The sequence below is a fragment of the Streptomyces wedmorensis genome (genome assembly GCF_000716445.1).
Classification (GTDB): Bacteria; Actinomycetota; Actinomycetes; order Streptomycetales; family Streptomycetaceae; genus Streptomyces; species Streptomyces wedmorensis.
The window spans coordinates 1-57,671 of sequence record NZ_JNWK01000049.1 but is presented as its reverse complement, the minus strand read 5'-3'; the positions used below and the strand labels follow the sequence as shown (position 1 = coordinate 57,671).

The 57,671-nt window shown below is 72.7% G+C and carries 40 protein-coding genes, 6 tRNA genes and 1 riboswitch (1 of these 47 running past the window's edge); of the genes, 28 read left to right on the top strand and 18 right to left on the bottom strand.

The genetic code is table 11. The features are described 5' to 3' along the window. Both purF and purM read left to right on the top strand, forming a co-directional pair. A protein-coding gene (gene purF / locus OO54_RS30925) for an amidophosphoribosyltransferase (RefSeq protein WP_033208950.1) crosses the window boundary here: on the top strand, window positions 1–1,055 show its 3' portion. 472 nt of this gene lie to the left of the window's left edge; 1,055 of the gene's 1,527 nt are visible here — the last part of the coding sequence; its start codon lies off the left edge, out of view; it ends in the stop codon at window positions 1,053–1,055. A 55-nt stretch (window positions 1,056–1,110) separates the two neighbouring features. Further along, window positions 1,111–2,178, top strand: coding sequence for a phosphoribosylformylglycinamidine cyclo-ligase (purM, locus tag OO54_RS30920; RefSeq protein WP_033208949.1), 1,068 nt, complete (start codon window positions 1,111–1,113; stop codon window positions 2,176–2,178). Between the two features lie 147 nt (window positions 2,179–2,325). Here purM and OO54_RS30915 read toward each other — a convergent pair whose 3' ends face one another. Further along, the gene (locus tag OO54_RS30915) at window positions 2,326–2,577 is read right to left on the bottom strand and encodes a DUF3073 domain-containing protein (RefSeq protein WP_017240572.1); all 252 of its coding nucleotides are present in this window, start codon (window positions 2,575–2,577) and stop codon (window positions 2,326–2,328) included. Between the two features lie 302 nt (window positions 2,578–2,879). Further along, on the bottom strand, window positions 2,880–3,971 hold the full coding sequence (locus OO54_RS30910; protein WP_033208999.1) for a Leu/Phe/Val dehydrogenase: 1,092 nt from the start codon (window positions 3,969–3,971) through the stop codon (window positions 2,880–2,882). A gap of 155 nt (window positions 3,972–4,126) precedes the next feature. Between OO54_RS30910 and OO54_RS30905 the strand changes: the two genes are divergently transcribed. After that, complete coding sequence (locus OO54_RS30905) at window positions 4,127–4,978, top strand: DUF8083 family protein (protein WP_017240574.1); 852 nt, start codon at window positions 4,127–4,129, stop codon at window positions 4,976–4,978. Window positions 4,979–5,561: 583 nt separating this feature from the next. Further along, entirely contained in the window at window positions 5,562–5,768 is a 207-nt protein-coding gene (gene bldC, locus OO54_RS30900) for a developmental transcriptional regulator BldC (RefSeq protein ID WP_003949541.1), read from the top strand. A gap of 542 nt (window positions 5,769–6,310) precedes the next feature. Here the strand turns inward: bldC and OO54_RS30895 are convergent. Both OO54_RS30895 and hrpA read right to left on the bottom strand, forming a co-directional pair. After that, a tRNA-Asp gene (locus OO54_RS30895) sits at window positions 6,311–6,384 on the bottom strand. Window positions 6,385–6,496: 112 nt separating this feature from the next. After that, window positions 6,497–10,471 (bottom strand): ATP-dependent RNA helicase HrpA, encoded by a 3,975-nt coding sequence (gene hrpA, locus OO54_RS30890; protein WP_033208946.1) that lies wholly within the window; start codon window positions 10,469–10,471, stop codon window positions 6,497–6,499. A 175-nt stretch (window positions 10,472–10,646) separates the two neighbouring features. On the opposite strand from hrpA, the gene OO54_RS30885 reads away from it, so the two are divergent. Beyond that, window positions 10,647–11,411: a DsbA family protein gene (locus OO54_RS30885; protein ID WP_033208945.1), complete on the top strand. Its 765-nt coding sequence runs from the start codon at window positions 10,647–10,649 to the stop codon at window positions 11,409–11,411. Then, on the top strand, window positions 11,408–12,250 hold the full coding sequence (locus OO54_RS30880) for a cytochrome c biogenesis CcdA family protein (protein WP_033208943.1): 843 nt from the start codon (window positions 11,408–11,410) through the stop codon (window positions 12,248–12,250). Before OO54_RS30885 ends, OO54_RS30880 begins: the two co-directional genes overlap by 4 nt. Before the next feature lie 124 nt (window positions 12,251–12,374). Here the strand turns inward: OO54_RS30880 and OO54_RS30875 are convergent. The 3 genes from OO54_RS30875 to OO54_RS30865 all read right to left on the bottom strand — a co-directional run bounded on the left by OO54_RS30875 (window position 12,375) and on the right by OO54_RS30865 (window position 12,656). Further along, a tRNA-Phe gene (locus OO54_RS30875) sits at window positions 12,375–12,448 on the bottom strand. Between the two features lie 22 nt (window positions 12,449–12,470). Next, a tRNA-Asp gene (locus OO54_RS30870) sits at window positions 12,471–12,544 on the bottom strand. A gap of 39 nt (window positions 12,545–12,583) precedes the next feature. Further along, window positions 12,584–12,656 (bottom strand) — tRNA-Glu (locus OO54_RS30865). Between the two features lie 104 nt (window positions 12,657–12,760). Between OO54_RS30865 and OO54_RS30860 the strand changes: the two genes are divergently transcribed. From OO54_RS30860 to OO54_RS30840, 5 genes are all read left to right on the top strand, one after another. After that, window positions 12,761–13,111, top strand: a complete 351-nt coding sequence (locus tag OO54_RS30860; RefSeq protein ID WP_033208941.1) for a metallopeptidase family protein — start codon at window positions 12,761–12,763, stop codon at window positions 13,109–13,111. Between the two features lie 177 nt (window positions 13,112–13,288). After that, complete coding sequence (locus OO54_RS30855) at window positions 13,289–13,867, top strand: hypothetical protein (RefSeq protein ID WP_157856537.1); 579 nt, start codon at window positions 13,289–13,291, stop codon at window positions 13,865–13,867. Window positions 13,868–14,064: 197 nt separating this feature from the next. After that, window positions 14,065–16,404 carry a DEAD/DEAH box helicase gene (locus tag OO54_RS30850; protein WP_033208937.1) on the top strand — a complete coding sequence of 780 codons (2,340 nt, stop codon included), beginning with the start codon at window positions 14,065–14,067 and terminating at the stop codon, window positions 16,402–16,404. 190 nt (window positions 16,405–16,594) lie between these two features. Next, the gene (locus OO54_RS42590; protein WP_157856536.1) at window positions 16,595–19,696 is read left to right on the top strand and encodes a FlgD immunoglobulin-like domain containing protein; all 3,102 of its coding nucleotides are present in this window, start codon (window positions 16,595–16,597) and stop codon (window positions 19,694–19,696) included. A 160-nt stretch (window positions 19,697–19,856) separates the two neighbouring features. Beyond that, window positions 19,857–19,929 (top strand) — tRNA-Lys (locus tag OO54_RS30840). A 90-nt stretch (window positions 19,930–20,019) separates the two neighbouring features. Here the strand turns inward: OO54_RS30840 and OO54_RS46865 are convergent. From OO54_RS46865 to OO54_RS30825, 3 genes are all read right to left on the bottom strand, one after another. Continuing rightward, entirely contained in the window at window positions 20,020–22,053 is a 2,034-nt protein-coding gene (locus OO54_RS46865) for a glycoside hydrolase domain-containing protein (RefSeq protein ID WP_051787308.1), read from the bottom strand. Between the two features lie 98 nt (window positions 22,054–22,151). Continuing rightward, complete coding sequence (locus OO54_RS42580; protein WP_051787306.1) at window positions 22,152–23,471, bottom strand: C40 family peptidase; 1,320 nt, start codon at window positions 23,469–23,471, stop codon at window positions 22,152–22,154. Window positions 23,472–23,932: 461 nt separating this feature from the next. Further along, window positions 23,933–24,523 carry a dihydrofolate reductase family protein gene (locus tag OO54_RS30825; RefSeq protein ID WP_033208936.1) on the bottom strand — a complete coding sequence of 197 codons (591 nt, stop codon included), beginning with the start codon at window positions 24,521–24,523 and terminating at the stop codon, window positions 23,933–23,935. Between the two features lie 191 nt (window positions 24,524–24,714). Here OO54_RS30825 and OO54_RS30820 point away from each other — a divergent pair, with 191 nt between their 5' ends. Both OO54_RS30820 and OO54_RS30815 read left to right on the top strand, forming a co-directional pair. Further along, the gene (locus OO54_RS30820; protein ID WP_234439333.1) at window positions 24,715–26,208 is read left to right on the top strand and encodes a diacylglycerol/lipid kinase family protein; all 1,494 of its coding nucleotides are present in this window, start codon (window positions 24,715–24,717) and stop codon (window positions 26,206–26,208) included. Then, complete coding sequence (locus OO54_RS30815) at window positions 26,205–26,789, top strand: phosphatase PAP2 family protein (protein ID WP_033208934.1); 585 nt, start codon at window positions 26,205–26,207, stop codon at window positions 26,787–26,789. The genes OO54_RS30820 and OO54_RS30815 overlap by 4 nt, the downstream gene beginning before the upstream one ends. Before the next feature lie 87 nt (window positions 26,790–26,876). Here OO54_RS30815 and OO54_RS30810 read toward each other — a convergent pair whose 3' ends face one another. Next, the gene (locus OO54_RS30810) at window positions 26,877–27,848 is read right to left on the bottom strand and encodes a sigma-70 family RNA polymerase sigma factor (protein WP_078905422.1); all 972 of its coding nucleotides are present in this window, start codon (window positions 27,846–27,848) and stop codon (window positions 26,877–26,879) included. 185 nt (window positions 27,849–28,033) lie between these two features. Here OO54_RS30810 and OO54_RS30805 point away from each other — a divergent pair, with 185 nt between their 5' ends. The 9 genes from OO54_RS30805 to OO54_RS30765 all read left to right on the top strand — a co-directional run bounded on the left by OO54_RS30805 (window position 28,034) and on the right by OO54_RS30765 (window position 36,142). Continuing rightward, on the top strand, window positions 28,034–28,528 hold the full coding sequence (locus tag OO54_RS30805) for a rhodanese-like domain-containing protein (RefSeq protein ID WP_234439332.1): 495 nt from the start codon (window positions 28,034–28,036) through the stop codon (window positions 28,526–28,528). 53 nt (window positions 28,529–28,581) lie between these two features. Continuing rightward, window positions 28,582–28,655 (top strand) — tRNA-Met (locus tag OO54_RS30800). A gap of 113 nt (window positions 28,656–28,768) precedes the next feature. Further along, window positions 28,769–29,509, top strand: coding sequence for a MerR family transcriptional regulator (locus OO54_RS30795; protein WP_033208930.1), 741 nt, complete (start codon window positions 28,769–28,771; stop codon window positions 29,507–29,509). A gap of 87 nt (window positions 29,510–29,596) precedes the next feature. Then, the gene (locus tag OO54_RS30790) at window positions 29,597–29,974 is read left to right on the top strand and encodes a hypothetical protein (protein ID WP_157856535.1); all 378 of its coding nucleotides are present in this window, start codon (window positions 29,597–29,599) and stop codon (window positions 29,972–29,974) included. A 64-nt stretch (window positions 29,975–30,038) separates the two neighbouring features. After that, window positions 30,039–31,061, top strand: coding sequence for a PLP-dependent cysteine synthase family protein (locus OO54_RS30785; RefSeq protein WP_051787304.1), 1,023 nt, complete (start codon window positions 30,039–30,041; stop codon window positions 31,059–31,061). Next, window positions 31,058–32,284, top strand: a complete 1,227-nt coding sequence (locus tag OO54_RS30780) for an MFS transporter (RefSeq protein ID WP_033208927.1) — start codon at window positions 31,058–31,060, stop codon at window positions 32,282–32,284. The genes OO54_RS30785 and OO54_RS30780 overlap by 4 nt, the downstream gene beginning before the upstream one ends. Before the next feature lie 177 nt (window positions 32,285–32,461). Next, window positions 32,462–33,688, top strand: coding sequence for a PP2C family protein-serine/threonine phosphatase (locus OO54_RS30775; protein WP_033208925.1), 1,227 nt, complete (start codon window positions 32,462–32,464; stop codon window positions 33,686–33,688). Window positions 33,689–33,889: 201 nt separating this feature from the next. Continuing rightward, window positions 33,890–34,036: riboswitch (cyclic di-AMP (ydaO/yuaA leader) on the top strand. A gap of 11 nt (window positions 34,037–34,047) precedes the next feature. Then, complete coding sequence (locus OO54_RS30770) at window positions 34,048–35,151, top strand: M23 family metallopeptidase (protein WP_033208923.1); 1,104 nt, start codon at window positions 34,048–34,050, stop codon at window positions 35,149–35,151. Between the two features lie 43 nt (window positions 35,152–35,194). After that, a complete protein-coding gene (locus OO54_RS30765; protein ID WP_033208922.1) occupies window positions 35,195–36,142 on the top strand; it encodes an aldo/keto reductase in 948 nt (315 codons plus the stop codon). Window positions 36,143–36,286: 144 nt separating this feature from the next. Here the strand turns inward: OO54_RS30765 and OO54_RS30760 are convergent, their stop codons facing one another. From OO54_RS30760 to OO54_RS30745, 4 genes are all read right to left on the bottom strand, one after another. Further along, window positions 36,287–37,600 (bottom strand): PrsW family intramembrane metalloprotease, encoded by a 1,314-nt coding sequence (locus OO54_RS30760; protein ID WP_051787319.1) that lies wholly within the window; start codon window positions 37,598–37,600, stop codon window positions 36,287–36,289. Between the two features lie 156 nt (window positions 37,601–37,756). After that, window positions 37,757–38,485: a tRNA (guanosine(46)-N7)-methyltransferase TrmB gene (gene trmB, locus OO54_RS30755; protein ID WP_234439311.1), complete on the bottom strand. Its 729-nt coding sequence runs from the start codon at window positions 38,483–38,485 to the stop codon at window positions 37,757–37,759. A 454-nt stretch (window positions 38,486–38,939) separates the two neighbouring features. After that, complete coding sequence (lhgO, locus tag OO54_RS30750; protein WP_051787302.1) at window positions 38,940–40,124, bottom strand: L-2-hydroxyglutarate oxidase; 1,185 nt, start codon at window positions 40,122–40,124, stop codon at window positions 38,940–38,942. A gap of 112 nt (window positions 40,125–40,236) precedes the next feature. Next, window positions 40,237–41,679, bottom strand: coding sequence for an NsdA family TPR-like regulatory protein (locus OO54_RS30745; protein ID WP_033208919.1), 1,443 nt, complete (start codon window positions 41,677–41,679; stop codon window positions 40,237–40,239). 571 nt (window positions 41,680–42,250) lie between these two features. Between OO54_RS30745 and OO54_RS30740 the strand changes: the two genes are divergently transcribed. The 3 genes from OO54_RS30740 to OO54_RS30730 all read left to right on the top strand — a co-directional run bounded on the left by OO54_RS30740 (window position 42,251) and on the right by OO54_RS30730 (window position 48,495). Continuing rightward, window positions 42,251–44,422 carry an asparagine synthase-related protein gene (locus tag OO54_RS30740; RefSeq protein WP_078905424.1) on the top strand — a complete coding sequence of 724 codons (2,172 nt, stop codon included), beginning with the start codon at window positions 42,251–42,253 and terminating at the stop codon, window positions 44,420–44,422. Between the two features lie 124 nt (window positions 44,423–44,546). After that, window positions 44,547–45,143, top strand: coding sequence for a Uma2 family endonuclease (locus tag OO54_RS30735; protein ID WP_418953252.1), 597 nt, complete (start codon window positions 44,547–44,549; stop codon window positions 45,141–45,143). A 58-nt stretch (window positions 45,144–45,201) separates the two neighbouring features. Beyond that, window positions 45,202–48,495, top strand: coding sequence for an ATP-binding protein (locus OO54_RS30730; protein WP_033208918.1), 3,294 nt, complete (start codon window positions 45,202–45,204; stop codon window positions 48,493–48,495). A gap of 79 nt (window positions 48,496–48,574) precedes the next feature. Here OO54_RS30730 and OO54_RS30725 read toward each other — a convergent pair whose 3' ends face one another. Together OO54_RS30725 and OO54_RS30720 are read right to left on the bottom strand one after the other, a co-directional pair. Next, window positions 48,575–50,818: a sigma-70 family RNA polymerase sigma factor gene (locus tag OO54_RS30725; protein ID WP_033208916.1), complete on the bottom strand. Its 2,244-nt coding sequence runs from the start codon at window positions 50,816–50,818 to the stop codon at window positions 48,575–48,577. A 214-nt stretch (window positions 50,819–51,032) separates the two neighbouring features. After that, window positions 51,033–51,824, bottom strand: a complete 792-nt coding sequence (locus OO54_RS30720) for a TetR/AcrR family transcriptional regulator (protein WP_033208914.1) — start codon at window positions 51,822–51,824, stop codon at window positions 51,033–51,035. Between the two features lie 354 nt (window positions 51,825–52,178). Here OO54_RS30720 and OO54_RS30715 point away from each other — a divergent pair, with 354 nt between their 5' ends. Together OO54_RS30715 and OO54_RS30710 are read left to right on the top strand one after the other, a co-directional pair. Further along, entirely contained in the window at window positions 52,179–53,543 is a 1,365-nt protein-coding gene (locus OO54_RS30715; RefSeq protein ID WP_033208911.1) for an NAD(P)/FAD-dependent oxidoreductase, read from the top strand. Window positions 53,544–53,649: 106 nt separating this feature from the next. Continuing rightward, window positions 53,650–55,314 (top strand): ATP-binding SpoIIE family protein phosphatase, encoded by a 1,665-nt coding sequence (locus tag OO54_RS30710; protein WP_033208909.1) that lies wholly within the window; start codon window positions 53,650–53,652, stop codon window positions 55,312–55,314. Between the two features lie 31 nt (window positions 55,315–55,345). Here the strand turns inward: OO54_RS30710 and OO54_RS30705 are convergent, their stop codons facing one another. Then, window positions 55,346–56,617, bottom strand: coding sequence for an MFS transporter (locus OO54_RS30705; protein ID WP_200146625.1), 1,272 nt, complete (start codon window positions 56,615–56,617; stop codon window positions 55,346–55,348). Window positions 56,618–56,768: 151 nt separating this feature from the next. Here OO54_RS30705 and OO54_RS30700 point away from each other — a divergent pair, with 151 nt between their 5' ends. Next, the gene (locus tag OO54_RS30700; RefSeq protein WP_033208905.1) at window positions 56,769–57,335 is read left to right on the top strand and encodes a MarR family winged helix-turn-helix transcriptional regulator; all 567 of its coding nucleotides are present in this window, start codon (window positions 56,769–56,771) and stop codon (window positions 57,333–57,335) included. Window positions 57,336–57,671: the final 336 nt, after the last annotated feature.

Sequence of the window (57,671 nt, the reverse complement as noted above, 5' to 3'; positions counted from 1 at the left end):
TCCTCACGGCGCTCCTCGCCGCCCAGGTCGACGAGAACGGCGAACCGCTCACCATCGAGCAGGCCGCCGCGAAGATCCTCCCCGATGTCCGGGGTGCCTTCTCCCTCGTCTTCATGGACGAGCACACGCTCTACGCGGCCCGTGACCCGCAGGGCATCCGCCCGCTGGTCCTCGGACGTCTGGAGCGCGGCTGGGTGGTGGCCTCCGAGTCCGCCGCCCTCGACATCTGCGGCGCCACGTACGTCCGCGAGGTCGAGCCGGGCGAGATGGTCGCGATCGACGAGAACGGCATCCGCACCTCGCGATTCGCGGAAGCGAAGCCCAAGGGCTGTGTCTTCGAGTACGTGTACCTGGCCCGCCCGGACACGGACATCGCCGGCCGGAACGTCTACCTCTCCCGTGTGGAGATGGGCCGCCGCCTCGCCAAGGAGGCGCCGGTCGAGGCCGACCTGGTGATAGCGACGCCGGAGTCCGGCACCCCGGCCGCGATCGGCTACGCCGAGGCCTCGGGCATCCCCTTCGGTGCCGGCCTGGTGAAGAACGCCTACGTCGGGCGCACCTTCATCCAGCCCTCGCAGACCATCCGCCAGCTCGGCATCCGGCTGAAGCTGAACCCCCTCAAGGACGTCATCAAGGGCAAGCGCCTGGTGGTCGTCGACGACTCGATCGTCCGCGGCAACACCCAGCGCGCCCTGGTCAAGATGCTCCGCGAGGCCGGCGCGGCCGAGATCCACATCCGGATCTCCTCGCCGCCGGTGAAGTGGCCCTGCTTCTTCGGCATCGACTTCGCGACCCGCGCGGAGCTGATCGCCAACGGCATGTCGATCGACGAGATCGGCAAGTCGCTGGGCGCGGACTCGCTCTCGTACATCTCCATCGACGGGATGATCGAGGCGACCACGATCCAGAAGCCCAACCTCTGCCGTGCCTGCTTCGACGGCGAGTACCCGATGGAGCTTCCGGATCCCGAGCTGCTCGGCAAGCAGCTCCTGGAGACCGAGCTGGCCGCCGGTCCGGCAGCCACCGCGGCCTCCGACGCGCTCCGCCGCCCGTAAGACCCCGCTGCAATCCGCAGCACGAGCAGCACGACGACACGAAAGCTCTGAAGCCATGTCTCAGACCACCGGTGCCAGCTACGCCTCAGCCGGCGTCGACATCGAAGCGGGCGACCGCGCCGTCGAGCTCATGAAGGAGTGGGTGAAGAAGACGCAGCGCCCCGAGGTCCTCGGCGGCCTCGGCGGTTTCGCCGGCCTCTTCGACGCCTCCGCCCTCAAGCGCTACGAGCGTCCGCTGCTCGCCTCGGCGACCGACGGCGTCGGCACGAAGGTCGACATCGCCCGTCAGATGGGCGTGTACGACACGATCGGCCACGACCTGGTCGCCATGGTCATGGACGACATCGTCGTCTGCGGCGCCGAGCCGCTCTTCATGACCGACTACATCTGTGTGGGCAAGGTCCACCCGGAGCGGGTCGCCGCCATCGTCAAGGGCATCGCCGAGGGCTGTGTCCTGGCCGGCTGCGCCCTGGTCGGCGGCGAGACGGCGGAGCACCCGGGCCTCCTCGGTCCGGACGACTTCGACGTGGCCGGCGCCGGCACGGGTGTCGTGGAGTACGACCGGCTGCTCGGCGCCGACCGGATCCGTTCGGGTGACGCGGTCATCGCCATGGCCTCGTCGGGTCTTCACTCCAACGGGTACTCGCTCGTCCGGCACGTGGTCTTCGACCGCGCCGGCATGACCCTCGACCAGCAGGTCGAGGAGCTCGGCCGGACGCTCGGCGAGGAGCTCCTGGAGCCGACGAAGATCTACTCGCTGGACTGCCTGGCCCTCACCAGGACCACGGACGTCCACGCGTACAGCCACATCACGGGCGGCGGCCTCGCCGCCAACCTGGCCCGGGTGATCCCGGACGGTCTGCACGCCACGGTGGACCGTTCGACCTGGACCCCGGGTGCGATCTTCGACCTGGTCGGCAAGGCCGGCCAGGTGGAGCGGCTGGAGCTCGAGAAGACCCTGAACATGGGCGTCGGCATGATGGCCGTCGTGCCGGCCGAGTCCGTGGACGCGGCGCTGACGACGCTCGCGGACCGCGGGGTCGAGTCGTGGGTCGCGGGTGAGATCACCGAGCGCGGGGACCACGCCACGGGCGCCGAGCTGGTCGGGGACTACGCGAAGTAGGACGGGCACAGGGCATGACGTGACGGGGCGCTCCTGAGGGGCGCCCCGTACGCGTTGTCCGGGGCGGCTCACGGGGCGGCACGGACGCGGACAGCACGGAAACCCGGCCGGGTGTAGTCCCGGACCGGGTTTCGGTGATTCAGAAGGTCAAGCGCGACGCGACGCAGCAGGACCGGACTCGTCGTCCTCGTCCTCGTCGTCCGTGTTGTAGAGATCCGCGTACTGGGCGTACGGGTCGTCTTCCTCGTCGTCGTCCTCGAACGGCTCGCCATTCGGCGGCTGGCTCGAAGTCGATGCGCCCAGCTCATTGGCCAGACGCGTCAGGTCCGTCCCGCCGCTGCTGTACTTCAGCTGGCGGGCGACCTTGGTCTGCTTGGCCTTTGCCCGGCCGCGCCCCATGGCTCGACCCCCTCGGTGACGGGGCTCGGTGGCCCCAGAGTCTTGACACGCGTTCATGATTCGGAACGGACTCTCGACAGAGAGACCGGTCCGTAGGGCTTCAACGGTACCTGTTTCCGCGGGTCTACGGTACGCCGCGCGCATCACATACCCCGGTACAGAACCTTCGAGGTGCCCTTTCCTCGCTGGTCAATCGCGATTTTAACCTCTTCTGGAGGGCCGACCCGCCGAGGGGAGTGAGTGAAGTCTCCCCGGCGACGGGCCGGCCCCGGGTGCGGCGCGGTGCGCGGCACGGTCACGGCTCAGCCGCGGCGGGCCTCCGCCATGCGCTGCTCGGCGATCCGGTCGGACGCCGCGGCCGGCGGAATGCCGTCGGCCTTCGCACGTGCGAAGATCTCCAGGGTGGTGTCGAAGATCTTCGTGGCCTTCGCCTTGCAGCGGTCGAAGTCGAAGCCGTGCAGCTCGTCGGCCACCTGGATCACGCCGCCGGCGTTGACCACGTAGTCGGGCGCGTAGAGGATCCCGCGCTCCACGAGGTCCTTCTCGATGCCGGGGTGGGCGAGCTGGTTGTTGGCCGCGCCGCAGACGATGCTCGCGGTGAGGAACGGGACGGTGTCGCCGTTCAGGGCGCCGCCCAGCGCGCAGGGCGCGTAGATGTCGAGGCCCTCGACGCGGATCAGCTCGTCGGTGTCGGCGACGACGGTGACCTGCGGGTGCTTGTCGGTGATCCGGCGCACCGACTCCTCGCGCACGTCGGTGATGACGACCTCGGCGCCGTCCTCGAGGAGGTGCTCGACGAGGTAGTGGCCGACCTTGCCGACGCCCGCGACGCCGACCTTGCGGCCGCGGAGGGTCGGGTCGCCCCACAGGGTCTGCGCGGAGGCGCGCATGCCCTGGAAGACGCCGAAGGCGGTGAGGACGGAGGAGTCGCCGGCGCCGCCGTTCTCGGGGGAGCGGCCGGTGGTCCACTTGTTCTCGCGGGCGACGACGTCCATGTCGACGACGTAGGTGCCGACGTCGCAGGCCGTGACGTACCGGCCGGCGAGGGAGGCCACCATGCGCCCGTAGGCGAGCAGCAGCTCCTCGGTCTTGATCTTCTCCGGGTCGCCGATGATGACGGCCTTGCCGCCGCCGTGGTCGAGACCGGCCATGGCGTTCTTGTACGACATGCCGCGGGAGAGGTTGAGCGCGTCCGCGATCGCCTCGGCCTCGGTGGCGTACGGGTAGAAGCGGGTGCCGCCGAGGGCGGGGCCCAGGGCGGTGGAGTGGAGGGCGATGACGGCCTTGAGGCCGGATGCGCGGTCCTGACAGAGGACGACTTGCTCGTGGCCACCCTGCTCCGAGTGGAACAGAGTGTTCAGTACGTCGACAGGAACGCCGGTCACATCGGTCACGGTGGTGACTCCCAAGTACGAAGCGGCGGTTGCGGCCCTCCCTGTGGGTGGGGGAGGACCAGTTCGGCAAGAGAGTAAGTCCTACCTGGGCGTAGATCGGCCGCAGTGCTCAGGATCACCCCCTCCCGGAGTACGTCCGTGGAAGGATTCACGACATGTCGGTCGCCTCCACGGTCCCCGTTCCGTACGCCTCCTACCTGCGGGTGTACGAGCCCCTGGCCGCGTTTCCCGAGCCGGAGCGGAGCCACTGGGCCCGGTACGTCCGGCGGCCGGGCACCCCGGGGGCGCAGGAGGAGCTGCGGCGGTCGCTCGCCGACCTGCTGCCGACGCCCCCGGTGCCGGTGCCGGTCCACGAGAGCGGCGAGGCCTTCGTCGCACAGGTGGGCGGGGTGGTGGTGATCTGCCCGTGGCGGACCCGGCTGCGGGGGTGGCTGGCGATCCGGGAGCTGGTGGCCGAGGGGTATCCGGCGGCGGTCCTCGACGCGATGCTGCCGCCGGTGGTGCGGGGGCAGGTGGCCGACGACTTCGAGCGGTGGCTGAGCCGGAACCCGGACGCGCGGCCGTGGATCCGTACGGGGCTGTGGCAGGTGCCGCTGCGGTGGTTCGCGCTCTTCGGGGACGAGGAGCGGTGTTACGAGCCGGGGGACGCGGCGACGGGCCGGGCGCCGGTGCTGCGCTACCGGACGACGATGGCGCAGGCCCGTCGCCGGCTGGCGCGGGCGCTGCGGGCGCTGCGGGACTCCATCGACGAGGGGCCGATGACGGAGGGTCTGGTCGACGTGGGGCGCTGGCTGGAGGAGTTCCATCCCCGGGCGCTGGTGGAGCTGGACTTCGGCGGTCTCGTGCACGCGGTGACGGCGGAGTGGCTGGCGGAGGAGCGGTCGGCGGCGCAGCTGGCGGAGGGGATCGCCGCGCTGCGGGCGGGGGACGGCGAGGCGGCGAGCGAGGTGTACGGGCGGCTGGCGGAGCGGTGGCGGGCGGTCAGGGACCTGCGGTTCGCGAACTGACATCAGTCGGGCATCTTCGTCAGGTCGGTATCGACAAGACATGTCCGGCCGGTGTAAATGATCTTCAACGCTTTCCGGATTCCGGGGCTCCGGTGTCTTTTTCGGCCGGTCTCCGGGTCCTTCGGCACTCGTGGGGTGGGGACGTTGGTCCCGATCCGGGCCTTTGACTCAAGCGTGACGGACAGCACTTACCGCACCCTTGCGCCCATCACCCACCCTCGTGCCAAAATAGGACAAGGAGTCCGGGGAGGGTTCCTTCCGCCCAAGTAAGGGCGGATCGCTCAGCATTGCACTCTATGGGGGGTCTGAGGACTCCTGATCACCCTGTGACTGATCGTCACAGTGGTGTGACTGTCCGTTATGGCATGGTCCATCGACTTCCGCCGCTGATGAACACCTGCGAGGGCAATTCCATCGGTTTGGCCGACGTGGCTGGACGGATGGTGTAGTTGTAGTGCCGAGGACAAGCCGTTCGTCCTATAACCGACTCGGCCCGCTTCTGCCATTTCGGGCAAGGCGGGTCAAGGTGCAGAATTTAGAGGAAAGAACCGAGATTGGTTCGGTTCTCCCGAGGAGGCCGCTCATGACCGCTCGCACCCCTGATGCCGAGCCGCTGCTGACCCCTGCCGAGGTTGCCACGATGTTCCGTGTCGACCCGAAGACGGTGACCCGTTGGGCCAAGGCGGGCAAGCTCACGTCCATCCGCACCCTGGGTGGGCACCGCCGTTACCGCGAGGCCGAAGTTCGCGCACTGCTGGCGGGCATTCCGCAGCAGCGCAGCGAGGCCTGAGGTTCGCTCAACACCCCGCAGCACCCCGTAACACCGGGCACGTCCGGGTCCCCCAATCCGGTCGCCCACCCCTAGTACTGCCGACGGCTTCCTGCCCCAACAGGTCTCCGTCAACGATCGCGCTGGACTCCGCCGGGTCCGGCGCGATCTTTTTGTGTCCGGCGCCACTCCTCGAAGGGTGGTGCAATTGCACATATTAAATCGGGCCGGTGTAGGGAGGGTGTAAGTGAAGTGGTTTCTGAAACTCGTTCAGTGACACCCGTCACACTGGTGAAGCCTTGCCAAGGAACAGCCTGCCACCTCCGGGATCGCCCCCAACCCGCCGTTGGTCATGGGTTGGTGGGACTTTCGTCCCGCGTGGCCGGCGGCCCGGATCGCGAGCCCGCAGAGCCTCCTGGCGGCCGCTCCGGGAGGCCGGTGGGTCCGGGAGGGCGGCCGGGCGCGACGAGGCCGTCAGGCGGGCGCACAGCCCGCCGCACCGCGCCGCTCGGCACGGGAACGCGACGAAGGCCCACATCGTGTGATGCGGGCCTTCGTGAAAGCGATCCTGACGGGACTTGAACCCGCGACCTCCACCTTGACAGGGTGGCGAGCTAACCAACTGCTCCACAGGACCTTGTTCTCGCAGCCGCTGCGAAGTGGCTGCGAGGAAGACTGTACAGCAGGTCAGCGGTCTGGTCGAACCGAGCGCCGACAGGGTCCGCGGAAGGGCCCGGAGGCGGCGCCGGTCAGGGCGCCGCCGCGTCGATCGCCTTCACGATCCGCTTGTCCGAGATGGGGTACGCCGTGCCCAGCGCGTGCGCGAAGTAGCTCACCCGCAGCTCCTCGATCATCCAGCGGATGTCCGTGACCTCGGTCGGCACCGGGCGGCCCTTGGGGAGCTGCTCGAGCAGCCAGGCGTACTCGTCCTGCATCTCCCGGACCTTCTCCATCCGGGTGGTGTCCCGCTGGACGCCGGTCGGCATCTGCTGGAGCCGCCGGTCCGCCGCCACCAGATAGCGCATGAGGTCGGGCAGCCGCTTGAGGCCCGTACGGGTGACGAAGCCGGCCGGCACCAGCCAGGCCAGCTGCGCCCGCACGTCGGTCAGGTTGTCGATCAGGGCCAGGCTGTTCGTCGCCTTCAGCCGACGCTCGCACGCCTGCCAGGCCGCCAGGATCTGCTGGACCTGCCCCACCGTCCGCACCGTCGTGTCCACCAGGTCCGCGCGGACCTTGTCGTACAGCTTCCGGAAGGACTCCTCGTCCCAGGCCGGACCGCCGTGGTCCGCGATCAGCTTGTCGGCGGCGGCGGTGGCGCAGTCGTCGAAGAGGGCCTGGATCGAGCCGTGCGGGTTCGCGGACAGGGCCAGCTTCTGCTGGTTGGTGAGCTTGTCCGAGGCGAACTTCGCCGGGTTCACCGGGATGTTCAGCATGATCAGCTTCCGGGTGCCCCGCCACATCGCCTGCGCCTGCTCGGCCTCCGAGTCGAAGAGCCGTACGGCGACGGTCGCGCCCTCGTCCACCAGCGCCGGGTACGCCTTGACCGGCTGGCCGGCCCGGCGGGCCTCGAAGACCTTCGTGAGCGTGCCGATCGTCCAGTCCGTGAGCCCCGTGCGCTCCAGGGAGGGGCCGGAGCCGTCCGGGCCGCCCGTGGCCGCCGCGGCGGCCTGGGAGAGGGCCTTGCGGGCCTTCGGACGCAGCTTCAGCCGCAGCGTCTCCAGGTCCTTGTCCTCGGCGAGCTTCCGGCGCCGCTCGTCGACGATCCGGAAGGTCACCTTGAGGTGCTCGGGGACCTTCGCCCAGTCGAAGTCCTCCGGCGTGACCGGAACGCCGACCATCCGCTGGAGCTCGCGGGCGAGCGCGCCCGTCAGCGGCTCCTGCACGGGCACGACGGCGTCGAGGAAGCGGCCCGCGAAGTTCGGCGCGGGCACGTAGTGGCGGCGGATCGGCTTCGGCAGGGAGCGGATCAGCTCCGTGACGACCTCCGCGCGCAGGCCCGGGATCTGCCACTCGAAGCCGTCGTCCGTCACCTGGTTCAGCACCTGGAGCGGCACGTGGACGGTCACGCCGTCCGCGTCCGCGCCCGGCTCGAACTGGTACGTCACCCGGAACTTCAGCGGGCCCTGCCGCCACGAGTCCGGGTAGTCGTCCTTGGTGACCGCACCCGCCTTCTCGTTGATGAGCATCTCGCGCTCGAAGTCGAGGAACTCCGGCTCCTCGTGGCGCTTGTGCTTCCACCAGGAGTCGAAGTGGGCTCCGGACACGACGTGTTCGGGGACGCGCTTGTCGTAGAAGTCGAAGAGCGTCTCGTCGTCGACGAGGATGTCCCGGCGCCGGGCGCGGTGTTCGAGCTCCTCGACCTCGGTGAGGAGCTTGCGGTTGTCGGCGAAGAACTTGTGGTGGGTGCGCCAGTCGCCCTCGACGAGCGCGTTCCGGATGAACAGGTCCCGGGAGACCTCGGGGTCGATCCGGCCGTAGTTCACCTTGCGGTCGGCGACGATCGGGACGCCGTACAGCGTCACCTTCTCGAAGGCCATCACGGCCGCCTGGTCCTTCTCCCAGTGCGGCTCGCTGTACGTCTTCTTCACCAGGTGCTCGGCGAGCGGCTCGATCCACTCGGGCTCGATCCGGGCGTTGACCCGGGCCCAGAGCCGAGAGGTCTCCACCAGCTCGGCGGACATCACGAACCGCGGGGGCTTCTTGAAGAGCGCGGAGCCGGGGAAGATCGCGAACTTGGCGTTCCGCGCGCCCAGGTACTCGCCCCGGCCGCCCTCGCGGCGGGAGCCGTCCTTCGCGCCGTCCTTGGACTCCTTCACGTCCTTCAGGCCGATGTGGCTGAGGAGGCCGGAGAGCAGGGACACGTGGACGGACTGCTCGGGCGCGTCCTCCTCGTTGAGGTGGATGCCCATCTGCTTGGCGACCGTGCGCAGCTGGCTGTAGATGTCCTGCCACTCGCGGATGCGCAGGAAGTTCAGGTACTCCTGCTTGCACATCCGGCGGAAGGAGCTGGAGCCGCGCTCCCTCTGCTGCTCGCGGACGTACCGCCACAGGTTGAGGAAGGCGAGGAAGTCGCTCGTCTCGTCCTTGAAGCGGGCGTGCTGCTGGTCGGCCTGCGCCTGCTTCTCGGACGGCCGCTCGCGCGGGTCCTGGATGGAGAGCGCGGCCGCGATGACCATGACCTCGCGGACACAGCCGTTCTTGTCGGCCTCCAGGACCATCCGGGCGAGCCGGGGGTCCACGGGCAGCTGCGACAGCTTCCGGCCCTGCTGCGTGAGCCGCTTCTTCGGGTCCTTCTCGTTCGGGTCGATGGCGCCGAGCTCCTGGAGAAGCTGGACGCCGTCCCGGATGTTGCGGTGGTCCGGCGGGTCGATGAAGGGGAACTTCTCGATGTCGCCGAGGCCGGCGGCGGTCATCTGGAGGATGACGGAGGCCAGGTTCGTACGGAGGATCTCGGCGTCCGTGAACTCCGGACGGGTCAGGAAGTCGTCCTCCGAGTACAGCCGGATGCAGATGCCGTCGGACGTACGGCCGCAGCGGCCCTTGCGCTGGTTGGCGCTGGCCTGGCTCACCGGCTCGATCGGCAGGCGCTGGACCTTCGTGCGGTGCGAGTAGCGCGAGATGCGGGCGGTGCCCGGGTCGATCACGTACTTGATGCCGGGGACCGTCAGCGAGGTCTCGGCGACGTTCGTCGCGAGGACGATCCGGCGGCCGGAGTGGGCCTGGAAGACGCGGTGCTGCTCGGCGTGGGAGAGCCGGGCGTACAGCGGCAGGATCTCCGTGTTGAAGAGGTTCCTCTTGGTGAGCGCGTCCGCGGTGTCGCGGATCTCGCGCTCGCCGGAGAGGAAGACCAGGACGTCGCCCGGGCCCTCCTTCTGCAGCTCGTCGACGGCGTCGCAGATCGCGGTGATCTGGTCCCGGTCCGACTCCTCGGAGTCCTCCTCCAGGAGGGGCCGGTAGCGGACCTCGACCGGGTACGTACGGCCGCTGACCTCGACGATCGGGGCGTCGCCGAAGTGGCGGGAGAAACGCTCCGGGTCGATGGTCGCGGAGGTGATCACGACCTTGAGGTCGGGGCGCTTCGGCAGCAGCTGGGCCAGATAGCCGAGCAGGAAGTCGATGTTGAGGGACCGCTCGTGGGCCTCGTCGATGATGATCGTGTCGTAGGCGCGCAGCTCGCGGTCCGTCTGGATCTCGGCGAGCAGGATGCCGTCCGTCATCAGCTTCACGAAGGTCGCGTCGGGGTTCACCTGGTCCGTGAAGCGGACCTTCCAGCCGACGGCCTCGCCCAGCGGGGTCCTCAGCTCCTCGGCGACGCGCTCCGCGACCGTGCGGGCCGCGATCCGGCGGGGCTGGGTGTGCCCGATCATGCCCCGGACGCCCCGGCCGAGCTCCAGGCAGATCTTCGGGATCTGGGTGGTCTTTCCGGAACCCGTCTCACCGGCGACGATCACGACCTGGTGGTCGCGTATCGCCTCCAGGATCTCGTCCTTCTTCTGTGAGACGGGCAGCTGCTCGGGGTACGTGACCGCGGGCACGCGGGAGGCGCGCCCGTCGACGCGCTCCTTGGCCTTGGCCGCCTCGGCGGCGATCTCGTCCAGGACGGCCGCGCGGGCCTCGGGCTTGCGGATGCGGCGGGCGCCTTCGAGACGGCGGCCGAGCCGGTGGGAGTCCCGCAGCGAGACCCCGGCCAGGACGGACTGGAGGGCGGCGAAGGAAGTAGACATACGGGATCCAGGATCGCACCTGCGGCCGAGAAGCGGCGAACCGATTTACGACCGTCCGGCGGGGCCGTCGCCGATCCGTCACCGTCCGCGTCCACCCGTGCCGGGTTCACCTCGTTCCCTCCCGATGTGGGGCCGTATGCGGGGTGACGGCGGGGGCCGTATCTATCGTGATCGCATGTCCAACCCCACGTCCAAGCCCTCGTCCCCGTCCGCCTCCAGGTCCAGGCCGGTCCTGATCGTGTCCGCGGTGGCGGCCGCCGCCGTGCTGCTCGGCGTCGTCTCCTACACCGCGACCAAGCCCTCGTCGCCCGGCGCCGCCGGCTCCTCGTCCGTCGCCGACGTCTCCGCCGACCCGTCCGCGGGCGTCTACCCCCACCTGGAGGCGTACGCCCGCCGCGACGCCGCCGACAAGCTCGCCCTGGGCCGGGCCGACGCGCCCGTCGTGCTCGTCGAGTACGCCGACTTCAAGTGCGGCTACTGCGGGAAGTTCGCCCGGGACACCGAGCCCGTCCTGGTGCGGAAGTACGTCGAGAACGGCACCCTGCGCATCGAGTGGCGGAACTTCCCGATCTTCGGCGAGGAATCGGAGGCCGTCGCCCGCGCCTCCTGGGCGGCCGGGCAGCAGGGCAGGTTCTGGGAGTTCCACAAGGCCGCCTACGCCGACGGCGCCAAGGAGAAGGGCTTCGGCAAGGACCGGCTCGCCGCCCTCGCCCAGGAGGCCGGCGTCCCCGACGCGGCCCGGTTCGCGAAGGACACCGAGAGCCAGGCCGCCCGGGAGGCCGTACGGAAGGACCAGGAACAGGGGTACGAGCTCGGCGCCACCTCCACCCCGTCGTCCCTGGTCAACGGTCGGCCGATCGCCGGCGCCCAGCCCCTGGAGACCTTCACGGAGGCCATCGAGGCCGCCGCGAAGGCGGCCCCGAGGAAGGCCGGCCGGTGACGTCCGGCATCGGATACCTCGCCGCGTTCCTCGGCGGCCTGCTCGCCCTCCTCAGCCCCTGCAGCGCCCTGCTCCTGCCCGCCTTCTTCGCGTACTCCATCGACACGCGCGCGAAGCTGGTGGCCAGGACCGGCATCCTCTACGCGGGCCTGGCGACCACCCTCGTCCCGCTCGGCGCGGCCGGCTCCCTCGCGGGCCGGTTCTTCTACGGCCACCGGGACCTCCTCGTCGCCGCCGGCGGCTGGCTGATCATCGGGCTCGGCGTCCTCCAGGTCCTCGGCCTCGGCTTCACCTCGCGCCGCGCCGCCGAGGCGAGCGGCCGCATCCGGCCCACCTCCGCGCTCTCCGTCTACGCCCTCGGCCTGGTCTACGGCCTCGCGGGCTTCTGCGCCGGCCCGATCCTCGGCAGCGTCCTGACGGTGGCGGCGCTCAGCGGCAGCCCGGCCTACGGCGGACTGCTCCTCGCGGTGTACGCGCTGGGCATGGCTGTCCCCCTGTTCGTCCTGGCGCTGCTCTGGGAGCGGTACGACCTGGGCCGGCGCGGCTGGCTGCGCGGCCGTCCGATCCGCCTCGGCCGCCTCCAGGTCCACTCCACCTCGCTGCTCTCGGGCCTCTTCTTCATCGCCCTCGGCACGCTCTTCCTCGCCTTCGACGGGACGACGGCGCTGCCGGGCCTCCTCACCGTCGACGAGTCCTTCGCCCTGGAAGCCCGAGTCGCCTCCCTGGGCCGCACCATCCCGGACTGGGCCCTGCTCACGGCCGTCGTGGCCGTCGTCGCCCTCGCGCTCACGGTGCGGGGCAGGCGGGCGAACCGGACGCGGGAACCCGAGGAGACGTGACGGATACGGGGGAGGGGCGCCTGCCCTTTCCCCGTACGGGTGCTTCCGGGGCGCGGCCGGTGCCGTTCGCGGGTCCCGGGGAAACGCAGAAGGCCCCGTTCTTTCGAACGGGGCCTTCTCCTTGTGGCTGGGGCCGGGGTCGAACCGGCGACCTATCGCTTTTCAGGCGATCGCTCGTACCAACTGAGCTACCCAGCCGAGAGACTGTTTCCAGTCTCCGCGAACCTGACGGGACTTGAACCCGCGACCTCCACCTTGACAGGGTGGCGAGCTAACCAACTGCTCCACAGGTCCTGGCTATGTGCGAGCACTAGTCTCGCACACGGTAATGCGTACCCCCAACGGGATTCGAACCCGTGCTACCGCCTTGAAAGGGCGGCGTCCTGGGCCACTAGACGATGAGGGCTAAGGGCCCACCTGCGCGCTTCTCAGCGCGTCGGGGACGTCTGAAGCATATGGGATGGCGGGCGCTATCGCCAAAACGGTTTCCCCGAGGGGGAGAATGGGCGGGTGCTGGAGATGACGCGCGAGGAGTTCGAGGAGCTTGTCGCCGAGGCCCTGGACCGGATTCCGCCGGAGCTGACGCGGCTGATGGACAACGTCGCCGTGTTCGTGGAGGACGAGCCCGCCCCGGACGATCCGGAGCTGCTCGGTCTGTACGAGGGGACGCCGCTGACCGAGCGGGGCGAGTGGTACGCGGGGGTGCTGCCGGACCGGATCACGATCTACCGGGGGCCGACGCTGCGGATGTGCGAGTCGCGCGAGGACGTGGTCGCGGAGACCGAGATCACCGTGGTGCACGAGATCGCCCACCACTTCGGCATCGACGACGAGCGGCTGCACGCACTGGGCTACGGCTGAGCCGGCCCGGCGGCATCCGGGCGTGTCCCATGTGGCGCAAAGGGAGTTGGGCAGGGTGACGCGTTCCGTTCCTGCCCGATGTGTCCTGGAGGTGCCCCTGTGCGCCATTTGCCCACCCCGGTGAGATGGGCCGCCACCGCGCTGGCCGTCGCGGCCTGCGCCGGTCTCAGTGGCTGTATGAGTGTCGGTGACGAAGGGGCGAAGCCGGCACCCGGCGCGTCCGGGGGGAAGCAGGGCGTGACGGCCGACTCCGGCGGCGGTGACGGGGGCGCGGCCGGCGGCGGCACCTGGAACGGCCGGCCGGGCAGGGGGACCGGGCCCCAGGCGGCCGGGGCGGGCACGGAGTCCCCGGTGCCGAGCGGTTCGCCCTCGATCACGGCGAAGCCCTCCGCGGGCGCGGTGCTGCCGGTCGAGGGCCCGGGCGGCCCCGACGGTTCGCCGAAGCCGCAGCCGACGGGCGGCCAGCAGGGTCCGGGCGGCGCGGCCGGCGGCGGGAACGGTGACAACGGGAACGGCGGCGCGAACGGCGGCGGACCCGGCGGCGGGCCCACGCCGACGCAGGAGCCGTCCGAGCCGACCCCGGAGCCGACGCCCGAGCCGACGGACCCGACGCCCGAGCCGACCCCGGAACCGACCTCGAACCCCACCGATCCGCCGCCGTCCGGCACCGGCACCCAGCTGGGCGCGATGCGGGCGGCGGACGGGCCGGGGGCGCCCTCGGAGCCGTCGGCGTCGCCGCAGGTCGGACCAGTGTGACGTAGTCCGATTTGCCATAGGTGGGGGAGAGTCCGTATGGTGGTAGATCGCTTGATCCTATTGCCCGGCGCCGACACAGAAGAGCGCCGCGTGGCGCGTACTCTCCCTAGCCGTGGCTGACCGCATTGAGGCGGTCGTTTGCGAAATCACGGAGTTGACGGGCGCGTGCCGAGACTCCGGAAGGTTTCGCATTTCGCATGTCCATTTTCAGTTCTGACCACGCCGTCATGCCCGAGAACGACGAGATCGTCGAGGCCGTAGAGGCCACCGAGATCGCCGAGCTCGAGGCCGACATCACCGTCGACGAGGTCCTCGACGCCGACTCCGACGTCTTCGACGAGGAGTCCGAGGAGTCCACGGACTCCGACGAGCCCACCATCACCTTCGGCGACCTCGGTCTGCCCGAGGGCGTCGTGCGCAAGCTCGCCCAGAACGGCGTCACCACCCCCTTCCCGATCCAGGCCGCGACCATCCCGGACGCCCTGGCCGGCAAGGACATCCTCGGCCGCGGCCGCACCGGCTCCGGCAAGACCCTCTCCTTCGGTCTGCCGCTGCTCGCCACCCTGGCCGGCGGTCACACCGACAAGAAGAAGCCCCGCGGCGTCATCCTCACCCCGACCCGTGAGCTCGCGATGCAGGTCGCGGACGCCCTCCAGCCGTACGGCGACGTGCTCGGCCTCAAGATGAAGGTCGTCTGCGGCGGTACGTCCATGGGCAACCAGATCTACGCCCTGGAGCGCGGCGTCGACATCCTCGTCGCCACCCCGGGCCGTCTCCGCGACATCATCAACCGCGGCGCCTGCTCCCTCGAGAACGTCCAGATCGCCGTCCTCGACGAGGCCGACCAGATGGCCGACCTGGGCTTCCTGCCCGAGGTCACCGAGCTGCTCGACCAGGTCCCGGTCGGCGGCCAGCGCCTCCTCTTCTCCGCCACCCTGGAGAACGAGATCGACAGCCTGGTCAAGCGCTACCTGGTGGACCCGATCACGCACGAGGTCGACCCGTCCGCCGGTGCCGTCACCACCATGACCCACCACGTCCTCGTCGTGAAGCCGAAGGACAAGGCGCCGGTCACCGCCGCGATCGCCGCCCGCAAGGGCCGCACGATCATCTTCGTCCGCACCCAGCTCGGTGCCGACCGCATCGCCGAACAGCTGCGCGACTCCGGTGTGAAGGCCGACGCCCTGCACGGCGGCATGACCCAGGGCGCCCGTACGCGCACCCTGGCCGACTTCAAGGACGGCTACGTCAACGCGCTCGTCGCGACCGACGTCGCCGCCCGAGGCATCCACGTCGACGGCATCGACCTGGTCCTGAACGTGGACCCGGCCGGCGACCACAAGGACTACCTGCACCGCTCGGGCCGTACCGCCCGCGCCGGCCGCTCCGGTGTCGTGGTCTCCCTGGCCCTGCCGCACCAGCGCCGCCAGATCTTCCGCCTGATGGAGGACGCGGGCGTCGACGCCACGCGCCACATCGTCGGCGGCGCCGGCGCGTTCGACCCGGAGGTCGCCGAGATCACCGGCGCCCGTTCGCTGACCGAGGTCCAGGCCGACTCCGCGAACAACTCGGCCAAGCAGGCCGAGCGCGAGGTCGTCGACCTGACCAAGCAGCTGGAGCGCCTCCAGCGCCGTGCCGTCGAGCTCCGCGAGGAGGCCGACCGCCTGGTGGCCCGCGCCGCCCGCGAGCGCGGCGAGGACCCCGAGGCCGCCGTCGCCGAGGTGACCGAGGCCGCCGAGGCCGAGGTGGCCGCCGCGGCCGTCGAGGCCGAGCGCGCCGCCCGCGTCGAGGAGCAGCGCCGCGAGGAGCGCCCGGCCCGCGACGAGCGCGGCAACTACGAGCGCCGCGACCGCGGTGGCGACCGTGGCGGCTTCCGTCGCGACGACCGTCCGTCCGGTGGCTTCAACCGTGACGACCGTGGTGGCGACCGTGGTGGCTTCCGTCGCGACGACCGTCCGTCCGGTGGCTTCCGTCGCGACAACGACCGTCCGTCCGGTGGCTTCCGCCGTGACGACCGTCCGTCCGGTGGCTTCAACCGTGACGACCGTGGTGGCGACCGTGGCGGCTTCCGCCGTGACGACCGTCCGTCCGGTGGCTTCCGCCGTGACGACCGTCCCTCGGGTGGCTTCAACCGTGACGACCGTGGTGGCGACCGTGGCGGCTTCCGTCGCGACAACGACCGTCCGTCCGGTGGCTTCCGCCGTGACGACCGTCCCTCGGGTGGCTTCAACCGTGACGACCGTGGTGGCGACCGTGGTGGCTTCCGCCGTGACGACCGTCCGTCCGGTGGCTTCAACCGTGACGACCGCGGCGGCCGCCCCTTCGAGCGCCGCGACAACGACCGCCCCACCGGCGGCCACCGCGGCAGCGACCGTCCCTTCAACCGCGACCGTCGTGACGACCGTCCCTCCGGCGGCTTCCGCTCCGGTGGCGGCGACCGTCCCTTCGGCCGTCGCGACGACCACCGCGGCACCGGCTCGACCGGCGGCTCCTTCGGCCGTCGCGACGACAAGCCCCGCTGGAAGCGCAACGGCTGACCTGCCGTGAACCGCTGAACGAGCCTCAGGGCCCGCCCCGCACTTCGGTGCCGGGGCGGGCCCTGAGTCGTACGGGGGCGCGACGGGATACGCTCAAGCGGTCGACGGGTGGGGAGTGCCGGCCAGGGGGGCCGACGGAGACTTCCGCCCGATCTCGGAACATCAGGTTGCCCCGGGGAGGGACCTCTCTTTGTCTCGTTTCGCACGCGCGCGGCGTCCCCGCGCGCGTATCGCCGTCCTGGCCACCACGATGCTCGCGTCGGGTGTCGTGCTGTCGCCCGTCATCACGGCGCAGGCGTCGCCGATCGTGGGGATCGACCAGCTGGACGTCGCGCCGAACTGGCGGGACGTGCCACGGCAGGAGACCGTCACGGCGGTCGGGCCGACGGGCTACGTGCACGAGACCGAGGGGGCCGGCGGGCAGCTGGAGTGGACGGACTTCGCCGACCCCGCGAAGAGCGTTCCGCTGGGGTACGACAAGGGGTTCCTGCCGTTCGCGGAGTCCGGCACGGGCGGGCGGTGGCTCTACGTCCAGCGGGGCATCGGCAGCCACTACCTCCGCGACCTGACGACCGGCACCGAGCGGACGCTCGACATGCCGCGCGACGCGGGCTACCGGGGGCTGCTCGGGGACACGCTGCTCTTCCAGCAGTACGCGTCGGCCGAGGACCTCTCCACGACGACCGGGTACTACCTGCGAAGCGCCGGGGACCCGGCGGCGGCCCCGGTCCCGGTGACCGGCTGGCCCGCGGACGCGGACCTGCACCACGCGCGGCTCGCGGCCGGTGACGCCTCCGTCGCCGTGATCCGCTTCGGCCGTACGGGCGCCACGCAGCCGTACGACTACACCGACCTGGGCGTCGTCGACCTGAGCACCGGGCAGCTGACCGTGCTGGACGCCCCCACCCCGACCGGGAGCGTGCTCGTCGCGCCGGTGGCCGTCGGCCCCGACCGGATCGCCTGGGTGGACAGGAACCGCACGGTGCACGTGCGGCAGCGCTCCGCCCTCGCCGGGCCCGAGCAGACCCGCGTACTCCCCGAGGGCCTGGGCACCGACCGCATCGGCCTGGTCGGCGACTGGATCCTCGCGGTCGGCGACGCCTCCGGCACGGACGCCGCCCTGAACCGGCCGCTCGTCGCCCTCCACCCCGACGGCCGGAGCCAGACCCTGCTGGGGAAGGCCGAGGCCGAACTCACCCAGATCACGGGCGGGGGCGCGGCCGTCGTCGGCGGCACGTCGTCCTCCGACTGGTCCCTCTTCAAGGCCGTCCCGGCGAAGGACGGCGGCGCGCCGGTCCTGGAGAAGCTGCGCCGTCTCGAGCCGCTGCCGGCCGAGGTGAGGTCGCTGGCCCTCGGCGCGGGCCGGCTCTCCACCCTGGAGCTGAACACCCCTCAGGGCAGCGGCTTCTACGGCCGGACGCCGCTTCCGGTCGGGCCGGTGCACACCGGTCATCCGCAGCCGGTGTGGGCGGGCGCGGAGACGAGGGAACTGGACGGCAGCACGCCGCTGTTCGACAGCGGGGACGGCCGTACGGTCTATTTGGCCCGTGACGCCTCCCGGGCGCTGGAGGTCACCGCCCGCACCTCCGCCGGTCAGGTGAGCCGGGTGTACACCGGCGAGACGAACGGACGGATCACCGACGTCTTCGGCCGCCGCGCGGTCTTCCAGGGCAGCAGCCGGACGCTCGTCGTGGACCTCGACGCGCAGAGCGTCGTCCGCGAGACGCCGTCCGCGCCGGCGGCCCTCTGGGGGGACACCCTGTACGCGGGTTCGGCCGCGGCGGGCGAGGTGGCGCGGACCGACCTGGCCACCGGCAAGGACCTCGGCAAGGTCACGACCGGTGCGGCGTGCGTCCCGACGGAGCTTCAGGCGTCCGCCGGCCGCTGGCTGTACTGGGGATGCGGGTCGGCCCAGCAGGGCGTGGTCGACCTCAAGACGAACACGAAGCTGCAGCTGACCACGGGAGCGGCCGGCGGCGCCCTGCTGGGCGACGGCTACGTCGTCGACCGGGACGCCGGCGAGTACCTCCGGCTCACCGACCTGACCAAGGTCACCAACGGCAAGCCGGCGGTGCGCAGGCTCGTCGACTCCGCTCCCGTGCGCGGCGCCCGCCGCGAGTCCTGGACCGTGGACCGCTTCGGCGGGGCCGTCGCGTACAAGGACGCCGAGAACCTCGTCCACGTCGTGTGGCCCGGTGTCCCCACCTCCGACCTCACCGCCGCCTCGGCGAACGTGCCGGCGACCATGCGGGCGCAGGACGGCTGGAAGGTGTCCTGGGCGCTGTCCAAGCCCTCGTCGTACTGGCAGCTGACGCTGCGCGACCTGTCCGGGAACCCGGTCCGCGTCTACGGGGGCGGCGAGACCCGGAGCCGTATCGACGTCACCTGGGACGGGAAGACGGCGGCGGGGAAGCCCGTCGCGAACGCCCGGTACACCTGGCACCTGCAGGCGAACACGGCGGACGGGCAGGGCAGCGACCTGTCCCTGACCGGCACGGTCACGGTCTCCGGCGGCCAGCCGGCCTGGCGTGACATGGCCGGGAACGACGGCCAGGGCGACCTGCTCGCGATGGACACGGCCGGCCTGGTGTCGATGTACCGCGGCGACGCGTACGGCGGGCTGTCCGCGCGCATGACCGGGACGGGCACGAAGTTCCCCGCCACTTCCGTCCTCGTGCCGTTCGGCGACGTGAACGCCGACGGCTGCGCGGACGTCCTCGCCCGGGTCGGCGACCAGCTGCGGGCGTACCGGCCCGGCTGCGGGAAGGTCGTGTCGGCCTCCTCGCCGTACACGCTGCTCGGCTCGGGCTGGGGGCAGTACGACATCCTGACGTCCCCCGGCGACGCGAACGGCGACGGCTTCACCGACCTGATCGCCCGCCAGACGACGACCGGCGACATGTACTTCTACGCCGGCACGGCCGACCACCGGATGAAGCCCCGGGTCCGGACCGGCACCAACTGGAAGCTGTACAAGAAGGTCATCGGGGCCGGCGACCTCAACCGCGACGGACGGGGCGACCTGCTCGGCATCGACGCCTCCGGCGTCCTGTGGCGTTACTACGCCACGGCGACCGGTGGTTTCAGCCCCCGCGTCAAGGCGGGCACCGGCTGGGGCGTCTACACCGCGGTGGTGGGCACCGGTGACATCTCCGGCGACGGCTGCGCCGACCTCACCGCCCGCGACACGGCCGGCCGGCTCTACGGTTACGACGGCACCTGCGGCGGCTCCTACGGCCCCCGCATGCTCATCGGCACCGGCGGCTGGAACACCTACAAGGGCCTCTTCTGACGCCCACCCGTCCGGCCCGCTGCCCGTACGCCCCCGTCGCCCCGGCCGCCACGGCCGGGGCCCGGCGGGCGGCCGGGCCGACGCACGGCGCGGCCGGTGTCGGATACCCGATCGGTTCCGGGGATCTCTCGGGCTATGCTGCTCGGGTGTGCTTGTCCACGGGCCGTTAGCTCAATTGGCAGAGCAGTGGACTTTTAATCCATTGGTTGTGGGTTCGAGTCCCACACGGCCTACCGAGCGCAGGCGAGGGGAGACCCTCTGACCTGCCGCGGAGCGCCCCGACCGGTTTCGACTGGTCGGGGCGCTCCGTCGTTTCGGGTGTCTCAGTCGAAGGAGAGGCGGCCCTGGCCGGGGTTGCCGAGGAAGTTGGCCCAGCCCTGGCTGACAGTCTTGCTGGTGCCGAAGCCGTCGCCGGCGCCGAGGTTGGGGCGGATGGCGATGTCGCCGTCGGTGGAGTGGACGAGCATGTCGGCGTTGCCGTCGCCGGTGGCGTCGGCGAAGTAGAGGCGGCCCTTGCCGGTGCCGCCGAGGAAGTTGGCCCAGCCCTGGCTGACGGTCTTGCTGGTGCCGAAGCCGTCGCCCGCGCCGAGGTTGGGGCGGATGGCGATGTCGCCGTCGGTGGAGTGGACGATCATGTCGGCGTTGCCGTCGCCGTTGGCGTCGGCGAAGGAGAGGCGGCCCTGTCCGGCGTTGCCGAGGAAGTTGGCCCAGCCCTGGCTGACGACGCTGCCGCCGTCGAAGTAGTCGCCGTTGTTGTGGTTGAGGCGGATGGCGACGTCGCCGTCGGGCGAGTGGACGATCATGTCGGCGTCGCCGTCGTCGTTGGCGTCGGCGAAGTACAGACGGCCTTTGCCGGCGCCGCCGAGGAAGTTGGCCCAGCCCTGGCTGACGACGGTGCTGCTGCCGAAGCCCTTGCCGGCGCCGAGGTTGCGGCGGATGGCGATGTCGCCGTCGGTGGAGTGGACGACGAGGTCCTTCAGCCGGTCGCCGTCGGTGTCGGCGAAGTAGAGGCGGCCCTGTCCGGGGTTGCCGAGGAAGTTGGCCCAGCCCTGGCTGACGACGCTGCCGCCGTCGAAGCCGTCGCCGGCGCCGATGTTGTTCCGTATCGCCAGGTCGCCGGCGGTGTTCAGGACCGCCATGTCGGCGTTCGCGTCACCGTTGAGGGAGGCCTTGCTCGTGGTGGGGCCGGAGCCGACCGAGACGTCGAGGTAGTCGCGGTCGATCTGCAGCGTCTGGCCGCCCCAGGTCTCCGTCTCGTTCCCGGCGTACTGGTGGACCCGCTGGTGGTCGGCCCACAGGTGGGCGGGGATGACCTCGTCCTCGGTGTTCGCGACGCCGTTCCAGCGGGCGTTGAAGATCACGTCCGGCCGGGGGTATCCACTGCTCGTCTGGGCCAGGTCGGCCGTGCCGGAGAGGGAGCTGGCGTAGACGCCGGACTTGTAGCCCAGTTCGTGCAGTCGCTTGGTCCAGGCGGCGAGGAAGGCCAGGACGTCGGAGCGGTGGCCCTCGGCGTAGTGCTCCATGTCGTAGTAGACGAGGCTGCCCCTGCCGAAGCCGAGCGCCGCCATGTCGTTCACGGCGTCCTCCGCGGACGCGGTGCCCTGGGAGGTGGGCGAGGTGAGGTCGGGGGCCTGGACACCGACGTAGAGCGGGATGAACTTCCAGCCCGCGCTCGCCTGCTGGGCGACCCAGGAGGGGGTGAGGTTCGGCTGGGCGCAGCCGCGCTCGGAGCCGCCCACGTAGATGCCGACGGCACCGTAGGGGGAGGAGTTCTTCCACGCCTGCATGAGGGTGGGGCTGGGCGCGGTGCAGGCGTCGAAGCCCTTGCCCGTGTAGTTGACGGCGGACACCGGCAGCGTCGCGACCGAGGCGGACGCCTGCGCGGTCATGGCCACGGGGCGGGGCTGGGTGGGCAGGCCCGCGTCGGCGAGGATGCCGGTCACGGTGGCGGGGTCGGTGGCGTAGGTCGCGGTGACGGTGAGGGTGTCCGCCGCGACGCGCACCTCCCGGTCCATGGGGGCCTGCTCGGCCCCCTGCCGGTCCGCGCTCGTGCGGACGGGCTCGGCGAGCAGGGCGTCGGTCTTGCCGGTGATCCCGCTGGGGCACTTCTGGTTCGCGCCGGGGGTCCCGAGGTAGAGGACGTGGCGGTCGAAGCGTACGCAGGCGGTGGGATCGGCGGTCAGGTCGACGACGGCCCAGTCGGAGGGGATGTGGAAGGTGTGCCCCTGGTAGGTGACGGCGCGGGACGCGGTCTCCGCGGTGCCGGCCGCGGAGGCCTGGGGGGCCGCGGTGACGGCGAGGGCGCCGAGGGTGGTGAGGGCGGCGAGGAGGCCGGTTCGTATGCCCCGTGACGACATGGCTGTGTTCCTTCGGATCGTGGGATGACGGACAGGTGCGGTCGCCCTCCGCCCCGGCGACGCCGTGCGGGACGTCGCCGGGGCGGAGGGTGCCCGGATCATGCACCAGCATGTCGGCGTTGCCGTCGCCGTTGGCGTCGGCGAAGTACAGACGGCCCTTGCCGGCGCCGCCGAGGAAGTTGGCCCAGCCCTGGCTGACGGTCTTGCTGGTGCCGAAGCCGTCGCCCGCGCTCAGGTTGAGGCGGATGCACCAGCATGTCGGCGTTGCCGTCGCCGTTGGCGTCGGCGAAGTACAGACGGCCCTTGCCGGCGCCGCCGAGGAAGTTGGCCCAGCCCTGGCTGACGACCTTGCTGGTGCCGAAGCCGTCCCCGGCACCGAGGTTGAGACGGATGGCGACGTCGCCGTCGGTCGAGTGGACGACGAGGTCCTTCAGCCCGTCGCCGTTGACGTCGGCGAAGTAGAGGCGGCCCTGTCCGGGGTTGCCGAGGAAGTTGGCCCACCCCTGGCTGACGGTCTGGCTGGTGCCGAAGCCGTCGCCGGCGCCGATGTTGTTCCGTATCGCCAGGTCGCCGTCGGTGCTCAGGACCGCCATGTCGGCGTTCGCGTCACCGTTCAGGGAGGGGGTGGTGTTGACGCGCCGCTCGATGACCTTGTCGTAGCGGTAGGGGTGGAAGCCGTTGTCCGTCAGGTAGGAGCGGGACAGCGTGGTCTGCCGGGCGTTGGTGCCGGGACGGGCCTCTTCCATGATGACCGCGGTGGTGTGCGAGCTGTCCGTCCACCCCTTGAAGAGGACGACGTGCTGGTCCTCCTTGTCGATCATGTCGCCGGGGAGGAGGTCGTCGAGGCTGCCCAGGCGGGTGGCGTAGTTGGGGAGCGTCCAGGTGGTCGCGCCCCAGTTGTTGTTCGAACCGACGCTCAGGTGCCAGGCCATCGAGACGAATCCGGAACAGTCCTGCCGGTACGTGCCGTTGGAGTCGGTGTGGTAGGCCGTCTGGCTGTACGGGACCTGCTGGTCGATCCAGCTCTGGGCGCGGGCGAGGATCTCGTCCCGGGTGATCTCCCCGCCGGCGGTGGAGTCGTCGGCGGCGGCCTGCGCGAGGAAGGTCCGCGCCGTGTCCGAGCCGTCGGTCTGCTTGACGAAGCCCGTGCCCGGGGCGGTCGTCGGGGCCGGTAGCCCGGCCGCCTCGGCGCCGGCGATGAGTTCCTCGGCGGTGGCCGTGGTCGGGTCGGCGACGGTCGGGGTGAACGTGGTGCTCGTACCGACGGGCGTGGCCGCCTTCTTCCCCGTCGAGGCCTTCGTGGTCGCCTTCTGCGGCGAGGCGTAAGCCGCCGCGTCGACGGTCAGCGACAGCCCCGTGGCGGTGAGGGCGGCGAGGGCGAGGGCAAGGGCACGAGACGGAACACGCTTCGAGTTCATGACAAATCTCCTGAAAAAGGCATGGATGGGCCGAGGCGGTGACCAAGGAAGGTGAGAACAGAGCCGAGTGCGGACGCGGCGGAGCCGTGCGACGAGCGGTGCCGTCAGCTCATGCGGACGTGCTCCGAGCGGTCCTCAAGACGCGCCGCCCGGTGCGGCGCGAGAGCGAGGTGTCCCGGGAGGAGCCGCGGTCGGGGCTCGGCGGACCTTGTGGGTCAGTCCCGGATGAGGCTGTGCTGCGGGGTGTGACGCGCCAGGACGGGCGCTGGGCGGTCAGGTCGCCCGGGGCGTCCCCCGGCGACACCTACGATGCCGAGCGCGGGAGCCGGGGAGAAGCCCCCCAGGGGTGGCGGAACCGTCCAGCGCCGCTTTGGGCCATCGAGCCGTCCCCGCACACGGAAGCGCCCCGCACGGTCTCGACCGGGCGGGGCGCTTCGTCGTACGCGGGGGAGGGGCCGGGCTCACTCCGGGCGGCGGTAGGTGCAGACGTTGACGCCCAGGGGGCTGGTGACGGTGGAGACGAGTTCGAGGGTGCGCATGGCGCCGTCCGTGGGGAACAGCGACTTGCCGCCGCCGAGGAGCACCGGCATGACGATGAGGCGGAGTTCGTCGGCGAGGTCCTCGGCGAGGAGCGTGCGGACGAGGGACGGGCTGCCCATGACGAGGAGGTCCCCGCCGGGGGCCTGGTGGAGTTCGCGGAGGCGGGCGAGGGCCTTGTCGCCGGGGATGAGCGTGGTGTTGTTCCAGGTGAGGTCGGCCTCGCCGAGGGTCTGGGAGACGACGTACTTCGGGATCGCGTTCATGCGGTCGGCGAAGGGGTCGCCGGCCCGCGCCGGCCAGGCGCCGGCCATCGTCTGCCACGTGCGGCGGCCGAAGAGCAGCGCCTCGGCCCGCTCGGTGGCCTCGGCGAAGGCGCCGCCGACGACCTCCGGGTCGAAGAAGGGGCCGGTCCAGCCGCCGTTGGCGAATCCGCCGTCGGTGTCCTCCTTGGGGCCGCCGGGGGCCTGGACGACGCCGTCGAGGCTCATGAACTCGGTGATGACGATGCGCATGGACCCGCTCCTGTGTGTTCGTCGGTCGCTTCGCTGGGGGATACGCCGGTGAAGACGGCGGCGCCGCCCGGAAATCATCGCCCTCTCGAAGATCTTTTTCCTGCGAACGGGTCCTTCCGGGGCGCGAGGTGAGGCAGCGTGGGTGAGTCTGGACCGTGGAGCGCTGGGCGCGGAGCGTGGAGGTGGGGCCGGTGACGGCGACGGGGTACGGGGCGAAGGACCCGTTGGGTACGGCCCGGAGGCTGGCCCGGTGCGCGCTTCTCGCCGCGGCGGCGGCGGTCGTCCTGCTGCTGACGGGACTCGGCGCCGGCGGGCTGGTGATCCTGGTGATCGGGCTCGCCGGGCTCGTCGCGTCGGCCGTGGGCATCTGGTGGTTCCTCGCCCACCGCGGGCCGCTGCGGGTCCTCGGCGCGCTGCTGGCCGTCGGCGCGCCCGTCGCGACCCTGACCCTCTACATCGTCGGGGGCCTGTGGCTGACCGCGCTGCTCGCCCTCGGACTGTGGGCGGTGGCGCTGCTCTGCGCGCGGGCGGCCCTGCGCCGCCCCACGGAGCCGCGCGGACCCGTCACGCCGACGGACCGGGCGCGCGGCGAGCGGCGGCCGAGACCCCGCCGGCCGGTCCTGATCATGAACCCGAAGTCCGGGGGCGGGAAGGTCGGCCGCTTCGCCCTGGTCGAGCGCGCGGAGAAGCTGGGCGCCCGGGTGATCCTGATCGACCCGTCCGTCGAGACCGATGTCGCCGCGCTCGCCCGGGAGGCCGTCGCCGACGGCGCCGACCTGCTCGGGGTGGCCGGCGGCGACGGCACCCAGGCCCTGGTCGCCGCGGTGGCCGCCGAGCACGACCTGCCGTTCCTCGTCGTCTCGGCCGGCACCCGTAACCACTTCGCCCTCGACCTGGGCCTCGACCGCGACGACCCGTCGAACTGCCTGGCCGCCCTCGTCGACGGCGAGGAGCTCCGGGTCGACCTGGGCTCGGTCTCCGGCCGGCCGTTCGTGAACACCGTCTCCTTCGGCGTGTACGCGGACGTCGTCCAGCGCCCCGAGTACCGCGACGCGAAGGCGGGCACCGCGCTGGACGCCCTGCCCGATCTGCTCCAGGGCGGTCAGGGCCCCGGCCTCGACGCGACCGCCGACGGCAGCCGGCTGCTCGCGCAGCAGGCGATCCTCGTCAGCAACAACCCGTACGCGGCCCCCGACCCCTTCGGTGCCGCCGCCGCCCGCAGACCCCGGCTCGACGGGGGTGAACTCGGCGTCATCGGCGTCCGGGTGACGAGCGCCGCGGAGGCCGCCGGTCTGGCGGTCTGGGGCACCCAGGCGACCGGCCTGAACGTCCTGACCGCCGGCCGGGTCGAGGTCGTGGGCGCCTCGGGAAACCTCGGCAACGGCAACGGCAACGGCAACGGCAACGGCAACGGCAACGGGAATGGCGGCGACGCCGACGGGAAGGGGAAGGGGAACGGGAACGGCGGTGGCTACGGCGCCGGCGCCATCCCCGTGGCCGTCGACGGCGAGGCGCTCGTCCTGCCCACCCCGGTCGTCTGCACCCTCCGCCCGCGCGCCCTGCGGGTCCTGGTGCCGCGCGACCGGCCCGGGTCCGTCCCGCCCAGGCCGCCCCTCGACTGGCGGCGGATCGCCGCGCTCGCGCTCCACAGCTCATCCGGCACCACGCGAAGGAACAGCACATGACCACGACGACGAAGACCGGCCCGCTCCAGGACATCCTCCGGGACCTGCGCGCGGTCGACGGTGCCGTGTACGCCGCCGTGGCAGCGACGCCCACGCCCACGCTCGACGTGAGGCTGCGCCGGCTGTCCAGGACGGCCGACCACTCGAAGATCTCGTTCACGGTGGCGGCCGCGCTCGCCCTGGTGCCGGGCCGGCCGCGCAAGGCGGCGCTCGCCGGGGTCGGGGCGATCGCCGTGGCCTCGGCCTCGGCCAATCTGCTGGGCAAGCGGCTGGTCCGCAGGGCGAGGCCGGACCGGGAGGCCGCCCGGGTGGAGGTGGCCCGCCATGTCCGCATGCCCGACTCGGCGTCGTTCCCGTCCGGGCACACCGCGTCGGCGGTGGCCTTCGCCACCGCCGTCGGTGTGGTCCTGCCGGTCGCCGCGGCGCCCCTCGGGGTCCTCGCGGGGGCCGTGGGCTACTCCCGGGTGCACACCGGGGTCCACTACCCCGGCGACGTCGCCGCCGGGGCGGTCCTCGGCGTCGTGAGCGCGGCCGTCGCCCTGACGGTCGAGGCGTCCTGGTCGGCCGCCAGGGGGAAGTGAGCCGCCGTCACGAGACCGCGGCCGCCCGCGGGCCCCAGGCCGTCTCTTCCGGATCCTGCCGGGCTCGCGGCGTCCGAAAGGAACGGCCTACGCGGCCCGGGCCAGCTCCTCCTTCGTGAAGCCGAGGGCGGCGAGGCGTTCCAGGTCCGCGAGGACCTGGAGCCCGACGATCCGGTCTCCGGCGATGGTGAAGGACATGAGCGCGGCCGGGCGTCCCTTCACGACGGACAGGAACGCGGGCGCGCCGTTGACCACGACCGGCAGCGACGCCTGCCGGAACTTGGCGTACATGAGGGCCTGCGAGATGACGGCCTCGGCGCCCCGCACCAGCTTGGACGCGCCCGCGAGGACGCGGCCGCCGTCCGCGCGCAGCACCACGTCCGGGTCGAGGACGGCGAGGAGGCCCTCGAAGTCGCCGCCGTTCGCGGCGGCGAGGAAGGCGTCGGCGATCTCCCGCTGGCGCCGGGGGTCGGGGCCCGGGGCGGGGGTGGCGTCCTGCACCCGGCGGCGGGCGCGGCTGGCGAGCTGCCGGGTCGCGGCCGGCGTGCGGTCCACGATCCGGGCGATCTCGTCGAAGGAGACGGCGAACATGTCGTGCAGGACGAACGCGAGCCGTTCGGCCGGCGACAGCGTCTCCAGGACGACGAGGAGGGCGAGGCCGACCGTCTCGGTGAGTTCGGCGGCGTGCTCCGGGTCGGTGGTGTCCGCGACCCGGACCACCGGGTCGGGGAGGTAGTACTCCAGTGGGTCCTCGCGGCGCGAGGAGCGCGAGCGCAGCATGTCCAGACAGACGCGGCCGACGACCGTGGTCAGCCAGCCGCTGAGGTTCTCCACCGCGCTGACGTCGGCGCGGCTCAGCTTGAGCCAGGCTTCCTGGACGGCGTCCTCGGCCTCGCTGAGTGATCCCAGCATCCGGTAGGCCACTGCCCGCAGGTGGTTCCGGTCGGCCTCGAAGCGCCGGGCCAGGAGTTCCTTGTCGCCGTTCTCGGCCGGGAACTCCAGGTCGGCACGTTCCTTCTCGGCGTCCACTCGTCGATCTCCCCCTTCGCGTCCCGTCATGCCGTCATGACGGAGGAAACGCTGCCCATGTGACACGAGCCGAGGGGGTCGGGGCGGGGAGTGTCGTTCCGACACGTGAGATCCCCGCCGCCTGGCGGTGAACGCCCGGGATTCCCCGGTCTAAGCCTTCCAGCACCGTGAATCCCTCCTTCAGCTCGATGATCATCGTCCGTAGATTGATCACCATGACGACGACAGCGACGCAGGTCAACCCCGTTCTCCGGACCCCGCCGGCCTCCCCCGCGGCCGCGGCCGCGTACTTCTCCGCGAGCCTGGCGTTCCACGCCGACGTCTCGGACGTGGCCTCCGCGCTGGCGACCGCGGCCGCCGAGGGCGCCGACCCGGGCTTCGTCGTGATCGACTCGCGCTCGACGGCCTCCTGGGACCAGGGGCACGTCCCCGGCGCGGTCCACCTGCCGACCGCGCTCATCCCCGAGCAGGCCGAGCAGCTGCTCGACAGGTCGGTGCCGGTCGTCACGTACTGCTGGGGCCCCGGCTGCAACGGCGCCACCCGCGCCGCGCTGGCCCTCGCCGAGCTGGGCTTCCAGGTCAAGGAGATGCTCGGCGGCTTCGAGTACTGGGTGCGCGAGGGCTTCGCGTACGAGACCTGGGAGGGCCCCGCGGAGAAGGCCGCGGACCCCCTGACGGCGCCGGTCGACTCCGACGACTGCGGGTGCTGACGAAAACCGATTTCGTGATCGCCCCGGCCATGGCGTACAGTCGTGTTTACCGACGCGGGGTGGAGCAGCTCGGTAGCTCGCTGGGCTCATAACCCAGAGGTCGCAGGTTCAAATCCTGTCCCCGCTACTCAGTAGCAACGAAGACCCGGATCCTTCTGGATCCGGGTCTTCGTCGTATGCGCGCGTGTCGCCGAGATTCGGCTTGACCTTGCCGCAACGTCAAGATCTAGCGTTCTCGGCATGGAGTGGTCGATCCAAGAGGTCGCCAAGAAGGCCGGCACCACCAGCCGCACCCTCCGCCACTACGGGGAGCGCGGACTGCTGGAGCCGAGCCGGATCGGCGCGAACGGTTACCGGTACTACGACCAGGCGGCGCTGGTACGGCTCCAGCGCATCCTGCTGCTGCGCGAGCTGGGGCTCTCGCTGCCCGCCATCGCGGAGGTCCTCGAAGGGCAGCGGGACACGTCCGCCGCCCTGCGGACCCACCTCGCGCTCCTGGAGCAGGAGCGCGAGCGCATCGGACGCCAGATCGCGTCGGTGCGGACCACTCTCCACAAGACCGAGAAGGGAGAAGAACTCATGGCCGATGAAGTGTTCGACGGCTTCGACCACACGGTGCACGAGAAGGAGGTGACCGAGCGCTGGGGTCGCGAGGCGTACGAGAAGGGCGACCGCTGGTGGCGCTCGCTCGACGCCGGCCGGAAGAAGGCCTTCATGGACGAACAGGCCGGCATCGCCCGCGACTTCGGGCAGGCGGCCCGGGACGGCCTGGCCGCCGGCAGCGACGAGGTGCAGGACATCGCGCGGCGCCAGGTCGCCTGGCTGTCGACGACCACGACGCCGAGCAAGGAGTACGTGATCGGACTCGGCCGAATGTACGTCGACGACCCGCGCTTCACCGCGAACTACGACAAGCACGGTGAGGGCACCGCGATCCTGGTCCGCGACGCGATGGAGATCTACGCGGAGCGGAACCTTTAGTGATCGCCTGCCTGAAGTAAACGGTGGCCAAAAGCCCGCCTGCCTCTTTGCGGGCGCGCCGCACCCCACCGTAGTCTCGCGCGCACCATGAGTGACCAGCGCGTGAGCGATGTGAGCCGGCGGGCGCCCGCCGTGCTCGTGCTGCTCGCGCTCCTCGCCCTGCTCGTGAGCGTCTGCCACGGCCCCCACGGGCACGTGCTGCCGTCCGCGGGCACGGTGGCCGTCTCCGCACCCGCGCAGCCGCACGGCTGTGAGCGGTCCGGGGACGCGTGGTCCTTCGACGCCCACCTCCCCGCGCAGGCCGCGGCCTCGCAGCTCGCGGCGCCGGACGCCGGCGGAGCCGTATCCCAGTCGTACGAAGCGGACTTCCGCACCGATCCCCGCGCGCGCTGCGTCCGGGGCCGGGCGGGACCGGGGCCCGAGCCGGGCCGTCTGCTGATCGCCCTCGGAGTGGACCGGAACTGAACCGGGTCTCGCCCTCGCGTGACCAGGTTCCCTTTCGCGTACCCACCTCAAGGACGTACTTCCCATGAGCGCACCACTGACGCTGCCCGTCCAGGGGCAGACCGTCGGCAACACCCCCGTCCTGTGGACGGACGACGGCTACTGGGCCAAGCTCGAAGGCTTCAACTTCGGCGGCATCAAGGACCGGGCCGCCCTCTACATGGTCGAGGAGGCCCGCCGCCGGGGCGAGCTGCGCCCCGGCGCCCCGATCGTCGAGTCGACCTCCGGGACCCTCGGTCTCGGCCTCGCCCTCGCGGGCGTGCTCCACGGCCATCCCGTGCACGTGGTCACCGACCCCGGCCTCGAACCGATCGTCGAGCGGATGCTCGTCGCCCACGGCGCCCGGGTGCACGTCGTGCCCGAGCCGAGCCCGTGCGGCGGCTGGCAGCAGGCCCGGATGGACCGGGTCGCCGAGCTGCTGACGAGCCTGGACGGTTCCTGGTGGCCGAACCAGTACGGGAACCCCGACAACCCCGACGCGTACGCCGGGCTGGCGGCCGAGCTGTCCGGGCAGCTCGACCGGATCGACGTGCTCGTGTGCGCGGTCGGCACCGGCGGCCACTCGGCGGGGATCTCCCGGGCGCTGCGCGCCGGCGGCAGTCCCGCCCTCGAACTGGTCGGCGTGGACTCCGTGGACTCCACCGTCTTCGGCCTGCCGGCCGGGAACCGGCTGATGCGCGGCCTCGGCTCGTCGATCCATCCCGGCAACGTGGACCACGGTGCCTTCGACGAGATCCACTGGGTGGCCCCGGCCGAGGCGGTACGGGCGGCCCGCCGGCTGGCCTCGCGGCAGTTCGCGACGGGCGGCTGGAGCGTGGGCGCGGTCGCGCTGGTCGCCGGATGGCTGGCCCGGACCCGGCCGCGCGGGACCCGGATCGCGGCGGTCTTCCCCGACGGGCCGCAGCGGTACTTCGACACCGTCTTCAACGACGACTTCTGCGCGGCGCACGGCCTCCTCGACGGGCCGGTGCGCGAGGACCCCGTCGCGTACGAGGCCGGGGCGCGGGTGGACGGCTGGACCCGCAAGGTGCTGGAGCGCGTCCGGTGACCACCGCGAACACGACCGCTCCCGCCAAGGGGGGCGTCTGGCGGCAGAGCCGTACCTTCGAGCCGGCCGTACGGCTCCTCTTCCTCAACCAGCTCACCATCAACCTCGGCTTCTACATGCTGATGCCGTACCTGGCCGCGCACCTCGCGGACGGGCTCGGGATGGCCGCCTGGGCGGTCGGGCTCGTCCTCGGCGCCCGGAACCTCTCCCAGCAGGGCATGTTCCTCGTCGGCGGGGCGCTCGCCGACCGGCTCGGCTTCAAGCCGCTCATCGTGGCCGGCTGCGCGCTGCGGACGGCCGGATTCGGGGCCCTCGCCTTCGCCCAGTCGCTGCCGATGCTGATCGCCGCCTCGCTCGCGACCGGGCTCGCGGGAGCGCTGTTCAACCCTGCCGTGCGGGCCTGTCTCGCGGCGGAGGCCGGGGAGGAGCGGCGGGTCGAGGCGTTCGCGCTCTTCAACGTGTACTACCAGGCGGGCATCCTGCTGGGGCCGCTCGTCGGGGTGGCCCTGACGGGGGTGTCGTTCCGGCTGACGTGCGTGGTGGCGGCCGTGCTGTTCGCCGGCCTGACCCTCGTACAGCTCCGGCACCTTCCCGTACGGGCCTCGCACGAGCCACGGAAGGAGGGGGAGCGGGGGCAGTTCCGCACGGTCCTGTCCCACCGCACGTTCTGGTTCTTCTCGCTCGCCATGACCGGCTCGTACGTCCTGTCCTTCCAGGTCTACCTGGCGCTGCCGCTCGCGGCGGACGGCACGGGGCTCACGACGGCGCTGTTCGTCGTCTCGGCGCTGGTCGCGCTCGCCGGGCAGCTGCGGATCACGGCCTGGTGCCGGCGCCGGCTGACCCGCGAGCGGTGTCTCGTCCTCGGACTCGCCCTGATGGGCGGCGCCTTCCTGGCGCCGGCGGCGCTGGGCCGCGGCGCGGTCGCGCTGCTGCTGTGCGCGGCCGTCCTCGCCGTCGCGAACGCGGTGCTCTACCCGTACGAGATGGACACCGTCGTCGCCCTCTCCCGGGGGCGCTGGGTGGCCACCCACTACGGGCTCTACAACACCGTCTGCGGAATCGGCATCACCCTCGGCAACCTGGGCACGGGCGCCCTCCTCGACGTGACCGGCTGGTCCGCGGCCCCCTGGCTCGCCCTGTGTGCCGTGGGCCTGGTCTGCGCGGCGGCCATGGCCCTGCTGGCCAGGGGCGGACGCCTGGGGGAGGCGGCGGACGGGGGCTGAGGGCCGGCGGGCGGTCCGCGGGGTCGCGGTTCCGGGGCGGGGCCGACGCGGCCGCCGGCCGTGCGGGCCGGGGCTACGCCACTCGGCCCCGTGGGAGTCGCCGCCCGGTGCGGCGGCGGCAACGCTGAGAGGGCGCGGTGCGGACCGCGGCCGGTCGGACCGGGCAGGAGAGCACAGGTGGGGCACCCCCAGGGAGCGGCGGGCGGCGGGCGGCGGCGCGGTGGGCCGCGCCCCGCCTACGGCGGCGCCCGGCGGTTCATCCGCGCGCTGCCCCCGTTGGTCATCGTGGGCGGCGTCGTCTACGACCTGTCGACGCCACCCGCTTACACGGCGGCGCCGCTCTTCTCCGCCGCCCCGCTGATCGCCGCGCCCTTCTTCTCCCTGCTCACCACCCTGCTCACCGGGATCGCCGCTCTCCTCGCCTCCGTCGGGCTGTACGTCTACAACGGCACGGTCGACGAGATCCCGGCCCTCACCGAGACCCTGACCGTCCTCACCGTCTCCGCGCTCGCCCTCCTCGTCAACCGGGTCGTGCGCCGCAGCGGCGAGCAGCTCGCCTCGGCGCGGGTCATCGCGGAGACCGCGCAGAAGGCGGTCCTGCCGATGCCGGCCGAGCGGATCGGCGGGCTCCAGTGCGCGGCGCGGTACGAGGCGGCGCAGGCGGGCGCGTTCATCGGCGGCGACCTGTTCGCCGTCCAGGACACCCCGCACGGGGTGCGGCTCGTGGTCGGGGACGTCCGGGGCAAGGGGCTGGACGCCGTGGAGGCCGTCGCCGTCGTCATCGGTGCCTTCCGGGAGGCGGCCGAGCAGGAACGGACCCTGGAGGGCGTGGCCCAGCGCCTCGAACGGGCGCTGGCCCGGGAGGGCACCCGTCGGCACGGCCTCGACGCCTTCGAGGGGTTCACCACCGCGGTGCTCGCCGAGATCCCGCGCACCGACGGCAGCGGCACGTTCGGCGGGTTCGTACGGGTGGTGAACCGCGGGCACCCGCCCCCGCTGATGCTGTACGCGGACGGGCGCCTCGACCTGATGGAGCCGGGCGAGGCGGCGCTGCCCCTCGGTATGGGGGACCTGGCGGTGTGGCCGGACCGGGCCGAGGCGAAGCCGTATCCGCCGGGCGCGACCCTGCTCTTCTACACGGACGGCCTCTCGGAGGCGCGGAACGCGCAGGGCGTCTTCTACGACCCCGCCGAGCGGCTCGCCGGCCGGATCTTCCCGGGACCCGAGGAGCTCCTCGACGCGCTCGTGGACGACGTACGCCTCCATACGGGCGGCGGTTCGACGGACGACATGGCGCTGCTCGCGGTGAGTCGGCCGGCGGCGGGGCAGCCGGAGCGGCGCCGGACCATGCCGGTGGTGCCGCCGGGCGGAGGCGGCGACCGGAGCCCCGGTCACCGGGCGTAGTCGAGGGGTGTCGCTGCGATAACAATTGACATAACGTCAGATCGCGAGGGTTTGGGGTTCGCGTTCTGAAGGGGGGTCAACTCGGACCATTCCCCCTCAATTCAATGAATGATCAAGGGGAACGGCTTGGAATCGGGACCCCCTGTCTATTAACGTTCGATAACGCAGCGCGGTCGTCACACCCGTCGCAAGAGGCGGCACCGTGCGCACGCGCCGAATCCTGAAAAGGAACCGGGGAACCACCACTTGGGGTGAATCGGGCCTTTCGCACCCGTGCGACCGTGTCCGTAGGAGACCTTCCTGCTCCGAACCCGTCAGCTAACCCGGTAGGCGATAAGGAAGGAAAGGAGCGCGCCTTCGTGGCGTCCAACACCCCCGCACCCGAAGCCCCCTTCGATGCCTTCGGTGGCGGTGCGGGTCCCGCCGCCCCGGACACCGAGTGGAATCCCACCGAGGACTCCCTCCGCGCCCAGAACCGCTCCGGCGGACGCCACCGCGTCGTCAAGCAGCGCTCCAACTTCGCCCGCTCCTCCACCGTCCTCGGCGTCGGCGTCATCGCCGCCGTCGGCGCGGGCGGCCTCGCCACCGCGCAGGAGAAGCCGCCGGTCGCGATATCGCTCCCGGACCTCCCCGACCTCGACCTCCCGGACGCCCACGACCTCCCCGGCGTCGGCGCCCTCCTCACGGACGAGGACAGCGAGCCCGTCAGCGCGGCCCGCGCCAACCCGAACCCGCTCACCGCCGCCACGTACACCACGGCTTCCGGCGAGCAGACCGACACGGCCACCCGCACCGCGACCGGCGCCGCCGACGCGGGCGAGGCCCTGCGCGCCCGCATCCTCCAGCAGGCCGAGCAGCAGCAGGCCTCCGCCGACGCCGCCGACAAGGCCGCCGCGGAGAAGCTGGCCGCCGAGAAGGCCGCGGCGGAGGCCCTGGCCAAGGAGGCCGCGGCGACGAAGGCGGCCGCCGAGGCCAAGGCGAAGGCCGAGGCGGAAGCGAAGGCCAAGGCGGAGGCGGAAGCCGCCGCGAAGGCGGAGGCCGAGCGCCTCGCCCAGCTCGCCGCCAGCTACTCGCTGCCGATCTCCTCGTACACCCTCACCGCCACCTACATGCAGTCCGGCTCCATGTGGTCCTCCGGCTACCACACCGGCCTCGACTTCGCCGCGCCCACCGGCACCCCGCTCAAGGCGGTCCACGGCGCCACCGTCAAGTCCGCCGGCTGGTCCGGCTCCTACGGCTACCGGATCGTCCTGGAGCTGGAGGACGGCACCGAGGTCTGGTACTGCCACCTCTCGTCCATGACGGTCTCCGTCGGCCAGACCGTGGGCACCGGCGAGACCATCGGCCGCGTCGGCGCCACCGGCAACGTCACCGGCGCCCACCTCCACATGGAGGTCCACACCGCAGGCGGCGACGGCATCGACCCGGCGGCCTGGCTCCGCTCCAAGGGCCTCTCGCTCTGACCCCGGCGGAATAGGCCCGGCGGCGGGCGGGGTTGATCCACCCATGACCTCTCTCCGCCCGCTGGGCAGCTCCGACCTTCACGTCTTCCCGCTCGCCCTGGGCGGCAACGTCTTCGGCTGGACCGCCGACGAGGCCCAGTCCTTCGCCGTCCTCGACGCCTACGCCGCCGCCGGCGGCAACTTCGTCGACTCCGCCGACTTGTACTCCGCCTGGGCCGAAGGCAACGAGGGCGGCGAGTCCGAGACCGTCATCGGCCGCTGGCTCGCCTCCCGCGGCAACCGGGACGACGTCGTCGTCGCCACCAAGGTCGGCGCCCACCCGCGCTTCAAGGGCCTCTCCGCCACCACCATCAAGGGCGCCGCGGAGGAGTCGCTGCGCCGCCTCGGCACCGACCACATCGACCTGTACTACACGCACTTCGACGACGAGACCATCCCGGTCGAGGAGATCGTCACCGCCCTCGACCAGCTGGTGAAGGACGGCAAGGTGCGCGCCGTCGCCGCCTCCAACATCTCCCCGGAGCGGCTGCGCGCCTCCCTCGACTTCGCCGAGGCCGAGGGCCTGACCCGTTACGTGGCCCTCCAGCCGCACTACAACCTGGTCTCCCGCGCCACCTACGAGGGCCCGCTCCTGGAGACCGCCGACCGGGCCGGGCTCGCCGCCGTCCCCTACTTCGGCCTCGCCTCCGGCTTCCTCACCGGCAAGTACCGTCCCGGCGCCACCGTCGACAGCGTCCGCGCGGCGGGCGCCGGCGGCCACCTCGACACCGAGCGCGGCCGGGCCGTCCTCTCCGCGCTCGACACCGTCGCCGAGGCCCACGAGGCGGAGCTCGCCTCCGTCGCCCTCGCCTGGCTCGCCTCCCGGCCCACCGTCGTCGCGCCGATCGCCTCGGCCCGCACGGTGGAGCAGCTCCCGGCACTGGTCGCGTCCGCCGACCTCACGCTCACCGACGCCGAGCTGACGCTCCTCACCGAGGCGTCCGCCGTCTGACGCCGTCCGGGCGGTCTGACGCCGTCCGGGCCGCCTGGCACCGTCTGACGCCACCCGATGTCGCCTGACGTCGTCCGGCGTCGTCCGGCGGGTACGGCGTCGGCGGCCCGGTCTGTCCGGCCCGTCAGTCCCCGGCCACTCCGGCTAACTGCGGTACGGGTTGTAGCCGCCGTAGTCCAGGTACTGCGGCGGCGCCCACACCCGGCCCGTGGCCCGCGCCGCGTACGTCAGGGCCGGGGACGCGACCTCGCGGCGCTGCCAGAGGTGGTGCAGCAACTCCTGCTCGCGGGCCGGGAAGTCGGGCCCGGCCGTACCGCGCCGGGCCCGGTCCCGGAGGAAAGCCAGGGTCGTCGCGAAGGACTCGTACTCGCCGACGGCCCGCGCGGCCGCCGGACCGTACGTCCGGCCGGCGAACGAGCGGGCCATCTGGCGGGCGCGCATCGAGGAGAGCGCGAGCGGCTCGGCGGGGGAGAGCCAGCCGGCCGCCGCGTACGCCGGGAGCTCGCCGGATATCGTGCGCAGCTCGCGCTGCCGGCTCCACACCGCGAGCCAGGTCAGCAGGCCGAAGGCCGGGACCATGAGCGCCCCGTACACCGCGTAGAAGGCCCACGGGCCGCCGAAGGTGGCCGAGCCGTTCCAGGCGGCGTGCAGGCCCATGGCGAGCAGCAGCCCGGCGAGCGGCAGCAGCACCTTCCGGAGCCGCTTGCCGCGCGGGGCGAGCGCGGCGAAGCCGAAGCCGATGCCGGTGAGCACGGTGAAGAGCGGATGCGCGAACGGCGACATCACGACCCGTACGAAGAAGGTGCCGGCGGTCACCATGCCGATGCCGGAGGAGCCGACCTCCTGGTCCTCGCCGAAGGCGTTGCCGAGATAGAGGATGTTCTCGGTGAAGGCGAAGCCGGTCGCGGTGAAACCGGCGAAGACGACACCGTCGACGAGCCCGCCGAAGTGCCGTCGGCGGAAGAGGAAGAGCAGCAGGATCGCGGCGGCCTTCGCGCTCTCCTCCACCACCGGCGCGATGACGGTGGCCCCGAGGTTGTCGGCCGAGTCCGGGTCGGCCGTGGCCGTCGCGATCCAGCGGACCGCGAAGGAGTTCGCCAGGATCGCGACGAGCGCGGCGGCGAAGGCGCCCCAGGCGAAGGCGAAGAGCAGGTTCTTCCAGGGCCCCGGCTCGACCCGGTCGAGCCAGCGGAACGCGGCCATCAGCAGGGGTACGGGCAGTACGGCCAGGCCCAGGCCGACGAGGAAGCCCTGGGTGCCGGTCTGCTCGCGGACCAGTGCCAGGATCACCAGGGCGCACAGCGCGAGCAGCACGACGACGGCGATGGCCCGGAGCACCCGGCTGCGCCAGAACGCGCGGCGAGGCCGGTAGCGCCACTGCGACCGGTCCGCGGCGGCCGGAAAGGCCGGCTCGTCGGTGTCCCGGTGCGGGACGGGCACGGAGTCCTCGGGGGACAGGCCGACAAGGGCTGCGTCCTCGGAGGTCCGGTCGGCAAGGGCCGCGTCCTCGGGGGACCGGCTGACGGGCGCGGTGTCCTCGGGAGGCCGGTCGGCGGGGGCGGGATTCGACACGTGAGCGACCCTAACGACCCCCACCGACACCGGGCGACGGGGTTATCCCCGCGGGACCCGCCGGAAGAGCAGGTCGTGCACGACGTGACCCTTGTCCAGACCCTGGCCCTCGAAGCGGGTGACCGGCCGGAAGTCCGGACGGGGGGCGTAGCCGCCGTCCGGCTGCGTGTTCTCGAAGTCGGGATGCGCGGAGAGGACCTCCAGCATCTGCTCGGCGTACGACTCCCAGTCGGTGGCGCAGTGCAGCACGCCGCCGGGCTTGAGCCGGGTCGCGAGAAGGCTGAGGAACTCGGGCTGGATGAGCCGCCGCTTGTGGTGCCGCGCCTTGGGCCACGGGTCCGGGAAGTAGACCCGGCAACCGTCCAGGGAGTCCGTCGCCAGCATCTCGCGGAGCAGGATGATCGCGTCGCCGTTGGCGACCCGCACGTTCGTCAGGCCGTTGCGGTCGGCGAGCCCCAGCAGATTGCCCTGGCCGGGCGTGTGCACGTCCACGGCCAGGATGCCCGTGCCCGGGTCGGCCGCCGCCATCTGCGCGGTCGCCTCGCCCATCCCGAAGCCGATCTCCAGGACGACCGGCAGCCCGTCGAACATCTCGCCGAGGTCGAGGACGCCCTTGCCGTCGATGTCGAGGCCCCAGTCGGGCCACCTCTTCAGCATCGCCTCCGCCTGCCCGTACGTGACGCGGCTGCGGCGCGGCTGGAAACTCCGGATCCGCCGCTCGTGATGCGCCCCGGCCGGGTCGGGCATCGGCCCTTCCCCGGGCGCGAACATCCGGCTTCCCCGCCGTGCGGCGGTCCGACCACCCTCTACGACGGCCTGCGATTCGTTCTCACTCTGCTCAGACACAATGCCCCCAATCCTACGGCGCCCCCACCCCTACGCCCTCTCCGTGCGGGCCGCCCCCACCCCCGCGCCCTCTCCGTGTGGGCTGCGCCCGTCCCCGCCTACGCGCCGCGTGGGCTGCGCCCGCTCCCGCGCCACCTCCGTGTGGGCAATCGTCCCGCTGGGCGGGACGGGTGGGCACACGGGACGGCGCCCTCTGCCGGGCCCAGGCTTCCGGGCCTGAACGGTGCGCCGAAGGTGCGGCGCCGTGGTGGGTTGTGCCCACCCGTTCCGCCCTTGCGGAACAGTTGCCCGCAACCCGGGGTCCTGCCAGGGGCGCGGCCCGCACCCCGGGGTCCTGCCGGGGGCGCGGCCCACGGTCCGGGAGGCGGCGGTGCGGCCGCTACAGCTGGGCGAGGGCGAGGGTGGCGACTTCGCGGCCGATGGGCAGGGACGCGGTCGCCGCAGGCGAGGGCGCGTTGAGGACGTGCACCGTCCGCGCCTCCTCGCGGATGAGGAAGTCGTCGACGAGCGTCCCGTCCCGCAGCACCGCCTGCGCCCGTACGCCCGGCGCCGCGCGCCGCAGGTCGGATTCCTCGATGACCGGCAGCAGCCGCCGCACCGCTTCGGTGAAGGCCCGCTTCGAGAGGGAGCGGTGCAGTTCGCCGGCGCCGTACCGCCAGTGGGCGCGGGCGATGGACCAGGAGCCGGGCCAGGCGAGGGTGCCGGCCAGTTCGCGGGGTCGGACGACGGACCAGCCGTAGCCTTCGCGGGCGAGTGCGGGCACCGCGTTGGGGCCGATGTGGACGCCGCCGTCGATGCCCCGGGTGAGGTGGACGCCGAGGAAGGGGAACGCGGGGTCGGGGACGGGGTAGACCAGGCCTCGTACGAGCGAGGGGTCCGTGAGCTCGTAGTACTCCCCTCGGAAGGGGACGATCCGCATGCCGGGGTCGTCGCCCGCGAGGCGTGCGATCCGGTCGCAGTGGAGTCCGGCGCAGTTGACGAGGACCCGCGCCCGCACGATCCGGCCGTCGGCTGTCCGGACGGCGACGCCCCAGGGGCGCCGGTCGATCACGGTGACCTCGGCGCCGCGCAGGATCCGGGCGCCGGAGGCCTCGGCGAGGCGGGCGGACACGGCGCCGTAGTCGCAGATTCCGGTGGTGCCGACGTGGATCGCGGCGAGGCCGCGGACGCGCGGCTCGTACTCGCTGATCTGGGTCGGGCCGAGTTCGCGGACGGGGATGCCGTTCTCCCGGCCGCGCTGGACGAGCGCGTGCAGTCTGGGCAGCTCGTCGCGCGTGGTGGCGACGATGAGCTTCCCCGTCACCTCATGCGGAATATCCCATTCTGCGCAGAACTTGACCATTTCGGCCGCGCCTGAGACCGCGAAGCGGGCTTTGAGCGACCCCGGCCGGTAGTAGATCCCGCTGTGGATCACCCCGCTGTTGCGCCCGGTCTGGTGGCGCGCGAGGGCGGGCTCCTTCTCCAGGACCGTGACGCGGGTGCCGGGCGCGGCACGCGTCAGCGCGTACGCCGTCGAGAGACCGACGATCCCGCCGCCGATCACCAGTACGTCGCAGTCAAACACCAGCGCCACCTCCCACCCCCGATAGTGCACTGGCCCACTGACAACGCCGTTAAACGCCCACGTCGTGGGACGCGCGTCACGCCCGGGCGGCGTGCCGTGCCCGACCGGCGGATCACGCCGGCGAGACGAGGAGGGGCCGGGCCCGCTCCCGCAGCTCCACGACCCGCGGCTCGTCCCCGTACGGTTCGAGCCGGTGCAGCAGGTCCCGTACGTATTCCGTGGTCCGTGCCGAGGAGATCCGCCCCGCCACCTCCACCGCGAGCGTGCCCGCCGCGCAGGCCGCGTCGAGGTTGCCCGACTCCAGCTCGGCGACGGCGGAGACGACGAGCCGCAGTCCGTGCGAGCGGACGAACTCCTCGGTGGGCCGGGAGAGTGCCTGCTCGGTGAAGCGGCGCACCTCGTGGGGCGCCTTCAGGTCCCGGTAGCACTCGGCCGCGTCGGCGCAGAACCGGTCGTACGAGTAGAAGCCGAGCCAGGTCGGGTCGGCGTCGCCCGCTCGGGAGCGCTCCAGCCATCCCTCGGCGGACTTGAGCGCGCCCCCGGCGGCGAGCCCGTCGCCGGCCTTGGCGTGGGCGCGTGCCTCGACGAGCCGGAAGAAGGACATGGTGCGGGCGGTCGCGAGGCCCCGGTTGCGTTCGAGGGCGGCCTGGGCGAGGTCGACGCCCTCGTCGGCGAAGCCGCGGTAGGTGGCCTGGAGGGACATGGAGGCGAGGACGTATCCGCCGAGCGGTACGTCGGCCGCGGCGCGGGCGAGCCGCAGAGCCTGGATGTAGTAGCGCTGGGCGGCCTCCTGCTGTCCGGTGTCGAAGGCCATCCAGCCGGCCAGCCGGGTCAGCTCGGCGGTCGCCCCGAACAGGGCCCGGCCGACCTCGTCCGAGTACGAGCCGAGCAGCAGGGGTGCCGCGTCCACGCGTAAGCACTCGGGGACCATGGAGGAACGCCAGTCCCCGCCGCCGTATTTGGAGTCCCAGCGGCGCGCGTCCTCGGCGGCCTCGCGGAGTTTGGCGACGTCGCTGTGCCCGACGCGCGGGTGTTCCGCGGCCGCCGCTCCCGCGGTGCCCGCGCCGGGGCGTGGGGCCTCGCGCTCGACGGACGGGTCGGCGGGGGTGATCAGCCACCGCGAGGTCGGGGTGGCGTACGCGCTGACCGCGAAGGAGCCCGCGAGCGACTGCCAGATGCCGCCCCCGCCGGCCCGCCGCCCCGCGAGGTCCAGCCGGTACAGGTCGGTGGCGGAGCGCACGGCCTCGCCCACGTCGCGCGGGAAGGCGAGCCCGACTTCGGGCGCCGGGTCGGCGTCCGCGAGGCCGATCTCGTGCAGGGGCACGGGCCGGCCGAGCTTCTGCCCGATCGCCGCGGCGATCAGGTGCGGGGCGGCGCCCTGCGGCACCATGCCCTTCGACACCCATCGGGCGACCGAGGTCTTGTCGTATCGAAGCGTCAGTCCCCGTTGTGCACCGAGGTCGTTGACGCGCCGGGCGAGCCCGGCGTTGCTGATTCCCGCGAGGGCGAGAACCGTGCCGAGCTTTTCGTTCGGCCCGCGTTGCTCCCTGGACATGACGCCACCCCTCGACAACCCAGACGGCCGCCACGACGCCGGGCATAGGCGTGCGGCATTCGTAAACACAGCGTAGTTCGCCGCATCCCTACCGTTAAGGGGCGGTGTTCCGTATGGCGAGATTGTTGTGTGACCGGCTGCCGGGAAGGGACGGCGGCCCGGCTCGTGCTCCGGCCGTGTGGCCGTGCGCCCGGCCGTGCGCTCTCGTCCGGCCGAGGGGGGGAGCGCTTCCATGGGTGGCGCGTGGGTCGGCCCGCTCGGCCGGGAACGGTGTCCCGGACCAGTGGGCTGGGGGACTCCGCCGCCCCATTCCCCGCGGGCGGCGGACGGCGCCGGGAGGCGGGAGCGCCTCCCGGGCTGCCGGACGCCCGGGCGGGGCGAGACGGCCTGGTCGCGTTCCAAACCCACCGGGCACGGTCGATATTTGGCCGAATGACGCCGGTGTGCCTTCGGCGGCCAACTGGCCCATGCCAGGGGCGCATTCGGCTTTCGCGCGCGTGCACCCGGACACCGCCCCGTGCGCCGTTGTCGTGGCAGCATGTCTCCCACCGAAACGGATGTGGAGGCGCCGATGCGATGGCTGGTGGGCTGGAGCAGTGTCGCCGCGAACCTCGCAACGACCGCCGGAGCGCGATCGGGAGCGGTGCACGGCGGGTACGACTCCGACTTCCCCTCCTCCGCCGGATACGGCTCCGACCGGGCGGCCGAGGGGCGCACGGTGCAGCCGGTGGGCGCACAACTCCTGTGGAACGGCCCCGATCCGCTGTGGGCGGTCGGCGACTGGCGGCCCGACGAGGTGCGCGTGGTGGCCGTCGACGACCACACCCGCCTCGCCGTCCTCGGCTGTTGCGCCGCGAGCGACGAGGAGCTCCGCCTCGGCCTGCTCACCGCGCGCGGGGGCGCGCTGAGGCACCTCACCGCATGGCCCGGCAGCTACACGGCGGTCGTCAAGGCCGGCCGCCGTGTCACCGTCACCGGTGACCTCGTGGGCGCCCGGCCCGTGTTCCACACCCCGTGGGCCGGCGGCACCGCGTTCGCCACGGCCGCCCTGCCGCTCGCCGACCTCGTCGAGGCCCAGCTCGACATCGGCCACCTGGCCGCCCTCCTGGCCTGCCCGGAAACCCCGGAGGCGCTGCGCGACTCCACGCCGTACGAGGGGGTGCGGCGGGTCCCGCCCGGCCACGCGCTGATCCTGCGGGAGGGGTCACGGGAGATCGCCGGGTACGAGCAGGTCGCCTCGCTCGCGGTCGCGGCGCCCGAGTCCGACCCCCGGCAAGCCGTCGAAGGGGTACGGGACGCCCTCGTCGAGGCCGTACGCGCCCGGCTCACCGCACCCCGCCACGCGCCCGAGGTCCCGCTTCCCGACCCCGGCCCCGTCCCCGGCATGGGGCCCGCCGACCGGCGCGCGGCCCGGGGCGCGGGACCGGCCCCCGGCATCGGCGCCGACCTCTCCGGCGGCAGCGCGTCCGGCACCCTCGCCCTCCTCGCGGCCGGGCTTCCCGGGGTGCCGGGCACGATCGTCGGGCACGGCGCGGGGGCGGGGGAGCGGCTGCTCGCGGTCACCTTCAACGACCTGGCCACGCGCCCCGGTTCGGGCCGCGAGGACGAGCTGGAGCGGGCCCGGGAGCTCGCGGCCGACCCGCGCCTGCACCACGTGGTCGTCGCGGCCGGCGAGGAGGCGCTGCCGTACGCCGCCCTGGACGGGCCGCTCACCGACGAGCCGGGCCCCGCGCTCGTCACGGCCGAGCGGCACCGGCGGCGGCTCGCGGGCGGCAGCGCCGACCACTTCACCGGGATGGGCGCCAAGCAGGTCCTCGACGCGCACCCGGCGCGCCTCGCCGACCTCCTGATGGACCGCAGGCGCCGTTCCCTGGTGCGTCCCGTGACGGCGCTCGCCAAGGCCTCGGGCCCGTCCGCGGGCGCGTTCCTGGTGCCGCTGACCGTCTACCGGGCGGCGCGGAAGCTGGCCCGTACCCCGTACCGCACGGGTCTCGAGACGGCGGCCCGGCGCGTCCTGGAGGCGAACCGCGCGGCCCCGGACGGCTTCGGCCCCCTGGAGGCCTCGCTGTCCGCCCTGGCCTGGTCGCGGCCGGGGCCCGCGGCGCGCTGGCTGACCGGGGAGGCGCTGGCCGAAGTATCGGTTCGCCTGAACCGGGCGGCGACTCTTCCCGCCTCCGTCCAGCGCCCGGGCGAGGCACGCGCGCGTGCCGCCCTCGTCCGCGCCGCGGCCGATCACCGGGTCCTCGAACAGGCCGCGGAGATCCGCGGCCAGCGGCTGCACGCCCCCTTCCTCGACAACCAGGTCGTCCGCGCCTGCCGAGCGCTCCCCGAATCGCTGCGGGTCCAGCCGGACGCCCGCGCCGGCGTCCTGCGCACGGTCCTCTCCGGCGCCGGCGTCCACGACCTCCCCCCGGGCTGGGGCGCCCCGCATCCCGCCGTCCCCGCCGCGGCCACCCGCGCGGGCCTGCGCGCCGCGCTGCCCCAGCTCCTCGCCCTCTTCGACGCCCCCCTCCTCGCCGACGCTGGCCTCATCGACGCCCGCGTCGTCCGCCGGGCCCTCGGTTCCGCCGCCGACGGCGCCCCCGTCCCCCTCGACGGCCTCGCCGACCTCGTCTCCACCGAACTCTGGCTCCGCCGCCTCCTCGCCCGCCGCGGCTCCTGCTGGACCAACACCACCGAACCCCGCGCCCACCGCGCCGTCCAGGGCCCCCTGATCCCGGCATCGAGGTCACTTCCGGCGTGAGGCCCTCGGCAAGCAGGCGAAACGCCCCAGCACGCTCGTTCGAGCGAACGCTTCCCGGACCTCGATCCGGAGCCGGACCTAAGCTGAAACCGTCGCACCCGAGCGAAGGAGGTCCGCCATGGCCATGCCGTTGCCGGTCCCGGAGGACACGTTCTCCGGGGGCTTGCCCGACCGTGAGGGCGCGAGCACCCAGGAGACCTTCGAGTTGTTCAGTGCGATGGCCCCCAAGGGCTGGCGCGTGGAGCTGATCGAAGGGGAGATCTACGTGGGGCCTCCGGCCAATGGCGAGCACGAGGAGATCGTGACCGAGGTGGTGGAGCAGGTCATCGCCCACCGGGTCGATACGGCACTCAGGAACTTCACGGGCATCGGCCTCAGCCTGCCCGGCACCAGCGACACCGTCAGAGTCAGCCCCGACCTCGTCATCGCGCCCAAAGGCAGCTTCGACGATCAGCGGGAGTGGCACGCTCCGGACGCCGTCCTCCTCGTCGCCGAGGTGACCTCCTCCTCCACCGCAGGCCGAGACCGGGTCCAGAAGATCAGGGCCTACGCGCGCGCGGGCATCCCCCTCTACCTGCTGATCGACCGCGAGGCGGGCGAGGCCGTCGTCTGTTCCGAGCCGGACGGGGACGACTACGCCCACAAGTCCGTCCACAAGCTGGGGACACAGGTTCCGCTCCCCGCGCCCCTCGGCTTCCCGCTCGACACCGCCGCGTTCTGAGGGTCCGGCCCGGGTAAACCCCGAGGCACCCGCCCCCGCCACCGGCCACAATGAGCCGGTGCGGTATCTCATCCTCGGCACCACCGAGGCCCTCCGGTCCGACGGCACCACCCTCCCCCTCGGCGGCGCCCGGCTGCGCGCCCTCCTCGCGGCGCTCGCGCTGCGCGGCGGACGGGCCGCGTCCGTCACCGAGCTCGCCGACGACGTGTACGGGGACGAGCCGCCGCAGGACACCCCCGCCGCCCTCCAGGCCCTGGTCGGCCGCCTCCGCCGGGTCATCGGCAGGGAAGCCGTCGCCTCCACCCCCGGTCCCGGGTACCGGCTCGTCGCCGGACCCGACGACATCGACCTGTACGTCTTCGAGCGCGGGGTCAGGGACGCGGGCGCGCACCTCGACGCCGACGACCCCGAAGCCGCCGCCGCCCTCCTCCGGGAGGCCCTCGCCCTCTTCCGGGGCCCGGCCCTCGCCGACCTGCCCGACCCGGCGGGCGTCCGCCCCGAGGCCCAGCGGCTCGCCGCCCTGCGACAGCGCGTCGAGGCCGACCTGCGCAGGGGCGCCACCGACGGACTCGTACCGGAACTGTCCGAGCTGACCACCACGTACCCGTACGACGAGACCTTCCGCGCCCAGCTCATCCGCGCCCTGCGGGCCGAGGGCCGGCACGCCGACGCCCTCACCGCGTACGAGTCCGCCCGCCGCACCCTCGCGGACGCCCTCGGCGCCGACCCCGGCCCCGAACTCGCCGCCCTCCACCACGAACTCCTCGCCGGCACGCCCGCGCCACCGCCCCGTACGGCCCCCACCGAGTCCGCCCCCACGGACCCGGCCACTGCACCCCCCACCCCTGCCGCCCCGCCCCGTACGGCCTCCGCTCCGGCAGGCAACATCCGCCCCCGCCTCACCTCCTTCGTCGGCCGCGAGCCCGAACTCGCCGCGCTCGACGCGGACCTGGGCCGCTCGCGGCTGGTCACGCTCACCGGCCCGGGCGGTTCGGGCAAGACGCGGCTCGCCGAGGAGGCCGCGCTGCGGGCCGCGGGACCGGAGGCCTGGATCGCCGAACTGGCCCCGCTGGAAGACCCCGAGGCACTGCCCGGCGCGGTCCTGTCCGCGCTCCGGCTCCGGGAGATCAACCTGATCACCCGCGAGGGCGTGGCGCTCCAGGACGACCCCGCGGCCCACCTCGTGGAGCACCTGGCCCGCCGCCCCCTGCTCCTCGTCCTCGACAACTGCGAGCACGTGATCGACGCGGCCGCCGCCCTCGCGGAGACCCTGCTCACGCACTGCCCGCGGCTCCGGATCCTGGCCACCAGCCGTGAACCGCTCGGCGTCCCCGGCGAGTCGGTCCGCCCGGTCGAGCCGCTGCCGCCCGACCCGGCCCACCGCCTGTTCGCCGAGCGGGCCCGCGCGGTGCGCCCGTCCTTCGACCCGGCCCGGGACGGCGGCGTGGTGGACGAGATCTGCCGCCGCCTCGACGGCCTGCCGCTCGCCATCGAACTGGCCGCCGCCCGTCTGAGGCTGCTCACCCCGCGCCAGATCGCCGACCGTCTCGACGACCGGTTCCGTCTCCTCACCTCCGGCTCCCGTACCGTCCTGCCCCGGCAGCAGACCCTGCGCGCCGTCGTCGACTGGTCCTGGGAGCTGCTCGATCCGGACGAGCGCACCCTGCTCCGCCAGGTCTCGGTCTTCGCCGGCGGCTGGGACCTGGCCGCCGCGGAGGCGCTCTCCCCGCACGCCGCCGACTCGCTGGGCGCGCTGGTCGACAAGTCGCTCGTGGTCGCCACCCCCGTCGACGGCGGCGAGATGCGCTACCGCCTCCTGGAGACCATCCACGAGTACGCCGTCGAGCGCGCCGCCGAGACCCCCGGCCTCCTCGCCGCGGCCGAGGCCGTCCACACCGCCCATTTCACGGCGTTCGCCGAGACCGCCGAACCGCGGCTGCGTTCCGGGGAGCAGCTGCCCTGGATCGAGCGGATCGAGCGCGACCTCGACAACATCCGCGCCGCCTTCCACCGGGTCCTCGTCACCGACCCCGACGAGGCCGCGGCGCTCCGTCTCGTCTTCGCCATGGGCTGGTTCTGGTGGCTGCGCAACTACCGTCCCGAGGGCCTTTCCTGGGTCGAGCGCGCGGTCGCGCTCGGCGAGGACCCGGAGGATCCGGCCGATCCCCGGTACTGGCCGCGCATGCAGCTGCGGATGCTGCACTTCTTCCTCGCCGTCGAGAACCACGTGGCCGCCGAGTTCCACGAGGACCCCGAGGTCTCCGCCCTGGTGCGGCGCGTGCGTGCCGCGTTCGGCACGGACCCCGGTCCCGAGGCCGCCCGCTTCCCCGGTCTGCTCTGGCCGTTCACCGCGTACCTGACCGAGGACCCGGCGACGATCCGCGGCCTGCTCGACTCGGCCGTCGACAACTGCCGCCGTCACGGCGGCGACTGGGAGATCGGCGTCACCCTGATGTTCCGTACGCACATGGTCGTCGACATGCCCGGCGACATGCCCGGCGTCGACGAGGACCTGGCCGAGCTCCGTGACCTGGCCCGCCGGGTCGGCGACCGCTGGATGGGGGCGCAGATCGCGAGCGCGGCGGCCGAGGCCCACATGATGCGCGGCCGCCACGAGGAGGCCGGAGCGGCGTACGAGGAGGCGCTCGGTCTCGCCCGCGAGGTCGGCGCCCACGCCGAGAGCCCCTTCCTCATCGCCCGCCTCGCCGAGCTCTTCTACCACCGAGGTGACATGGAGGCCGCGAAGAAGGGCATCGCGGACGCCGAGGCGGAGGCCGAGCGCTACCACGTGCACGACACCCGGACGTTCGTCGGTTTCCTGCGCGCCGCCATCGCGCTCCACGAGGGCGACATCGCGGAGGCCCGCCGTCAGCTGGAGGAGGCCGGCCGGCTGGTCACCGCCGGGACCCCGCCGCCGCACTTCTCGGCGGCGGTGACCGGCCTCGCCGCGCTCGTCGAGGCGTACGAGGGCAAGGGCACCGCGGCTGTCGCCCGCGCCGCGTCCGCGCTGCGCGCCGCACGGGACGGCCAGTGCGCGAACCTCGTCAACGCGGCGCTCGGCGAGGGCCTCGCGCTCACCCTGGTGGAGGCGGGCGAACCCGCCCTCGCCATGACCGTCCTGTCCGCCGTCGACGTCTGGCGCCGCGACATACCCCGCTCGGCCCCCCAGCTCCAGGACGCCGAGTCGATGACGGCGAAGGCCCTCGGCGCCCTCGGCGCCCCCGGCCTCGCCGCCGCCCGCGCGTCCGGCGAGAACCTCGACGTCGACGCGGTCCTCTCCCTCGTCGAGCCCCTCACGGACGCGGGCCTGCCGGATTCGGGCCTGCCGGATTCGGGCCCGGCCGACTCCTGACGCCGGCCGGGCCCGACGCCGGGTGACGCCTGACGCGGGCCGACGCCGTCCGCCGCGGGCCCGGCCGCACCGGGCGACGTCAGGAGCAGCTGATCCGGGAGTCCGCCCAGTCGGCGACGGCGGCCCGGCCGAACGGCGTGTGCTCCTCGACGACGAGCCGGAGGGTGCTGCGGCCGGTGATGTCGACGTGCACCGGAAGCGGCGGGTCGCCGGCCCGGACGACGTCGGAGCGCCAGAGCCGCTCGTCGTCGCCGTAGACGGAGAAGCGGACGCCGCCGACGCCGAGCAGGGCGCTCAGGTCGTCGACGCCGACGACCGCGTCGTAGGCGGTGCACTGCCGGTTGAGGTCGACGAGCAGCGAGGACGGCGCGTGGACGCTGACGCCGTGCGCGTACGGGGTGCCGCCGATGGAGAGGCTGCTCCGCTGCCACATCCAGCTGCTGTCCGAGAGGGACACCTCGGGCTTGGTGCCGTCGCCGAAGATCCCGTACCGCAGCTCGCTGATCCGGTAGACCGACGGGGGCGCGGGCGGAGCCGACGGCTTCGGCGCGGGCTTCTCGGGCGTCCGCGTCGGCGTCGGCTTGGGGCTGGGCGGCGGCGTGGGCTTCGGGGTCGGTGTGGGCGTCGGCTTCGGCTTGGGCGAGGGCTTCTCGGGGGTCGGCGTCGGGCTGGGCGCCGGCGGCTCGGAACGTACGGGCGGAGGCGGCGGTACGGGCTTGGGCGTCGGCTTCGGAGGGGGCGCGGGTTCCGGCGGCACGATCGGGGTGACGGCCGGCGGTGCGGGCTTGGGCGCGGCCACCGGCTGCGGGTCCCCGGCCATGGCCCAGACGAGGCCGGCGGCCGCGGCCACCGCTATGGCCGCGGCGATGCCGGCCTTGGCGGGCGCGCCGAGGCCCTCGGCGGCGGCCCCGCCGGAGGCCGCGCCGCCGGAGGAGCCGGAGGCGGCGGCCGCGGCGCCCGCGCCCGCGGCGGCGGCGGTGCCACCGGCGACGACCCCGGCTGCCTTGAGGGAGTACCCGGCGGCGAACCAGCCGATGACGGCGATCGGCAGCAGCGCGGGGATCCCGGCGTTGACGTGGGCGAGTTCACCGGCGGCGAGCCGGCACTTGGCGCACTCGTCCAGGTGCTTGCGCAGGCCGCGCTCGGCCCGCATCCGCAGGCCGCCGCGCGCGTAGGCGCCGAGCCGGTCCGCGTAACGGGCGCAGTCGCCGCCCGCGGTCAGCGACTGGCTGACGTGGGCCTGGAGGTAGGCCTGCTTGAGGCCCTCGCGGGCCCGGCTGGCGAGGACGGCCGTGGCGTTGGCGGTGAGGCCGAAGAGGGGTGCGACGTCGCTGGGGGACTCCTCCTCGACGGTGGTGTGCCACAGCACGGCCTGCCAGCGCTCGGGCAGCGAGCGGAAGGCCTGCATGGCGAGCGACTGCTCGGCCTCGTGCATGGCGAGGACGTCCGCGCCGAGGTCCAGGCCCGCTCCGAAGGACACGCTCTGGTCGGAGACCTCGGAGGAGCGGGCCGCCTCCGCCGCGAACACGGCGAAGTCCTCGACGAGGTGCTCGCGCTTCTGGGTCCTGGCCCAGTTCGCCGCGACCCGCCGGACGGTGGTCATGAGGTAGGCGCGCACGGCCTGTTCGGGGCCGGCTCCGCCGCGGACGGCCTGGAGGGTGCGGGCGAACACCTCGGCCGTCAGGTCGTCGGCGGTGTGCGCGTCCCGGCAGCAGGTCCTGGCGTACCGGCGCACGGCGTCGGAGTGGCGGCGGAACAGCTCCTCGTACGCGGAGCCGTCGCCGTCCCGCATGAGCTGGACGAGCTCGGAGTCGGACGGCGGCAGCGCGACAGGCGGCGGAAGCACGCCCTCCGACCCGTCCTCGCCGTCTGCGTCGCCGCCGTCGCCGTGGATGTCGGCGCGGGCGTCGGGGGAGGCGGATGCGGCAGCGTCAGGCGAGCCGAGGTACTCGAGTCCGGTACCCGCCCGTCCGGCGAAACCCCCGGCCACCTGGCCCGCGGCCCCGGAGGCCTTGCCTTCCCGCTGCTGCGGAACACTCGCGTCCGTGTGATCGGGGTGATCCAGGTGATCGACGTGGTCGACCTGAGCGGCCCGGTCGGCGTGGTGGATGTGCTCGGTCCGGTCGAACGGTTCGGCAGGTCCACGCTGAGCCATCGCGCCACCCTGCCCCGGGACGCTCGCCGGGCCGACCGCACCGGATCCGGCCGACGCGCCGGAGAGGCCGCCGGGACCGCCCTGGCTCGGCACCTGACGAGGGGGACGGCCCCCGGGCTCCGTGCCACCACCGTCGCCCAGCGGTTCGTCCCGACCGTCACCGCTCATCGCGGAAGCCCCCGTACGCACGCCCAGACCCGAATACCGGCCAAGACTGCCACAGAGCGTGGGCACGCCGAAGCGCCGCGTCCACTTACCACTCGTCCGGGGAGACTTCCGGTATCCGGGCGTAACCGATCACACGTTCGTGTCATGCTCGTTGGTCCGCCCGGACCACGGAACAGCCGTCTCCCACCTCGACGTACCAGGGAGACCTCGGGAGTTATCGGGAGCGCAGACCCTCGAGCAGGATGTCGAGGAGTCGCGCCGAAGCCGCCGCCTGCTGCACCGCGTCCGGCAGTGCCGGGGCGGCCGTCGCGATGACGAGGAGGACGTCCGCCACGGTCACGTCCGTCCGCAGCTCACCCGCCTCACGCGCCCGGTCGACGAGCCGACCGACGACCTCGAGCAGCTCGGCCGCCCCCGAGTCGTCCCGCTCCTCCGCCTGCACACCGCGCGGCGCGGCCACGCGCGCGTCGGCCTGCTCGGCGACACCCCGCTGGTGGGGCACCCGGGCCGCATCGCCACCGCCGTCGCCGACGGGCAGCACCACGGGCTCGTCCACACCGACCCGCAGCACCTGCGGCGGCAGGAGACGGCCCGCACCCGAGGCCACGGAGGTCCGCAGGAACCGGGAGAGCGCCGACCAGGGCTCTTCCTCCTGGCCCAGCGCGGCACGCGCCTGCTCGGTCAGCCGGGCGGTCTCCTCCTCGGCTATCCGCCGGACCAGCACGTCCTTGCTGGGGAAGCGGCGGTAGACCGTGCCGACCCCGACCCGGGCGCGGCGAGCCACGTCCTCCATCGGAGCCCCGTAGCCGAGCTCGCCGAACACCTCGCGCGCGGCCCGCAGGACGTGCTCCAGATTGCGCTGGGCGTCCACCCGAAGCGGCGCGGACCTGCCGCCGGGCACCACCGTTCCGTTGCGCGACTCGGAGGCAGCGCCCCCCGAACCGTGGCCGTCCTCGACGATCGCCGTACCGGCGCCCGTCGGCCATCGCGAATCCTGAATCTGCATAAGCGTTCCCCCGCTCATGATGTCTCCCCCCGGAGACTTCCCCGCCCTGACACGGGGTTTCCGGACGACCAGCGCTCAGGTCCACGCGCTCCGATCCGACACCCCGACGAAGTACGAACATAGTTGAGTCGGGGTCAATTCAGAAGGGGAAGTTCCGTACGGTGCGCCCCCCGATCGGAGCAAGGCCCGGAAGACTCCCGATTCCGACCCCCCTCTCGCCCCGCTCCACCCGCTGTGACCTGCGCCGATGCCGCCACACGCGCATCACGCGCCACCCCGCGCCTCCGTACCCCTCCGGTCACACAATTTGCCGAGCCTGTGGACAAACCACGGACGGGGGTGCGTCATGGGACAGTGACCGAACCTGCGCGCATTCTCGTGGTCGGCGGTGGCTACGTCGGCATGTACACCGCGCTGCGCCTCCAGCGGCAGCTCAGGGCCGAGCTCAGAGCCCGCGCCGCCGAGATCGTGGTGGTCACCCCCGAGCCGTACATGACGTACCAGCCGTTCCTGCCCGAGGCCGCGGCCGGCTCCATCTCCCCGCGCCACGTCGTCGTGCCGCTCCGCCGGGTCCTGGACCGCTGCCGGATCGTCATCGGAGAGGTCAGGTCCGTCGACCACACCAAGCGCACCGCGACCCTCTCCACCCTCGCCACCGAGGAGGAGGGCACCGGCGCGACCGAGCTCACCTACGACGAGCTGGTCATCGCGCCCGGCTCCGTCTCCCGCACCCTCCCGGTCCCCGGCCTCGCCGACCACGGCATCGGCTTCAAGACCGTCGAGGAGGCCATCGGCCTGCGCAACCACGTCATCGAGCAGATGGACATCGCCTCCTCCACCCGCGACCCCGCGATCCGCGACGCCGCCCTCACCTTCGTCTTCGTCGGCGGCGGCTACGCGGGCGTGGAGGCCCTCGCCGAGCTCGAGGACATGGCCCGCTACACCGCGCGGTACTACCACAACATAAAGCCCGAGGACCTGCGCTGGGTCCTCGTCGAGGCCTCGGACCGGATCCTCCCCGAGGTCGGCGCGGAGATGGGCCGGTACGCCGTCCGCGAGCTGCGCGGCCGGAACATCGACGTACGCCTGGGGACCCGCCTCGACTCCTGCGAGGACCGGGTCGCCGTCCTCAGCGACGGCACCCGCCTGCCCACCCGCACCGTCGTCTGGACCGCCGGCGTCAAACCCGCCCCCGTCCTCGCCGCCACCGACCTGCCGCTGAACGAACGCGGCCGGCTCCGCTGCACCGCCCGGCTCACCGTCGACGGCGTCGAGAACGCCTGGGCCGCCGGCGACGCCGCCGCCGTCCCCGACGTCACCTCCCCGGAACCCGGCAGGGAATGCGCGCCCAACGCCCAGCACGCCGTCCGCCAGGCCAAGGTCCTCGCCGAGAACATCGCCGCCTCCCTGCGGGGACGACCGCTCAAGGAGTACGCGCACGCGTACGCCGGCTCCGTCGCCTCCCTCGGCCTCCACAAGGGCGTCGCCCACCTCTACGGACGCAAGCTCAAGGGATATCCGGCCTGGTTCATGCACCGCGCCTACCACCTCAGCCGGGTCCCCACCTACAACCGCAAGGCCCGGGTCCTCGCCGAATGGACCCTGTCCGGCCTGTTCAAACGGGAGATCGTCTCCCTCGGCTCGCTGGAACACCCCCGCGCCGAATTCGAACTCGCCGCCGCTCCGCCACCGGACCCCGGCGACAAGCCGTCGTCCTGACATCACTGTCAGTGCACTCGTCCACACTGGACGTGTGACCATAGGTGGGCTCACACCTGCACAGAGTGACTCTGCACGGCACCGACACCACGAGGCATACAGATCCGTGAACTTCACCCGTTGGAGCGCCCGGCTCCCCGGCACGCAGCGCCGCGCGGCGCGGGGGACCGAAGGCTCCGTGCCCGCAGCCCGCGGTGAGTACGGGCAGCAGCTGGAGCAGCTCGCCGAAGACATCGCCGAGCCCGCAGACGTCCCCTCACTCGAGGACTTCTCCGTACGGGAGCTCCTCGGCCGCCTCCCCGGCCTGGTCGCCCTCGCGTACGGCCCGGAGCACCGCATCGCGTACGTGAACGACGCGTACGCCGCCGCGTTCGGCCCCCGTCCCGCCGGAGCGACCGTCGCCGACACCTGCCCGGAGGCCGAGGACCTCGGCCTCCTCCCGCTCATGGACCAGGTGCTGCGCAGCGGCAAGCCGCGCACGGTGAAATCGCGCCGCACCCAGGACGGCGGGTCGTACACGGTCACCTGCCTGCCCGTGGACAGCCCCCGGCTCGACGGCGGCGGCGTCCTCGTCCACGCCGCCGACGTCACCGACCACGCCGAGGCCGCCGAGCGGCTGCGGGCCAGCGAGCGCCGCCACCGGGAGACCGCCGTCACCCTCCAGCGCTCCCTGCTCCCGCAGGAGCTGGAGCAGCCCGACGACCTGCGGATCGCCGCCACCTACCAGCCCGGCGTCGCGGACGCGGCCGTCGGCGGCGACTGGTACGACGTGATCACCCTCGGAGCCGGCCGCACCGCACTCGTCATCGGCGACGTGATGGGCCGGGGCGTGCGCGCCGCCGCCGTCATGGGCCAGCTCCGCACCGCCGTCCGGGCCTACGCCCGCCTGGACCTGCCCCCGCACGAGGTCCTCCAGCTCCTCGACGGCCTCGCCGCCGAGATCGACGCCAGCCAGATCGCCACCTGTGTCTACGCGATCCACGACCCCAACGAGGGCAAGCTCGTCTACGCCTCCGCCGGGCACCTCCCGATCCTCGTACGGGACGAGGACGGCACCGTCCGCTGCGCCGAGGACCCGACGGGACCGCCGCTCGGCACCGGCGGCTGGCTGCACGCCTCGGGCTCCATCGCCCTGCCGCCCGGCTCCACCGCCGTCCTCTACACCGACGGCCTGGTCGAACGCCGCCGCGAGGACATCGACGAAGGCGTCGCCGCCCTGGCCCGCGCCCTCTCCGGCGCCAGCGGCTCCCCTCAGGTCGTCTGCGACCGGCTCCTCCGGTCCCTGGGCGTCACCGCCGAGCACGACGACGACGTGGCCGTCCTCGTCGTGCAGCACCCCTCCCGCGCCGGAGCCGACGCCGAGCTCTTCCACAACGCCGCCCTGGAACTCCTCGGCGGCGTGGAGGCCGCCCCGCGCGCGCGTGCCTTCGCCTCCGGCGTCCTGTCGAGCTGGCGCTTCCCCGTCGAACTGCGCGACCTCGGCGTCCTCGCCACCAGCGAGCTCGTCGCGAACTCCCTCCAGCACGGCACCCCGCCCATGCGGCTGCGCCTGCGCCGCACCGACCGCCGGCTGATCATCGAGGTCACCGACGGGGACGACCACCTCCCGCGTCGCCGCAGGGCGGAAACGGAGGACGAGGCGGGTCGCGGGATCTCCATCATCGCGACGATCGCCTCGTCCTGGGGCAGCCGCCGCACGCCGGGCGGCGGGAAAGCGGTCTGGTGCGAGTTCGCCCTGCCCGACCGGGTGATCCGGGCGGACGCGCTCTAAGGGGCGTCCGCCCGGATCACCCGGATGTGCTCTAGGCGGCCGCCTCGACCTTCCGCTCCGGCTGGTGCCGTGCCACGACCTTCGACGGCTTGCCGGCAAGCGACGGCTGGTCCTGCTCGGGGGTCAGCCGCTTCCCCAGCCGGACGGCCAGGAACGTGATGCCGAGCGAGAAGAGCACGAACGTCACGATGTACGGCCCGTGCAGCGCGGCCCCCATGGGCCCGCCCACGGCCGGACCGACGGCCAGCGCCAGCTGCTTGACCAGCGCGAAGGCCGAGTTGTACTGCCCGACCATCGACTCCGGCGCCAGATCGGCCACCAGCGGAGCCACGGTCGGCGACAGCATCGCCTCACCGAGCCCGAACAGCGCGTACGTGGAGACGAACGCCGCCGTCGCCATCGCCTGGCTGCCGTGCCCGAGACCCGCGTACCCGGCGATGAGCCACGCCACGGTCCAGATCAGGCCCACGGCCGCGATCACCCGGGTCCGCTTGCGGCGCTCGACGAACTTCAGCACCAGGAACTGCGCGGCCACGATGACCGCCGTGTTCGCGGCCAGCGCGATACCGAGCGTCGACGGCTGGATTCCGGCGGCCTCCGTGCCGTACGCGGCGAGACCCGACTCGAACTGTCCGTAGCAGGCGAAGAAGAGGACGAAGCCGAGGACGCACAGCTGCACCATCGCCTTGTGCCCGAGCAGCGCCCGCACACCGCCGCCCTTGCCGCCCTCGGACGGACGCGCACCCTGGAACGCCGGCGAACCGGGCATCCGCACGGTCCCGACGATCGCCGCCAGGACGAGGAACATCGCCGCCTCGATCGAGAACAGCAGGATGAAGGAGCCCGGACGGCTCGTGTCGACCAGCAGGCCGCCGATCAGGCCACCGACGCCGAGTCCCAGGTTCTGCAGGAAGAACTGCATGGCGAAGGCCCGGGTCCGGCCGGCGGGCGTCGAGCACCAGACGATCATCGTCGCGAGGGCCGGCTGGAGCACCGCCGTACCGGCGCCGAGCAGCGCCGCGGCACCCACGGCCGCCGACACGCTCGAAGCGAAGCCCATCCCCACCGCGCCCACGGCGGCGACCACCGAGGCCACCAGGAGCACGGGCACCGGCCCGCGCCGGTCGATGGCCCGCCCGCTGAAGGGGAGGACCACCAGTGCGGCCATGGCGAAGACCGCCAGGACGATGCCCGCCGTCGTCGCGCCCAGATCCCGCACCTGGGCCACGTACACATAGAGGTACGGCACCGTGAAGCCGAGTCCGAACGCGCTCAGCGCGCTGCCTGCCTGAATCCGGCGCATCGCGCCCCTCGCCTCGGTCACACTCACCCACTTCGGTCGCAGGTTCAGAGGTGTATCCCTGAACCTTGAAGACTTCAACACTAAAGTTAACGGCTTAACAGTACACAGTGAAGGACTTCAACGCCAACGAGGCCCGTGGGATACTCGCCGCATGTCCGACACCACCGAGCGGTCCGGCCAGCAGGCCCCCCAGGAGCCGAGCCTCGACGAGCAGATCGCCGCCTATCAGCGCGAGTTCCGCGACCTCGACCCCCAGGTCGAGAAGGTCGTCTCCGCCCTCGGCAGGCTGAACCGCCGCATGAACGTGGCGTACGGCCGCCAGCTCGCGGACCTCGGCATCAGCAACGCCGAGTGGGAGGTCCTCAAGACCCTGGTCCTCGCCGGCGAGCCCTACCGGCTCGGCCCCGGCGAACTCGCCAAGCGCCTCGGCCTCACCCCGGCCGCCATGACCCACCGCATCGACCGCATGGCGGGAGAAGGCCTGGTCACCCGCGACCGCGACGAGAACAACCGCGTCCGCGTGATCGTCGAACTCACCGACGAAGGCCGCTCCAAGTGGCTGGAGGCCATGCGCATGGCCACCGCCTTCGAGGAGGACCTCCTCCAGGACCTCACCACCGAGGAGCGGGGCGTCCTGGGCGAGGCCCTCATCCGCCTCCTCCGCCGCGTGGAGCTCACCCAGCCCGACGCGGGCGGCCGCCTGAAGGACCTCGACTGACCCTCCCAGGCCGGGGGTTGACACGCCCCCACCGGATGCGTAGTGTTCTCCGAGTTGTCACCGAGCCGGAACGGTTCTTCGGCAACCACTCCCGCCGCTGATGCGGCACCTCTTACTCCGCACGATCTCCCCACCGGGACGAATTTCGGCATGCCGAAATTCATTTCGAAAGACTCGATTATGAGCCGTCCGGGAAATCCGCTAGAGTTTGAGACGTCGGAACGGCCCAACAGCCGGAAAGACAAACCCCGCTGACTGGGAATCAGACGCCGAAAGGATCTGATAGAGTCGGAACCGCCGGAAGGGCCCGGAGCGAAAGCGAAAGGGACCGGAAAG

Excerpts from the sequence above, each read along its gene's own strand:
- OO54_RS30705 (WP_200146625.1), bottom strand. The coding sequence starts at position 56,617 with ATGCGCCGGATTCAGGCAGGCAGCGCGCTGAGCGCGTTCGGACTCGGC.
- OO54_RS30765 (WP_033208922.1), top strand. The coding sequence starts at position 35,195 with ATGACCTCTCTCCGCCCGCTGGGCAGCTCCGACCTTCACGTCTTCCCG.
- trmB (WP_234439311.1), bottom strand. The coding sequence starts at position 38,485 with ATGTTCGCGCCCGGGGAAGGGCCGATGCCCGACCCGGCCGGGGCGCAT.
- OO54_RS30805 (WP_234439332.1), top strand. The coding sequence starts at position 28,034 with ATGACGACGACAGCGACGCAGGTCAACCCCGTTCTCCGGACCCCGCCG.
- OO54_RS42580 (WP_051787306.1), bottom strand. The coding sequence starts at position 23,471 with ATGAACTCGAAGCGTGTTCCGTCTCGTGCCCTTGCCCTCGCCCTCGCC.
- OO54_RS30740 (WP_078905424.1), top strand. The coding sequence starts at position 42,251 with ATGCGATGGCTGGTGGGCTGGAGCAGTGTCGCCGCGAACCTCGCAACG.
- OO54_RS30810 (WP_078905422.1), bottom strand. The coding sequence starts at position 27,848 with ATGACGGGACGCGAAGGGGGAGATCGACGAGTGGACGCCGAGAAGGAA.
- OO54_RS30905 (WP_017240574.1), top strand. The coding sequence starts at position 4,127 with ATGTCGGTCGCCTCCACGGTCCCCGTTCCGTACGCCTCCTACCTGCGG.
- OO54_RS30790 (WP_157856535.1), top strand. The coding sequence starts at position 29,597 with ATGAGTGACCAGCGCGTGAGCGATGTGAGCCGGCGGGCGCCCGCCGTG.
- OO54_RS30855 (WP_157856537.1), top strand. The coding sequence starts at position 13,289 with ATGAGTGTCGGTGACGAAGGGGCGAAGCCGGCACCCGGCGCGTCCGGG.
- OO54_RS30850 (WP_033208937.1), top strand. The coding sequence starts at position 14,065 with ATGTCCATTTTCAGTTCTGACCACGCCGTCATGCCCGAGAACGACGAG.
- OO54_RS30735 (WP_418953252.1), top strand. The coding sequence starts at position 44,547 with ATGCCGTTGCCGGTCCCGGAGGACACGTTCTCCGGGGGCTTGCCCGAC.
- OO54_RS30815 (WP_033208934.1), top strand. The coding sequence starts at position 26,205 with ATGACCACGACGACGAAGACCGGCCCGCTCCAGGACATCCTCCGGGAC.
- OO54_RS30745 (WP_033208919.1), bottom strand. The coding sequence starts at position 41,679 with ATGTCCAGGGAGCAACGCGGGCCGAACGAAAAGCTCGGCACGGTTCTC.
- purM (WP_033208949.1), top strand. The coding sequence starts at position 1,111 with ATGTCTCAGACCACCGGTGCCAGCTACGCCTCAGCCGGCGTCGACATC.
- OO54_RS30725 (WP_033208916.1), bottom strand. The coding sequence starts at position 50,818 with ATGAGCGGTGACGGTCGGGACGAACCGCTGGGCGACGGTGGTGGCACG.
- OO54_RS30795 (WP_033208930.1), top strand. The coding sequence starts at position 28,769 with ATGGAGTGGTCGATCCAAGAGGTCGCCAAGAAGGCCGGCACCACCAGC.
- bldC (WP_003949541.1), top strand. The coding sequence starts at position 5,562 with ATGACCGCTCGCACCCCTGATGCCGAGCCGCTGCTGACCCCTGCCGAG.
- hrpA (WP_033208946.1), bottom strand. The coding sequence starts at position 10,471 with ATGTCTACTTCCTTCGCCGCCCTCCAGTCCGTCCTGGCCGGGGTCTCG.
- OO54_RS30720 (WP_033208914.1), bottom strand. The coding sequence starts at position 51,824 with ATGCAGATTCAGGATTCGCGATGGCCGACGGGCGCCGGTACGGCGATC.
- OO54_RS30785 (WP_051787304.1), top strand. The coding sequence starts at position 30,039 with ATGAGCGCACCACTGACGCTGCCCGTCCAGGGGCAGACCGTCGGCAAC.
- OO54_RS30700 (WP_033208905.1), top strand. The coding sequence starts at position 56,769 with ATGTCCGACACCACCGAGCGGTCCGGCCAGCAGGCCCCCCAGGAGCCG.
- OO54_RS46865 (WP_051787308.1), bottom strand. The coding sequence starts at position 22,053 with ATGTCGTCACGGGGCATACGAACCGGCCTCCTCGCCGCCCTCACCACC.
- OO54_RS30915 (WP_017240572.1), bottom strand. The coding sequence starts at position 2,577 with ATGGGGCGCGGCCGGGCAAAGGCCAAGCAGACCAAGGTCGCCCGCCAG.
- OO54_RS30825 (WP_033208936.1), bottom strand. The coding sequence starts at position 24,523 with ATGCGCATCGTCATCACCGAGTTCATGAGCCTCGACGGCGTCGTCCAG.
- OO54_RS30885 (WP_033208945.1), top strand. The coding sequence starts at position 10,647 with ATGTCCAACCCCACGTCCAAGCCCTCGTCCCCGTCCGCCTCCAGGTCC.